48 protein-coding genes, 2 tRNA genes and 2 pseudogenes are annotated in these 57,262 nt (G+C 56.0%); 22 read left to right on the plus strand and 30 right to left on the minus strand.

Features of this window, described 5'->3' with window-relative positions; translation table 11 throughout:
* Window positions 1-350: 350 nt before the first annotated feature.
* Both glgA and ACVWVQ_RS08140 read left to right on the plus strand, forming a co-directional pair.
* On the plus strand, window positions 351-1,892 hold the full coding sequence (glgA, locus tag ACVWVQ_RS08135; protein WP_414418157.1) for a glycogen synthase GlgA: 1,542 nt from the start codon (window positions 351-353) through the stop codon (window positions 1,890-1,892).
* A gap of 45 nt (window positions 1,893-1,937) precedes the next feature.
* Window positions 1,938-2,558, plus strand: coding sequence for a hypothetical protein (locus ACVWVQ_RS08140; protein WP_414330028.1), 621 nt, complete (start codon window positions 1,938-1,940; stop codon window positions 2,556-2,558).
* On the opposite strand, the gene rsmD is transcribed toward ACVWVQ_RS08140, so the two are convergent.
* From rsmD to ACVWVQ_RS08155, 3 genes are read right to left on the minus strand one after another with little or no spacing between them, the layout of a single operon-like run.
* Window positions 2,555-3,106, minus strand: a complete 552-nt coding sequence (gene rsmD / locus ACVWVQ_RS08145) for a 16S rRNA (guanine(966)-N(2))-methyltransferase RsmD (RefSeq protein WP_414357400.1) — start codon at window positions 3,104-3,106, stop codon at window positions 2,555-2,557. The two genes, ACVWVQ_RS08140 and rsmD, sit on opposite strands and share 4 nt — an antisense overlap.
* A 9-nt stretch (window positions 3,107-3,115) precedes the next feature.
* Window positions 3,116-3,988 carry a Sll0314/Alr1548 family TPR repeat-containing protein gene (locus ACVWVQ_RS08150; protein WP_457507873.1) on the minus strand — a complete coding sequence of 291 codons (873 nt, stop codon included), beginning with the start codon at window positions 3,986-3,988 and terminating at the stop codon, window positions 3,116-3,118.
* Window positions 3,989-4,042: 54 nt separating this feature from the next.
* Window positions 4,043-4,804 carry a HEAT repeat domain-containing protein gene (locus tag ACVWVQ_RS08155; RefSeq protein ID WP_457507875.1) on the minus strand — a complete coding sequence of 254 codons (762 nt, stop codon included), beginning with the start codon at window positions 4,802-4,804 and terminating at the stop codon, window positions 4,043-4,045.
* A gap of 362 nt (window positions 4,805-5,166) precedes the next feature.
* Between ACVWVQ_RS08155 and ACVWVQ_RS08160 the strand changes: the two genes are divergently transcribed.
* Window positions 5,167-5,781, plus strand: coding sequence for a Uma2 family endonuclease (locus tag ACVWVQ_RS08160; RefSeq protein ID WP_414357404.1), 615 nt, complete (start codon window positions 5,167-5,169; stop codon window positions 5,779-5,781).
* Window positions 5,782-5,975: 194 nt separating this feature from the next.
* Window positions 5,976-6,590 (plus strand): Uma2 family endonuclease, encoded by a 615-nt coding sequence (locus ACVWVQ_RS08165; protein WP_414357405.1) that lies wholly within the window; start codon window positions 5,976-5,978, stop codon window positions 6,588-6,590.
* 94 nt (window positions 6,591-6,684) lie between these two features.
* Here ACVWVQ_RS08165 and ACVWVQ_RS08170 read toward each other — a convergent pair whose 3' ends face one another.
* On the minus strand, window positions 6,685-9,396 hold the full coding sequence (locus tag ACVWVQ_RS08170) for a phospholipase D-like domain-containing anti-phage protein (protein WP_414406739.1): 2,712 nt from the start codon (window positions 9,394-9,396) through the stop codon (window positions 6,685-6,687).
* Between the two features lie 102 nt (window positions 9,397-9,498).
* Between ACVWVQ_RS08170 and ACVWVQ_RS08175 the strand changes: the two genes are divergently transcribed.
* Window positions 9,499-10,014 (plus strand): nucleotidyltransferase domain-containing protein, encoded by a 516-nt coding sequence (locus tag ACVWVQ_RS08175; protein WP_414357407.1) that lies wholly within the window; start codon window positions 9,499-9,501, stop codon window positions 10,012-10,014.
* Window positions 9,974-10,423, plus strand: coding sequence for a HEPN domain-containing protein (locus tag ACVWVQ_RS08180; protein WP_414398902.1), 450 nt, complete (start codon window positions 9,974-9,976; stop codon window positions 10,421-10,423). Before ACVWVQ_RS08175 ends, ACVWVQ_RS08180 begins: the two co-directional genes overlap by 41 nt.
* 21 nt (window positions 10,424-10,444) lie before the next feature.
* On the opposite strand, the gene ACVWVQ_RS08185 is transcribed toward ACVWVQ_RS08180, so the two are convergent.
* Entirely contained in the window at window positions 10,445-13,270 is a 2,826-nt protein-coding gene (locus ACVWVQ_RS08185; protein WP_457507877.1) for an anti-phage-associated DUF1156 domain-containing protein, read from the minus strand.
* A 52-nt stretch (window positions 13,271-13,322) separates the two neighbouring features.
* On the opposite strand from ACVWVQ_RS08185, the gene ACVWVQ_RS08190 reads away from it, so the two are divergent.
* The gene (locus ACVWVQ_RS08190; protein ID WP_457442712.1) at window positions 13,323-13,562 is read left to right on the plus strand and encodes a DUF433 domain-containing protein; all 240 of its coding nucleotides are present in this window, start codon (window positions 13,323-13,325) and stop codon (window positions 13,560-13,562) included.
* On the plus strand, window positions 13,562-13,732 hold the full coding sequence (locus ACVWVQ_RS08195; RefSeq protein ID WP_187147225.1) for a DUF5615 family PIN-like protein: 171 nt from the start codon (window positions 13,562-13,564) through the stop codon (window positions 13,730-13,732). Before ACVWVQ_RS08190 ends, ACVWVQ_RS08195 begins: the two co-directional genes overlap by 1 nt.
* Window positions 13,733-13,821: 89 nt before the next feature.
* On the opposite strand, the gene ACVWVQ_RS08200 is transcribed toward ACVWVQ_RS08195, so the two are convergent.
* The 6 genes from ACVWVQ_RS08200 to ACVWVQ_RS08225 all read right to left on the minus strand — a co-directional run bounded on the left by ACVWVQ_RS08200 (window position 13,822) and on the right by ACVWVQ_RS08225 (window position 18,854).
* Entirely contained in the window at window positions 13,822-14,040 is a 219-nt protein-coding gene (locus ACVWVQ_RS08200; RefSeq protein ID WP_041437369.1) for a hypothetical protein, read from the minus strand.
* Window positions 14,041-14,081: 41 nt separating this feature from the next.
* Window positions 14,082-14,759 carry an anti-phage-associated DUF3780 domain-containing protein gene (locus tag ACVWVQ_RS08205; protein WP_083757646.1) on the minus strand — a complete coding sequence of 226 codons (678 nt, stop codon included), beginning with the start codon at window positions 14,757-14,759 and terminating at the stop codon, window positions 14,082-14,084.
* The gene (locus ACVWVQ_RS08210) at window positions 14,756-17,836 is read right to left on the minus strand and encodes an anti-phage-associated DUF499 domain-containing protein (protein WP_457507879.1); all 3,081 of its coding nucleotides are present in this window, start codon (window positions 17,834-17,836) and stop codon (window positions 14,756-14,758) included. The genes ACVWVQ_RS08205 and ACVWVQ_RS08210 overlap by 4 nt, the downstream gene beginning before the upstream one ends.
* A 172-nt stretch (window positions 17,837-18,008) precedes the next feature.
* The gene (locus tag ACVWVQ_RS08215) at window positions 18,009-18,176 is read right to left on the minus strand and encodes a hypothetical protein (protein ID WP_457507881.1); all 168 of its coding nucleotides are present in this window, start codon (window positions 18,174-18,176) and stop codon (window positions 18,009-18,011) included.
* Between the two features lie 70 nt (window positions 18,177-18,246).
* Window positions 18,247-18,331, minus strand: a tRNA-Ser gene (locus ACVWVQ_RS08220).
* Between the two features lie 85 nt (window positions 18,332-18,416).
* Entirely contained in the window at window positions 18,417-18,854 is a 438-nt protein-coding gene (locus tag ACVWVQ_RS08225) for a tetratricopeptide repeat protein (protein WP_457467236.1), read from the minus strand.
* Window positions 18,855-19,114: 260 nt separating this feature from the next.
* Here ACVWVQ_RS08225 and ACVWVQ_RS08230 point away from each other — a divergent pair, with 260 nt between their 5' ends.
* Both ACVWVQ_RS08230 and ACVWVQ_RS08235 read left to right on the plus strand, forming a co-directional pair.
* On the plus strand, window positions 19,115-19,747 hold the full coding sequence (locus ACVWVQ_RS08230; protein ID WP_414407604.1) for a DUF4384 domain-containing protein: 633 nt from the start codon (window positions 19,115-19,117) through the stop codon (window positions 19,745-19,747).
* 186 nt (window positions 19,748-19,933) lie between these two features.
* Window positions 19,934-20,329 carry a DUF4346 domain-containing protein gene (locus tag ACVWVQ_RS08235; RefSeq protein ID WP_414407603.1) on the plus strand — a complete coding sequence of 132 codons (396 nt, stop codon included), beginning with the start codon at window positions 19,934-19,936 and terminating at the stop codon, window positions 20,327-20,329.
* Between the two features lie 30 nt (window positions 20,330-20,359).
* Here ACVWVQ_RS08235 and groL read toward each other — a convergent pair whose 3' ends face one another.
* The 4 genes from groL to ACVWVQ_RS08255 all read right to left on the minus strand — a co-directional run bounded on the left by groL (window position 20,360) and on the right by ACVWVQ_RS08255 (window position 24,200).
* Complete coding sequence (groL, locus tag ACVWVQ_RS08240; protein ID WP_414357711.1) at window positions 20,360-21,979, minus strand: chaperonin GroEL; 1,620 nt, start codon at window positions 21,977-21,979, stop codon at window positions 20,360-20,362.
* A gap of 199 nt (window positions 21,980-22,178) precedes the next feature.
* Window positions 22,179-22,505 (minus strand): 30S ribosomal protein PSRP-3, encoded by a 327-nt coding sequence (locus ACVWVQ_RS08245; protein ID WP_414330048.1) that lies wholly within the window; start codon window positions 22,503-22,505, stop codon window positions 22,179-22,181.
* Window positions 22,506-22,593: 88 nt separating this feature from the next.
* On the minus strand, window positions 22,594-23,709 hold the full coding sequence (locus ACVWVQ_RS08250; RefSeq protein WP_457507882.1) for an NAD(P)/FAD-dependent oxidoreductase: 1,116 nt from the start codon (window positions 23,707-23,709) through the stop codon (window positions 22,594-22,596).
* A gap of 11 nt (window positions 23,710-23,720) precedes the next feature.
* On the minus strand, window positions 23,721-24,200 hold the full coding sequence (locus tag ACVWVQ_RS08255) for a GNAT family N-acetyltransferase (protein ID WP_457507883.1): 480 nt from the start codon (window positions 24,198-24,200) through the stop codon (window positions 23,721-23,723).
* A gap of 152 nt (window positions 24,201-24,352) precedes the next feature.
* Between ACVWVQ_RS08255 and ACVWVQ_RS08260 the strand changes: the two genes are divergently transcribed.
* The 6 genes and pseudogenes from ACVWVQ_RS08260 (at window position 24,353) to ACVWVQ_RS08285 (ending at window position 29,672) form a co-directional block, all read left to right on the plus strand.
* Window positions 24,353-25,063, plus strand: coding sequence for a Uma2 family endonuclease (locus ACVWVQ_RS08260; RefSeq protein WP_414330056.1), 711 nt, complete (start codon window positions 24,353-24,355; stop codon window positions 25,061-25,063).
* Window positions 25,064-25,074: 11 nt separating this feature from the next.
* A pseudogene (locus ACVWVQ_RS08265) lies at window positions 25,075-25,476 on the plus strand (ATP-binding cassette domain-containing protein); the annotation flags it as partial.
* A gap of 95 nt (window positions 25,477-25,571) precedes the next feature.
* A complete protein-coding gene (locus tag ACVWVQ_RS08270) occupies window positions 25,572-26,399 on the plus strand; it encodes a TlyA family RNA methyltransferase (protein ID WP_457507885.1) in 828 nt (275 codons plus the stop codon).
* Window positions 26,400-26,442: 43 nt separating this feature from the next.
* Complete coding sequence (locus tag ACVWVQ_RS08275; protein WP_414400555.1) at window positions 26,443-26,868, plus strand: hypothetical protein; 426 nt, start codon at window positions 26,443-26,445, stop codon at window positions 26,866-26,868.
* A 382-nt stretch (window positions 26,869-27,250) separates the two neighbouring features.
* Complete coding sequence (locus ACVWVQ_RS08280) at window positions 27,251-27,427, plus strand: hypothetical protein (protein WP_414355865.1); 177 nt, start codon at window positions 27,251-27,253, stop codon at window positions 27,425-27,427.
* A gap of 286 nt (window positions 27,428-27,713) precedes the next feature.
* On the plus strand, window positions 27,714-29,672 hold the full coding sequence (locus tag ACVWVQ_RS08285; protein ID WP_457507887.1) for a primary-amine oxidase: 1,959 nt from the start codon (window positions 27,714-27,716) through the stop codon (window positions 29,670-29,672).
* Window positions 29,673-29,749: 77 nt separating this feature from the next.
* Here ACVWVQ_RS08285 and sat read toward each other — a convergent pair whose 3' ends face one another.
* From sat to ACVWVQ_RS08300, 3 genes are all read right to left on the minus strand, one after another.
* Entirely contained in the window at window positions 29,750-30,946 is a 1,197-nt protein-coding gene (gene sat / locus ACVWVQ_RS08290) for a sulfate adenylyltransferase (RefSeq protein WP_457507889.1), read from the minus strand.
* A gap of 166 nt (window positions 30,947-31,112) precedes the next feature.
* Window positions 31,113-31,478 (minus strand): hypothetical protein, encoded by a 366-nt coding sequence (locus tag ACVWVQ_RS08295; RefSeq protein WP_414355868.1) that lies wholly within the window; start codon window positions 31,476-31,478, stop codon window positions 31,113-31,115.
* Between the two features lie 140 nt (window positions 31,479-31,618).
* On the minus strand, window positions 31,619-32,401 hold the full coding sequence (locus ACVWVQ_RS08300) for a ParA family protein (protein WP_457507891.1): 783 nt from the start codon (window positions 32,399-32,401) through the stop codon (window positions 31,619-31,621).
* A gap of 124 nt (window positions 32,402-32,525) precedes the next feature.
* Here ACVWVQ_RS08300 and ACVWVQ_RS08305 point away from each other — a divergent pair, with 124 nt between their 5' ends.
* The 5 genes from ACVWVQ_RS08305 to ACVWVQ_RS08325 all read left to right on the plus strand — a co-directional run bounded on the left by ACVWVQ_RS08305 (window position 32,526) and on the right by ACVWVQ_RS08325 (window position 38,077).
* Window positions 32,526-33,812, plus strand: coding sequence for a glucose-1-phosphate adenylyltransferase (locus ACVWVQ_RS08305; RefSeq protein WP_457507893.1), 1,287 nt, complete (start codon window positions 32,526-32,528; stop codon window positions 33,810-33,812).
* A 135-nt stretch (window positions 33,813-33,947) separates the two neighbouring features.
* Window positions 33,948-35,720 (plus strand): ABC1 kinase family protein, encoded by a 1,773-nt coding sequence (locus ACVWVQ_RS08310; protein ID WP_457507895.1) that lies wholly within the window; start codon window positions 33,948-33,950, stop codon window positions 35,718-35,720.
* A gap of 48 nt (window positions 35,721-35,768) precedes the next feature.
* Complete coding sequence (locus tag ACVWVQ_RS08315; RefSeq protein ID WP_457440653.1) at window positions 35,769-36,137, plus strand: hypothetical protein; 369 nt, start codon at window positions 35,769-35,771, stop codon at window positions 36,135-36,137.
* Window positions 36,138-36,307: 170 nt separating this feature from the next.
* Window positions 36,308-36,637, plus strand: a complete 330-nt coding sequence (locus tag ACVWVQ_RS08320) for a YggT family protein (protein WP_414343744.1) — start codon at window positions 36,308-36,310, stop codon at window positions 36,635-36,637.
* 75 nt (window positions 36,638-36,712) lie between these two features.
* The gene (locus ACVWVQ_RS08325) at window positions 36,713-38,077 is read left to right on the plus strand and encodes a cytosine deaminase (RefSeq protein WP_457507927.1); all 1,365 of its coding nucleotides are present in this window, start codon (window positions 36,713-36,715) and stop codon (window positions 38,075-38,077) included.
* A 719-nt stretch (window positions 38,078-38,796) separates the two neighbouring features.
* On the opposite strand, the gene ACVWVQ_RS08330 is transcribed toward ACVWVQ_RS08325, so the two are convergent.
* The 8 genes and pseudogenes from ACVWVQ_RS08330 to zds form a co-directional block, all read right to left on the minus strand.
* Window positions 38,797-42,159: a Swt1 family HEPN domain-containing protein gene (locus tag ACVWVQ_RS08330; RefSeq protein WP_457507897.1), complete on the minus strand. Its 3,363-nt coding sequence runs from the start codon at window positions 42,157-42,159 to the stop codon at window positions 38,797-38,799.
* A 38-nt stretch (window positions 42,160-42,197) separates the two neighbouring features.
* Complete coding sequence (locus ACVWVQ_RS08335; RefSeq protein ID WP_457507899.1) at window positions 42,198-42,770, minus strand: Uma2 family endonuclease; 573 nt, start codon at window positions 42,768-42,770, stop codon at window positions 42,198-42,200.
* A 37-nt stretch (window positions 42,771-42,807) separates the two neighbouring features.
* Complete coding sequence (locus tag ACVWVQ_RS08340) at window positions 42,808-43,380, minus strand: Uma2 family endonuclease (protein ID WP_457392691.1); 573 nt, start codon at window positions 43,378-43,380, stop codon at window positions 42,808-42,810.
* Window positions 43,381-43,427: 47 nt separating this feature from the next.
* On the minus strand, window positions 43,428-44,075 hold the full coding sequence (locus ACVWVQ_RS08345; protein ID WP_457507901.1) for a Uma2 family endonuclease: 648 nt from the start codon (window positions 44,073-44,075) through the stop codon (window positions 43,428-43,430).
* A 308-nt stretch (window positions 44,076-44,383) separates the two neighbouring features.
* Window positions 44,384-47,416: a DUF1156 domain-containing protein gene (locus ACVWVQ_RS08350; protein WP_457507903.1), complete on the minus strand. Its 3,033-nt coding sequence runs from the start codon at window positions 47,414-47,416 to the stop codon at window positions 44,384-44,386.
* Between the two features lie 461 nt (window positions 47,417-47,877).
* On the minus strand, window positions 47,878-51,477 hold the full coding sequence (locus ACVWVQ_RS08355) for a helicase-related protein (RefSeq protein WP_457507905.1): 3,600 nt from the start codon (window positions 51,475-51,477) through the stop codon (window positions 47,878-47,880).
* 212 nt (window positions 51,478-51,689) lie between these two features.
* Window positions 51,690-51,873: pseudogene (locus ACVWVQ_RS08360) on the minus strand (hypothetical protein); the annotation flags it as partial.
* Window positions 51,874-51,932: 59 nt separating this feature from the next.
* The gene (zds, locus tag ACVWVQ_RS08365; RefSeq protein ID WP_457507907.1) at window positions 51,933-53,372 is read right to left on the minus strand and encodes a 9,9'-di-cis-zeta-carotene desaturase; all 1,440 of its coding nucleotides are present in this window, start codon (window positions 53,370-53,372) and stop codon (window positions 51,933-51,935) included.
* Window positions 53,373-53,524: 152 nt separating this feature from the next.
* Here zds and ACVWVQ_RS08370 point away from each other — a divergent pair.
* A tRNA-Gly gene (locus ACVWVQ_RS08370) sits at window positions 53,525-53,596 on the plus strand.
* A gap of 106 nt (window positions 53,597-53,702) precedes the next feature.
* Here ACVWVQ_RS08370 and ACVWVQ_RS08375 read toward each other — a convergent pair.
* From ACVWVQ_RS08375 to ACVWVQ_RS08390, 4 genes are all read right to left on the minus strand, one after another.
* A complete protein-coding gene (locus ACVWVQ_RS08375; RefSeq protein WP_457507909.1) occupies window positions 53,703-54,530 on the minus strand; it encodes a M15 family metallopeptidase in 828 nt (275 codons plus the stop codon).
* A 48-nt stretch (window positions 54,531-54,578) separates the two neighbouring features.
* On the minus strand, window positions 54,579-55,016 hold the full coding sequence (locus tag ACVWVQ_RS08380; RefSeq protein ID WP_011432689.1) for a peroxiredoxin: 438 nt from the start codon (window positions 55,014-55,016) through the stop codon (window positions 54,579-54,581).
* 70 nt (window positions 55,017-55,086) lie between these two features.
* Entirely contained in the window at window positions 55,087-55,704 is a 618-nt protein-coding gene (locus ACVWVQ_RS08385) for an HD domain-containing protein (RefSeq protein WP_414329611.1), read from the minus strand.
* Window positions 55,705-55,928: 224 nt separating this feature from the next.
* Window positions 55,929-57,065, minus strand: a complete 1,137-nt coding sequence (locus ACVWVQ_RS08390; protein WP_457507911.1) for a LabA-like NYN domain-containing protein — start codon at window positions 57,063-57,065, stop codon at window positions 55,929-55,931.
* Between the last annotated feature and the right edge of the window lie 197 nt (window positions 57,066-57,262).

The raw sequence follows: 57,262 nt of genomic DNA on the forward strand, positions 1-57,262 counted from the left end.
CAGCCGATGAACACGAATCTGTCGCGCTTGAGCCAGTCATCGACGATGTCGAACCATCCTCGCTCCTGACGCACGCGCCCTACCGCTATGGTCATAGGACGTCTCTCCAGAACAATGACGACGAATAAAGTGCAATACAGCAGCGCCCACAACAGTTCTGAGCAGCACTGTCCTTCCATCTTACGAAAAATCAATAAGTTGCAACATAACCTCAAGATGAGGCGCTGCATCAGCTCATCCGGCGCAGGGATCCCTTGTGTTTTAGGATGGGAAGGGTTTTGGCTGAGGGCAACTGAGCCGGGATCCGTTCACGGCGGTGGAGTAGAGCCCACAACACCAGGGAGGGCAGCGTGGTTCAAGCCAAGATTTTGTTCGCAGCGGCAGAGGCAGCACCTTTGGCCAAGGTGGGGGGCATGGCGGATGTGGTGGGATCCCTGCCTGTCGTTTTGCGCAAGCTGGGGCAGGATGTCCGCATCATCATGCCTCTGTATGGCTTTCTCTGGGACAAGTTCGGCCAGGAACCAGGGCAATACCCCCGCTCGAAAGATCCCATCTGGTCTAAACAGGTCATGGGTCAGGTGGCCGATATTTACGAAAGCGTTTTGCCCGGCACCGATGTGCCCCTCTACTTGGTCAGCCACTACTGCTTTGCTCCCCACCGCATCTACTACGGCGAGGACGAGTTCTGGCGCTTCACCTTTTTTGCCAACGCCGTAGCCGAATTTGCCTGGACTTACTACCCCTGGAAACCCAACATCATCCACTGCCACGATTGGCACACCGGCATGATCCCGGCCTGGATGCACCAAGCTCCCGATATTGGCACGGTGTTCACCATCCACAACCTGGCCTACCAAGGGCCCTGGCGCTGGCAACTGGAGCGCATGACCTGGCTGCCCTGGTATTTTTCTGCCCACAACACCATGGCTGCCGGGATCCTCTACGCCGACCAAGTGAACACCGTCTCGCCCACCTATGCGATGGAAATTCGCACCCCTCTGCATGGGGAAGGACTGCAGGACTTGTTGGCCTGGAAAGGGGAACGGTTGCGCGGGATTTTGAATGGGATCGACATCGATAGGTTTGATCCCCGCACCGACCCAGACCTAGAGGCCAATTTCAGCATCGATGATCTCAGCGGGCGGGCGACCAACAAAGCCACGCTACAGGCCAAGTTGGGCTTGACCGTTAACCCAGATACCTTCCTGATGGGCATGGTGGCCCGTTTGGTGGAGCAAAAAGGGATCGACTTGCTCATCCAAGCCTTGGATCGCTTTTTGGCCTACAGCGACGCGCAATTTGTTTTGCTGGGAGGCAGCGGCGAAGCCTACTACGAAGGGCGGATCCGGGAGATGGCCGAGCGGCACCCGGGCAAAATGGCCTACCAAAAAGGCTACCAACCCAAGCTGGCCCAGTTGATCTACGGGGGGGCAGATGCGTTTTTGATGCCCAGCCGCTTTGAACCTTGTGGCATCAGCCAAATGATCGCCATGCGCTATGGGTGTGTGCCCATCGTCCGCCGCACGGGAGGGCTGGTGGATACCGTCAGCCACCACATCCCCAGCAAGGGGATCGGCACCGGCTACTGCTTTGACCGCTACGAAGCCCTGGACTTCTACACCTGTCTGGCGCGGGCTTGGGAAGCCTTCCAGCACAAAGAAACTTGGCAAGCGCTGCAGAAGCGGGGCATGGCCAGCGATTTCAGTTGGCACCGCTCGGCGCTGGAATACCTGCGCATGTATGAGCTGATTCTCAACCTACCGCTGCTGCCGGAAAAGCCTCCAGAGCCACCCAACTCGCCCAGCTCCTCTCCGCCCAAGCTCAAGAAGCCCATCTCCTCCCAGCCTCGCTCCAAAGGGATCCCTGAGCTGCAGCAAAGGCACGAGGAGTAGGGTAGAGTGGAACGGGTCAAAAAAGGTTTTGGGGGTTACCCGCACATGATTGGACGACGTCCTACTGTTGCTTCCCAAGGCTGTCGCCAGGACGCCATTGCACAGGGGCTCAGCCTTCTGCGCCGTTCTTGGGCGCGGTTGGTTTTCGGCGTATTACTCGGCCTCATCTTGGGCGTGGGCTCCACCTTCTGGGCCACTGCTCAGCAGCTCCCCACCGGGCAACAGCTTATTCCCAATCCGCAGCAGTTTCGCGCCCTAGAGCAGCCCAGCAGCGCCCTCAGCGCATTGCGAGCCGAACAACTGGCCGCCGAAGCCAATGCCGCCATCCAAGCGCAAAACTACGACCAGGCTGTCGAGCTGCTGCAACAGGTGTTCAACGCCTACAACCAGCGCTCCAACTACCACCAAGATCTCTCCCGCGCCTTCGCCGGGATCCAAAACCGCATCTCCGAAGAACAGCGGGAGCTGGCCCGTGTTGCCGCCCAAGCCCGGGATCAAGCCGCCTACGATTTGGCCGTGGTCTATCGCGCCGCCGGGCGACCGGAGGAGGCTGTGGGCTGGCTGATCCAGGTCATCAACAGCCAGGGCCCAACCCGCGAGCTGGGCACCCAAGCCTATCAGCAGCTCTTGGAAATCGGCTTTGTCAGCACCCCCTTTCCCAGTTAGAGCTGCTCTTCCAGATTGCGATAGAAAGCCAGCGCCGTTTGCCCATAGGTTCGTTGGTCAAAGCGCAGCAGGGATCCCACCTGGTCTGGTAGCTTCTGGCCGCTGCGATGCTCGACGATCAAGGTTCCGCCTGGCTTGAGCAAGGGCGGGATCAGGGGCAGGAGCGGGGCGTACAGACCGGCCTCGTAGGGAGGAGCAAAGTACACGTAATCAAATGGCTCCAAGTTCAGGCCGCGGCTGAGCAGCTTGCGGGCATCCCCCTGAATGACCTGGAAAGATTGCCCCGGCTGCGCCACCTTGGCCCAGTTGGCTCGGATGATGCGGCAGGCAGGGGCGGCAATCTCGATCCCGGCCACAAAAGCGGCCCCCTGACACAGGGCTTCTGCCCCCACCGTACCGGCCCCACAGCACAGATCCAGCCAGCGACAGCCTTCCACCTGCCCTTGCAAGATGTTGAACAAGGCCTGCCTCACCCGGCCAGGGGTGGGTCGGGTGCCCAAGCCAGCGGGAGTTTGCAGCGCTCGTTTGCCGCTGATGCGCAGGCTCATGGGATCCCTTCAGGGGCTAGGCGTGGTCGGCAACTGGCCGGTCAACCCACTGCGCTGGGCGGCGCGATCCCGCTCCATCTGGATTTGCTCCACCAAAGGTTGGGGCAGTTGGGCAGAAGCTTGCAGGGCTTGATCGAAAAGGGGGACGGCCTCTCGGTCTTGCCCTTTGGAAACCAGAATTTGCGCCTTGAGGTAATAGAGCTCCGGGTTGCTGCAAGAAGCAGCAATGGCTCGATCCACCGCCTCCAGCGCCTCGTCAAAGCGCTGCATATCCCGGTAGGCCAGAGCTTGGCCGCGGTAGGACAGATAGTCAGGAGCTGCCATCCGAAACTGATTTAGAGCCTTCTCCCGGTAGGTCAGCAGCAAATCCATGTAGCCGTTGAGCAGATTCAGCTCCGGATCGCTGCTGTCCACTGCTTGGGCGGCCCGAATGGAAGCAAACAATTGATTGAGGGTGGGCAGAGCTTTGGGCAAACCGATGACCACCCCATCTCGCACCACTATGTTGGCTGCCTCCAGCCCATAGCCCACGCCCTCATAAAGGTTGCCCCGCAGGGGATCCGTCTTTTTCAACTCGGCGGCCACCTGTCGGGTTTGAGTGGCCAACTGGGCAAATGCTTCCAGGTCTCCCTCCTGATAAGCCAGCGCCGCCAACAGGGCATAGACCATCGGCTCTTCGGGGGAGGCCTTCTTGGCCATTGCCAGTTTTTCCCGGCTCTGGCTGTAGCGGCCTGAACAGAAGAACTCTTCAAAAGCTGCCGCCACCTCCGGCCTGATGGGGCGGGCATTGTCCCCGCTGCGGAAGGGATCCTGCGCCCAAACGGGCAGAGCGGATCCCCACACCCAACAAATCACCCCCAGCAGTTTGCTCAGCCTGCTCATTTTGCCGATACTCATCCCCAGTGCCTCAACTCCCACCCCCATCTAACCCTCTCTTCAGCGCAGCAGTTGGGCAATCGAAGCAATAGCGGCATCTTGAACCAACTCATTGGGCTCATAGGCCAGAAGATCGTGCAAGGGACCCAAGGCGCGCGGATCCCCAATTTGGCCGAGGGCACGGGCCGCCGCCTCCCGCACCACCGGCTCATCGTCCGCAAGCTTGGTCAGCAAAGCCGGCACCGCCTCCACCACCCGCATTTGCCCCAACCGGTAAATGGTTTGCAGTTGAGCCTCAAGAGGGGTTGCTGGGAGAGCAGAGCTGTACACAGAAATACCCGCAGAACCGTCGGAGGAGTAGCCGCCATAGGCCATCGAGATGGCCGAGAGAGCCTGCAACGCCTCTAGGGCACGAGATCGCTCTGCCCCGCTCATCTGGGGCAATTGAGCCACCAGATCCTCAAAAGCTTGCTGCACAGGATCGGCAGCCGCAGTCTGCTGGGCAATGCGAGTTAATTGGCGATCCGCCTGCACCTGCTGCCAAGACTGGAACGCTGCCAGACCTGCCACTATCAAAGCCGCATCGGCCAGAATGGCCAGCAGCGCCATTCCTCCCCAAATCTTGCTGCGACGGCTGAGCCTTCGCATTTGCTTATCCACATAGACAAAGGCTTGGTGCTGCCGTTCCCAAAAGTCGGGGGCCACCTGCAGAGTTTGAGCGCTCAGATCGGGAGACAGAAGGTTTTCCTCGCGGGCTACCTCCAGGCTCTGTAGCCTTTGATTCAAGCGAGAAAATTGTTTCGTCCAGAGCCAAGTAAACATCAGGTCACGTCCTCTCTGCAAACCTGCCATCGAGAACCAAGTCTTGCTGACACAACATTGTGCAGGACATTGTGCGGGAACATTATGGGGGCTGTGCTGGCGTTCAGTGTCAGGCAAGGTTGGCCCACTTTCCCCTGGGATCCCAGAGGGGGAGCTTATGCGACAGGATAACAAAAGCGTCAGCTCCCCACCACCGGTCTTTACCCTAGAATCGCAGGATGCTTCTCAGTGTAGAGAGGCCGACGAAGGACGCAGAGAGGTTGGCTGCACTTGCGACCGAGAGAACCCGAAGGCCACCGCGTCGAGCTTCTCGACACCCGGCTGACCGCTTGATCCATTCTGCCGCTGCCTGAGGAGATGCCATGACCACTGCCCTCGCCCCCCGTAAAACCCACACTTCAGAGGAATACTTTGCCCTGGAAGCTGAATCAGAGGCCACAGGCGGGATCCGCCGTGAATTTCGCAATGGGGAAATTATTGAGATAACTGGCGGCACACCCATTCATAGCCAACTGATTACCAGTGTCAATGCCCTACTTTGGCTTAAGCTAAGAGGCAAGGGTTTTTCCGTTTTTTCTAGTGATCTCAGACTTTACATACCTGCCTTCGAACAATATGTCTATCCCGATGGTATGGTGATCCAAAACCCAGTTCAGCTTAAAGAAGGGCGCAAGGATACTGTCACTAACCCTATCTTAATTGTGGAAGTGCTCTCGCCTGCCACCGAAAGCTACGATAGAGGAGCGAAGTTTGCTGCCTATCGCTCTCTCCCAACTTTACAGGAGTATCTGCTAATTGACCAAGCTCGAATCAGTGTAGAACACTACCGCCGCCAGGGAAATGTCGAGTGGATCTTCAGGGACTACCATGCCCTGGATGATGTTGTTACGCTGCCATCTGTCAACATCACTTTTTCCCTGGCAGACATTTACGGTGATATTGAATTAGAGCAAGATTCAAATGCAACACGCTCCTGACAATAACCTACTCCCCCACTTGAAACGTAGATGAGGCAAGTTGGGAATGCCTGAAGTGATTCTGCTAGATATCTACATCTGGCTCTGGCTAGGGTTACACGGCTATGCCATAAAAGACTATTAAAGGATGAGATGGGCGACAATGTTTGCAGAAGTATCTAGGGCGTTTTAACTCATTCAAGGGAGGAAAAACTATGACTGCTACCTATGCTGTGTCTTCTAAGCCAATGACTTTTGCTGAGTTTCTGGAGTGGAAACCTAACAGACGATACGAACTACACAACGGAGTTGCGGTTGAGATGCAGCCCACAGGGAAACATGATGAAATCAGTGGTTTTCTTGCCATCGAATTGGCATTAGAAATCCGCAGGTGCAACCTCAACTATTTTCTAGGTCGGGACACCTTGATCAAGGCGCCGGAAGGCGATACTGCCTACGCTCCTGATGGGGTGGTGATTGACCGTACCGCCTTGGCCAGAGAACCCCTGTGGCAGAAATCCTCGACGCTCATCCACGGAACCTCTATTCCTCTTGTCATTGAAATCACCAGCAACAACTGGCGAGATGACTACTGGCATAAGCTGAGTGACTACGAGACGTTAGGTATTGCCGAATACTGGATCGTTGACTACCAAGCGTTGGGGGGTCGTCGGTACATTGGCGAGCCGAAGGTTCCCACAATCTCGGTTTTCCAACTGGTCAATGAGGAATATCAGGCGCAATTATTTCGGGGCAATGACCGGATTCGCTCTAAAGTTTTCCCTGAATTAAACCTCACGGCTGAGCAGATTTTTCGGGCTGGAGCCTAGCATGGTCAAGGCACTTCCGCCCGTATTAACTCGTGGTCAGAGGCAACTTTTTCCAGCCCATTGGCAGAAGCATATCGAATTGGCTGATATATGGCTACCACCCTTCTGAAAGACGTTCCACAATATCCCGACGGGACAACACCTTTTCGCAGGTCTCCCATCTTGGGCCTTTGGGTTCAACTGTGCTTGCGTAGCGCAGCTCAAAAGCGTTGGCCTGTTTCTTGCGCTCTGTAAACTCCTGCAATTTGGCCTCCAGAGTTTCGATATTCTCAATCCACTCATCTTCGATAGTATCGGGCAAAGAACCGAACAAGTCGTAGCGATCTTTCATCCGCTGAGAAAGCACCTCGTATACCTTTTCGTCGTGGGTACCGTGGTACACCAGGTTGAGCATGTCCACACGGTCGCGGGTCTGACCAAAGCGCTTGATCCGCCCGATGCGCTGCTCTAGGCGGGAAGGATTCCAAGGGAGATCAATGTTGATCAGCGTGCCCAAAGTTTGGAGATTCAGACCTTCACAAGCAGCATCGGTGGCCACCACCAGCCGAATGGTACGCTCTCGCACGGCTCTCTTGATATCTTCCCGCTCTGCGCTCCGCCATTCTCCGGCAAAAAACAAACCCGACTTGTGGGCGCCTGCATAGAGAGCCACACTTTCTTGAGGCAGACGTTGGCTCAGGTTGTTGGCCACCCAATGGGCGGTATCAAAATACTGGCTGAAAATGATGCATCCCAAGTCCAGCCAGTGTCGTTCCTGTAGGAAATAGAGGACGGCATCGAGTTTGGGATCCGTGCTCTTTTGGCTCAAGACGCTAACAATGCGCTCCAAATGGGCATATTCTGCCTCTAAAATCTCTGGAAGGTTGTCTAACAGCCAATCTTCTTCTCCGTCCTCCTCAAAAAAACGCCGCTTTTCCAGTAGTTTCTGAGCCGTAGATAGGCCGCTGGCAATACTGGAGCAGATCCGGCTTTGCATGATGCTTTTCATAAACCCAGCGGATTGGGTACGCTGTCTCAAAGCCCTAGCAAAATCTTGGGCAGCTTCATAGGCCACATCAAATTCGGGAGAAGTGAGCAAACCCAGCCCACAGAACATGGGCAATTGCTCTCCCTCGCTCGGCCAAATATCGACGGCAATCCGCTCAAGCAAGCCCAATTCTTCCAAGGTAGAGCGTTTTCGCAATACGGTATGGCGCAGAATTGGGTTGTGTCGCTGGAAAAAAGTCAGCCCCTGTTGGCGCTCTTCCAGGGCATCTCGCAGTTCTTGGCGGGTGAAGTCCTCCAATTCCGTCAGGGGCTTATCTGTGAAGTGTTGACCTTTGAAGAGCTTCAGATCGCTGCGGATGTGGTCAAACAAGGGATCCTCAACAGATGGCGGCAGAGGATTGCGGAGCAAATTCCAGGCAAAATGCTCGTCGGTCACTGCTTGTTGTCCTGTCAAGATGGGCAGGATCCTTTGCGTCTGCTGCCACAACTGCTGATGCCGTCGTCCCAACACATGCTCGGCACCGCTGTTGAGCACTCCCAGCAGATCCCACAGTTCCTCAACATGGGTTTGGATGGGGGTGGCTGTGCCCAAAAGGACGTGCTTGGACTGGGTGGCCGCCTTGCCCATAAAGTCCAAGAGATTGTTGGGTTTGGGATCCCTTACCGTGACACCACGGGTACAGCGGGCGCGGTGGGCCTCATCCAGGACAATCGTGCCAAAGCGTCGTTCCAAAAGGCATTGGGCTTCGGGGGCATTGTGAAAGATGAGACCCGTAGAAACAATACCAATTTGATAGGGGCAACGGCCAATACCTTCAGCACCCTTGGTTTTGATGATGTGCCCATTGGCATCTTGCCATACCTTGCGGTTGGAGAGCCACACAGCAGAGGGAATGCCCAGTTTATCTTTGAGTTCCACTTGCCACTGCTGGCAGAGGGTAGCCGGACAAAGAATTAAGGCTGGCCCATCTTCCAAAAGGCACGCCACCATCGCCGCAACCGCCAAAGACAAGGTTTTACCCAGCCCCACTTCATCTGCCAGAATGAGTCGCACTGCACCATACAGCTCTCGGTGTTCCAGGAACATTTCCACAAACGACTGCTGCCATGGTTTGAGAACCTCACCCCGGCGATAGAGAGGGGCTTCCACCAATGCGGCTCCAGGAACATCGACAGGTTGCAAGTCTTGAAGAAATACCTCTACCTTGCGAGATAATCGCCCCACCTCTTCCACAATCGCTTCTGGCAGAGGAACACTCCGTTCCCACAGGTACTGAAACTCCGCTTCGACCCAAGCAACCCCTTCTGGCGACTGGTCTTCCCAGACAATTTCGTAATGCTCTTGCCATCCCTGCCGCGTTTCGTTGAGGCTGCCGATAAAAGCAGATTTGGTGCCATCTCTTGCCTCAATAACACCTGCTTTGCCGTGGAGAAAGGGGGCATCTGCGGCTGACACCACTCGCACTTCCACTTTGCCGCTTTTGAGGATTTCGTAAAGTTGACGGTAGCGGGGGCGCTGTAATAGGCTGGTGATCGATTCTCCTTTCTCTTCGTTCCATTTTTCTTTGAGCGCCATTTCTCTGGCCTGGCGGGAAGCTTTGCCGATGGCAATATCCCAGGGATCCAAGTCGCTGTTACAGACGATCTGCACCTGCTCGATGTGTGTAATCTCTTCAGTCACCAATTCAAAAATAGAAGAGCGAAAGTACCCAGCAATGCGCTTGTAGGTGCGTGCCTTTGCCAGGCGATCTTTGAGAAAGACATGGCTGAGCCGCTGCTGGCGGGAACTGAAACGGCGTAGGAAAGAAGTGCTGGACATGGCGGGCTGGGGTAAAATTGTAACAATACTCTAGCCTTAAAATGAGCAGCCGAAGGCGCAAGCAGCGTCTTTGCAGAATAAGCTGATCAGCGCAAGGTAGCCATGTCAACCGTACAAGAGTCTGCAGGCTTTCAGGGCAGAGAGAAGCGCAGCATAGGAATATCCGAAGCACAAGCGCGGCTTATTCAAGAGAAAATTCAATCCGTCTTTGGCTCGGATCTGTGGGCTATTGTTGTCTATGGATCCCGCGCCAATAATTCATGGGTTCACGGCTCTGACCTCGATTTATTAGTAATTGCAGAGAATATACCCGATTGCAGAAGCAGAGATGACTTACTGCTTCCTACCTGCAGGGATCTAGAAAAACTTCTTGGCTTGGAGATAAACTTTATCTTGCTAAAGCCCACAGAGCTATGCAGGCCAGCCAGCTTGACTTATGAAGTGGCTACCAACCACCACATCATCTATGAAAAGCAGAACTGCATCACGCAGATCAGGGATATAGTCAATCAACTCATCTGTGACAGTTTAATTACGTATAAAGTATGCCGGGGGATCCCCTATTGGGTGAATAACGATGAGAAAGAAATTAGCAAGAGACTACTATCAAAGGGCTAATTATCGCATCCAAGCGTTGTCATTCTTCTATGAGGTTGGCGATTACGCTGATGTAGTTCGGATGTGCCAAGAAATCATTGAGTTATTCATCAAAGCTTGCCTAATCATTAAGGGAATAAACTACGGCAAAACCCATGACCCTGGTGGCCAAGTAGCAGAAAATAGAGAACGGTTCCCAGAGCTTTCTGACGAGGAAATAGCCTTGCTGGAAAACATATCATTTGAGATGCGCAAAGATAGGGAGTTGGCTTTTTATGGAGCTGTAGATATTGTCCCCTTGGAATACTACAAACAAAAAAATGCGGACAAGGCTATAGCTTATGTTAACCAAATAAAGTCGATTGTTGAGAAATACTTTAACTCAGATGCTGAGCTTGAAGGAAGCCCTGACAATACAACTTGTGAGTGAGTTAATCCTATAACTTCTTCTTCAACCCAAGCGTTCATTTCTGATAAGGGCGAGCAAGATCCCGGCGGCTGAGGACTCTTCTGGATAGCGGTGTTCTCGCTTGCGGGCAATGTATTGACAAAAAGCCACCAAATTATCCCGGCGCATGTGGTAGTTGGGCACCAAAGACCGCAGGTGTTCCATCACCTCATCGCTATCCGCCTCTTTCTGCAGTTCGTAGAGAGCAAACAAAACGGCTCGCAGTGCTGAGCGGCCAAATTCGCCCTCAAAGCTGCTCTTCTTGAAGTCTAGAGCATTTTTGAGTCGGGCATTGTTGGGCTGCTGAGAGGCCATCAATTCGCCATAGTCGCCAACTCGAAATGCCTTGGCAAAGTTCTGGTAGTTGTCCAGCTTCTTCAGCCCTACCGCTTCCAGTTCCATCATTTTCAGATAAAAGCGCTCTGCACCACAGCACCCCTCCCACACCCCCTGCGCGATGCCTTCAGGTACAAGATGCTCATTGGCAACCTGCACGGCATAATCAATAATTTCCCGAACGATATCTCTTTCGCCTTTGGGTCGGGGGCGCAGGGCTGCTGCCACCATATCCTGTCCATCAATGCGCCGGTAGCCCGTCAATACCCGCAACGCTGCCGCATAACCTGCCATTTGCAAATCGGCATCTTCAAACAGGTTTTCGGTGCGCCCCTTGCCTTGGGTGCTTTGATTTAGCCCCACCATGGTTTCAATCTGATGGGCAACTTCTTGCCGCACCTCTTCCACCAGCTCATCCCGATAGGCAGAAGTATCTTGCAACCGCTTACGCGCCACCAGCAACACCGTGCCTTGCACATAACCGCCCTTTTTGAGTTCAGAAGTGGTTTCGGTGGCAATGTACCAAGCGGCTGTAACTTGCAAGCCCGCCCCCCACATGATGCTGGCCATATCCGACCACACTTCGGCATCCTGATGGGTGAACATCACAATTTGCAAGCCGTTGTCGGGCATATGCTTTGCTAAGGCAGTGTAGGCAGCAATCATATCCTGACGGAACTTTTCCCCCTTGCCCTGAATGGCTAAAGCTCTGCGACTATCCCACACCCAATGGGCAAATTCTTTGGGTGGATTCTTTCGCAACCACGCAATAAAAAACTCGGTGATTTCGTGGTAATGAATTGCATCGGCATAAGGGGGATCGGTAACTCCACAGTCACAACTTATTTTATGTTCCCGGGCATCTTTACATTGAACAGTAGAAATTCCGGTTAGATGGGAATATCGACGGTCGTATCTGGATACATAAGCACTAATCTCGCAAGAACTTCTCTCGGCATAAGAGAAAAAAGTGTTAAGCGCTTGATTGTAAAATACTTGGGCAACTTTTTCAGCAGTCGGGGCAACACCAGGTCTTCCTAGACTTCCAGGAGTCCATCGACACAACTTAGATGAGTAATCTAATATCTTACAAAGATCTACTGAAAGAGTGGAAACTTTCTTTAATCGATTTGACATCCTAGAAAGTATAAACAATTGTCTTGGACTAAACAAATGATGCCAATACGTCCAGCCCCGCGTGCGAATTAGCTCATCGGTTTTTTCTCCAGGTTCAATCGGCATATCGGGTACCAGTCCAGCTTCTTGCCAGGCGGCGAGGTTTTCTCTAACGATTTGCTCTACTTTGCGCTCTCGTTCTAGGTCGGCGGGGGTGACGCTGGCGAAAAAGGTTTCTTGACGGCTCTTGCCCAATGTTTCGGCGGTGATCCACTGAATGCAATACAGCCGTTCCTGAAAAATATCGTCGGGGCGAGGCATAAAATCGTGCTTTTCCCAACGGCGCAATTTGTTGCCGGTGGTGCCGTCGGGCAAGCGGTAATCCCCACGAATGGTCTTAATAGGCGTGCGGTACTCTTCTCCATCCAGAACGTAAACCAAATCGCCATCCTGAACGGTGCCCTTGGCAGCGGCTTTCATTTCCGCTTCGCTCACTCCCGTGACAATTTCAATTTCAAAACGTTTTTGTTCGTAATTGGGGATTAACTTGGCCACCACCTTGCGGGTTTTGCTAATCACCCAACTGGGCGCCATCGGCACCATCCAGCCGGTGTGGGGGCAACGGGTTTCTAGGCAGTATAGGTAGGCTTTGGCGCGGTTGCCGTGCTCATCATGCTCAATGCCTAGAGCAGTAATTTCCCGATCCACCGCCTCAGCCACTGCTTTTTGGGCTGCTTCAATTTCCCGACGGGTGGCTTCATCGGCTCCCACGATATTCAGCGCTCCCCAAGTGAGCATACAGGCAATGGGATTGAGGTCGCTGGCATAGACATCGCATCCTAACCTTGCCGCCTCAAAGGGAATTTGACCGCTACCGCAGAAGGTATCCCCTACTCGTGGGCGATGGCCAAACCGCAAGATCCCCAGTTGTTCCACCAATTCCGGGAAACTGTGGGCATTTGTCCCCAAATGTTGGTTCACCCGATCCCAAATGGGGCCGTAGAGGGTGGCATCGTCGCATTCTTCCGGGCGTTTGCAGAGTTCCAGTTTTTCCAGGTAAGAGCGTTGCGCCAATTTGGGTTTGTCCCGTGGCGATTTCAAACGCCGTTCCAAACTGCTGTCGGCGATGCCCATCAGCAATTCAAAAATTTCCAGATCGGCTTCCGGATCGTCGGTGGCGGGGAGCAAGGCCCCCAACACGCAGGCTTTGGCCAGGATCAGAGGTTTGCGCCCTTTCCAATAGCTCCCCAACGCCGTGAGGGTTTGGCCAGCCCCAGCTTTGCGTTCCTTTTGCGCTTCGGCGCTGATTTTTTGGGCAGGCAAGAGCCGCTCGATCAAACTCGGCTTATCTTTCCAAGCAAGGGGGATGATGGACAAGGGAGATCTCCGGCGATACCATCGATCATGGTAGCTCTTAGGGCCCTAAGCCGTGAACTGGGAAGACTATATTCATTCGGATCCCGATATTCTCCTGGGTAAGCCAGTTTTCAGAGGAAGTCGCCTATCGGTGGAATTTATTTTGGGGCTATTTTCGGCAGGCTGGACGGAAAAGCAGATTTTGGAAAACTACCCTACGCTGACTCCAGAAGCACTTAGGGCTATGTTTAGCTATATCCAAGAATGTATGCGTGAAATGAACTTCCACAGTTTTTCAGATAAAGTCAGTTGATGCAATTTCTCGTCAATGAAAATTTTCCACGCTTAAGTATCTGTCTATTGCGAGATGCTGGCTTAGATGTGGCATCGCTCTCAGAGGAAGCTCCAGGTACTAAAGATTTCGAGGTCTTGGCTAGAGCTGCACAAGAGAAGCGGATTATATTGACTTTTGATCGGGATTAGCGTCCTTTGTAAGTCTAGCTTGTCCAAATCTGGAATGGACTCTGGAAGAGCGTTAAACAACTTGCGAAACTGGGCAGTGGTGCGAGATTTCACAGTGTTTCGGGGTTTAATTCTTCCGTCTTGCCTGCTTGATACTCGGCTATTGCCTCGGCACCGAGTTTTGCTAACATATCCGCTGAAGAAGCAAAGGATTCTTCCCATCGCTGATCGTCTTCTAGCTCATCAAGAATCAGGCTGGCAATTGCATTTTGCTCCTCTGTGGGTAGAGCTTTTAACTTGCTAATCGCTTTCTCCAGCAGTTCTGTCATCATTTGCATTCTCCCAAATAGGCGGTTTTATCTAGTATAACTTAATCTCTTAGCTTTGTCGTGCCAATGGTTGCTTCACTATCCCAAAAGGGCGAGGGATCTTCTTGCAAGCAGGATAACAGGCTGAGTTGATCGGCTTCTACGGCTTCGCTACGCAAGCTATCGGAACAAGCTGGCTGGTATGGGCGCTTGACCGGAGTGGGCACACTCAGTTCCGTCAAGGGATTTTCTGTGAGGGCATAGCGCAGGGCTTTGCGCCAACCGATATTCCCGTGATCGACACCCCCTGTCGCCGCTGCTGTCATGGTGTAAAGCCACCAGCGCTCTTCTGGACGCAGCCCTCTCCAGTTGCGAATGGCATTGGGGATCGCCTCCGGTTTGGCCCGTTCTACTGCCCAAGCCAGCACCAGCAATTCCTTCCCCAGCAGACGTTCTACGAGGTTGCGGCCAGTTGTCCAACGGCTCGGATTCATTTTTTTCGCCCGCAGGCGGTCATTAAACTCTTGTTTGAGATCCTCAGCAATCTGGCTCCAGATAGACCGGCTGAGAACACAGCGCTCCGCAATGTCCGGCTGTCCGTTGATGCCCGCCTTGATGCCATAGACTTCGTAAATCAGCACAGGAGCGGTTCTGCCGGCAGGTATTTCGACCACAAAGTGGTGGGGATCAACGGTTTTGGGACAGCCGAACCCCACCGTCTCCCATTTTTTATCGCTCACTGCTCTACCTCTCCCGGCTCAGGATTGATTTCCAACCGATGCAAAAAGACTTCCAAATCGTGGCCGCTGCTGAAGTGTAGTTCGTTCAAGCGCAGACTCACCTCTGCCGTCTCATTGCCCAAAGCCTGACGTGCTATCGCAATAAACTGCTCAATGTCTTCCGCTTTTACCACCACATCGCTTCCAAACCGGGTGGTGATGGCTCGGTTCCCTTCCCCCACGGTTAGGGAGATCCCACCCGCCAGTCGCACACCCAAAGCCTTGCTCTGATTGATGGCCGTATAACTCGCCTTATTTCCTTGCGGGTTGAGGCGCTTGTGCAGCTTAGCCGGTTTGTTTTTGTCAATCACCGGCCCTTTTTGGTCGAGCGCCGGGATCGTGAATTTGCGAGTGGTGCTCACCCCTTGATCTTCGGCGTAGGCATAGATGGTAACGGCTTCTGATCCCTCTAGTTCGATGGGGCCAGTGTAGAGGGTGCCTTCCCGTGGGTTAATGCCCGTGGTGTTCCAGCGAATTTGACCACGGGGTTTCACGGTTAGCTCTACGGTGCGCTTGCCGCCGCCAATACGAGGCTGGTGGGTGAGGGTCAGCGTATTCTTCCAAGCATAGACATCCCCTGTCTCGTGCCGGCCATCCGGGTCAATGGCGACAAACCACAGGGCAGTGGCATTGGTTGTCCAGATCGTATCGGGCACTACAGGGCTGTTGGCATCCACATTGGGCGTGTAGCTGTAGTGAACACGGCCATTTTTGCCCGCATCTCGAGGCAGAATTTCCAAGGTAGCCGTACCGGTGCGGTCATCGTATTCTCGCTGGGTGATGGCTACGGATGTGCGGGGGGGCGGAAAGGGCCCCTTTTCGATGTATCCATCTTCGGTGTACCGCCAGCGACCTTGGCTGACGGCTATCTGCCGCAGGGTATCCATTCCTTTGGGGGGCAACCAGGGCCAGCGCTCGTTGGTGATGGTGCGGGAAACCACGTCTCGCCAAGGGATACGCCGCTCTCCCCCTGCCGGCCACAACAGGTCTTCTGCTCGCGACAGCAACGCCTCGGCATTGGCTTCCACATCGACATACAGCTTGGATGCACCGACATCGGATAGGGCTTTTTCGATCTGCTCTTCAGCATGGAAGGTATTGCCCGTAAAGGTCATGGAGAGCTTGGTAGGAGTCAGTTTGCCCTTGATGGGGTAATAGACCCGATTGAACAGGCTGACCACAGTGGCGTTAAAGTCGTAGGCGGCTTGTTCGGCCTCTTCCTCCAGTTCTGCTTTGTGGGGGGATTTGTCTCCACCGGTTTCTTCCAGTACTCGGGCAACGGCCCACAAACGACGGGTTTTGTCTTCTAGGCTGGCCAGATTGGAGCCATCTCCGGTAACCACACAAAAGTTGTTCTTCTCGGGAACACTTTCCCAAAACTGCTGGGCCTCTTCTGGGGGTGTTTTGCTGTCTGGGCTGAGTACCAGGCACACCCGCGGGCCATTGAGGCGAATCTCATCAATTTTGGGCAGGGCTTGCACCTCTTGATAGGCAATCCGCCGTTGGGGTCGGAAAATTTCTTCCAGCCGCCGCTTCATTTCCGCATCAATTTTCGGCTGGGGAGCGTTGCGGGCACGGCTATCAATGCGCTTACGCAGGTTCTCGATGTTGGAAAAGTACCAAGCATCGTTTTCTTTGCGGTGCAGGTACCAGGCGTTGGCACGGAACGCTTGAAAAGCATCCTGAAATTCGCTGACATTCCGCTGAGGAGCTACTAGGTATTCCAAAAATTGCCCCTCGGTAAAGCCTTTCACGGCATCAACTGATTCAGACAGAGAGGCAGTCAACAGCAGGGCAGCAATCTGACTGGCAGCATCATGGCCCAGTTTTTGATCCACCAGTTCAGCGACAGCAGTGCCATTGGCCGCAATATCGTGGGCAATCGCTCCCTGTAGATTGCTGATTTTGTTGATCTCTTCCCGCACATCTGGGATGTTGAGGTTCAGATGCTGGCAACCGATCAGGTAGACATCGTTGCTGGGACGCTCCCATACCGACTGGATTATTTTTGAAACAAACTGCATCAAGCCGCGAGTTTGACGGTAGCTTTCGTTTTCCTTAAATAGGGCAATGATGTGCTTAACCGAAGGATGGAAAGGGTAAGAAGCATGAATTTCGGCGGCAATTTGTTCGGCAGTTTTGGCAATTGATTTGGCTCTGGCTGCATCTCCCAGCACTTTTGCGTAGGCAGAAGCAACTGCATCAATGGTTTGTACATTGGGCAGGGAGCTAAATAGCCGCTTGCGGAGAATGTCGTAAATTTCCGATGTGCCCAGGTCTACCGGTGTGATGGATCGCGCTTGGCGGTTGGTTTCTTGAGCGAAGTTACCGATTGCTTTTTGCAGTTCCCGTGAGGCTCCTTCGTAGCTGCCGGATAGGTTGGAAATGACAATGCAGCAGCGCTTTAACTTCAAGGCGGCACTCAGCAGGTTCGATAGGGCGTAGGTTGTCACTTGCGCCAATGTACCTCCGCCCACCATGCGGGTAATGGCGTAGTCGAAGTAGGGCGGCAGCTCGTCCAATAGAATGAGGGTGGGTTCATCTCCAATTAAATCAATCCAATCCTGCTCACTGGGGGCATCTGCTCCGTGCTGCCAAAATTTGACAAAAGCCTCTTCTTTCCCCAGTTGCCGGGCAATCTCTCCCCAAATAAACCGTTGCTCGAACTTGAGGCGTCCATTGATGGCAACCAGTTTAGCGTCGGCAAAAGGAGCATCTTGAGTGATGTCTGGCACAACCTCGGCACGCAAAGCGGCATCCCGCGCCAGCAACCCTAGGGCAATCATGGAGTGGGTTTTACCACCCCCCATCGCCTGTTTGAGTTCAAACACCGCTTGGTCGGAGCGACCTGCCAGCCGTTTGAGCCCCTGACGCAGCAACAGATCCATCCCGCGGGTAATGTGGTTTTTGGCGAAGAATGCCCGGGCATCCTCTGCTGTACGCTCGATAACATTCGACAGATTTTCAATTTGCTCAACTATGGCGTAGTTCAAGGCCATAGGATGAATTTGACAAACGTCTTTGACGGTGGGAATCATTGCGGCTAGCTCCTGCTACCCAAGATGGTGACCCTCTCTTCAACTAAAGGAACTGTGGGGGGTGTTTAGTATTTAGCAGAGCTGACACAGGCAGGCAAGGGCGGCTGTTCGATATTCATGTCCCGCCTTGTTTGGGATGCGACGGTCAGGATGGGGATCCCTCTGTGAGGATTTAGTTAACCTTTTCTGTCCACTGGGGATCTTCAGGTGCAATCACTATGCTCTTGGGTCGGGATCCCAGTTCCCGATAGATGGGCTCCACTGCGGGAGTGCCCCGCAACTGCCAAGCTATGTCTTTGAGCTGTTGAGTGGTCAAGGTCGATAAATCAAGGATGGTCATGTGGATAGCTCCCCCTCTGGGCCAGTGAATCTCTTTAGCTTCGACCCGTTGGGCTTTACCTCAAGATAAACGGAGAGGGTGGGATTCGAACCCACGGTGGCGTGAACCACGGCAGTTTTCAAGACTGCTTCCTTAAACCGCTCGGACACCTCTCCAAATTGCCGGGATCCCCAGGCTTTACTTATGTTACGCAATGGGTTTCTGGCTGTGCAATCGCTGCCGACCACAACCCCCACAGATTTACCCGCCACTGCCGCCGGAGACCTGAGTGGACGCCTGATGGTTGCGAATGGCCCGCTTGACCAAGTTGAGGAAGGCAAAGGCCCGTTGGTCGGTGGGATCCAAGCGCATCACCGCTTGAAAGGCTGCTTCCGCCTGTTGCAGAACGGCCAGATCGATTTGTCCATCCTCATCGGCTTCCAGTTGGGCCTTTTGCAAGAGGAGGGCCCCTCGATTGTAATGGGCTGCCACATGGTTGGGATCTGCCGCCAAAACGGCTTCCAGCTCTGCCAGGGCCGGATCCAGATAGCCGCTCATGCCCAGTACCCAGGCCAGCTTGTAACGAGCTTCGGTATGGGTTGGATCGGCAGCAACCGCCTGCCGAAATGCCCGGATGGCAGCCTGGAAATCGCCCGCTTGTACCGCTGCAATGCCCTCTTGGTAGCTATCGTGAGCCATGAGCAAGTTTGGGGTTGAATGGGAACCTGGCGTGAGGTTATTTGCAGCTTAACCCTTGCCAAACGTGTTGCCCCCAATTCCCATCCTAGATGCCGAGAACAGAGCTGTGCCCCTGCCGGTTCAGCGTCTTTTCCCCCTGGGTGATGCCATCTGCAGCAGGAGAAACTGCCGCGGCAGGAGATTGGAGATTGCGCAAAGCCTGACCCCCTCAACCTGTGCCCCTTCCTAGGATGAACATAGCCATTGATTGGGTGTGAACCATGAATGCCAAACTGCTTTTCCTACCGCTGGCTTTGGGGCTGTCTGTGGCTCCGACCACCGCTGTTTTTCCGCAAACCCTAGGCATCTACCCTCCTTTACAAAGGCTGCAACTGGCCGATACTCGTCAGTTGGATGTTGGCACCCGCTCCATCATTGTCAACCCCGTTCCTTCCGACCTGCGGGTGAATCTGGAGCTGGATCGGCGCGGGTCTAACCCCATCTACCGGCCTGGCGAGCCGATTTCTATTACCCTGAGCACCAACCGCGATGCCTACGTCTACCTGTTCAGCATCCAAGCCGATGGCCGTACTCACCTGATTTTGCCCAACCGCTTTTCCGGTGGCAACGAGTTTCTGCGGGCCGGAGAAGTGCGCACCTTCCCACCGCCGGGGGCCAGCTACCGGTTGACCATCGCTCCGCCTTTCGGTCAAGCCCAGGTGTTGGCGGTGGCCTCTCCCCGTCCTCTCAACTTCCAGGAGATCGCCTCTTTCGAGCAGAGTGGATCCTTTGCCGATGTGCGGGTGCGGGGATCCCAACTGGGCAATGCCATTGCCCGCGCCATCATCGTCGAGGGGATCCCTTCTGACCAGTGGGTGACGGCCACTCGGTTCTATCGGGTTGCCCCGCGCTAATCCAAGCTCTGAGACCTCAGGTGAATGGCCCGCACAGGATCCCATTGGATTGGGTGCATGACCAGGCCGGGAAGGGAGTCAACTCTCCCAAAGGTTGCCTAAAGATTGGGTTCATCTGCCACAATGAGAGCAGCCAAAGGTAGTCCCCGCTACGTTTCTCCTGTGTGGTTCTGGGTCAGCCGTTCTATGTCCCCTTCCTCCAATCCCCTGAGCGAGCAGATTCGCAGTATTGACGACCATCTCTCCCGCCGACCCCTGGATCTGGATCCGGCGGGCTATTTCGTCATCTACTTGGATCGGGAGCAGAACCTCATTTGCGCCAAGTACTACAGCACCGTCATCAACGAGCGGGGGCTGGCCACCGATCCGGAGACAGGAGCTGTGATCCCGGCAAAGGGCTCCGTCAATCGATCCCCTGAACGGGTGTATGTTGGGCGCACGGCCAAAGAACTGTGTGTACAGATCTTTGAAAAGGAGCAGGAGAGAGTGGTCTCCCAGCTCAGCCATGCGGCCTACTTGGGAAGGGAGTTTCAAAAAGCCGAAGCTGCCCTGATCTCTGGCGAGGAGTACATCCAAGACTGATCCCTTCCCAGAAAGCTCACTTTCGCAAGACTACATCATCCCCTTAGGTGCAGAGCCAGCCGCCGGCTTGGGCTCAGGCTTTTCCACCACAATCGCTTCGGTTGTGAGGTACATTCCGGCTATGGAAGCCGCGTTTTGCAGCGCTGAGCGCACCACTTTGGCCGGATCGACGATCCCCTGGGCAAACATATCCACATAGGTTCCGCTCAGGGCATCGAAGCCAAAGGGCATCTCCTTCTCCAAAACCTTTTCCACCACCACTGACCCTTCCAGACCGGCATTGTGGGCAATCTGAAAGAGAGGGGCCTGCAAGGCTCGGTAAACAATTTCTGCCCCCACCTGTTCTTCGGCATTCAACTTGGCCTTGAAAGCCGGGATCCCTTTGGAGAGGTGCAGTAGCGTCGCCCCGCCGCCAGGGACGATCCCTTCTTCCACCGCAGCTCGGGTGGCATTTAGGGCATCCTCAATGCGCAGCTTGCGATCTTTGAGTTCGGTTTCAGTGGCAGCCCCCACTTTGATGACTGCTACCCCCCCAGCTAACTTGGCGATGCGTTCTTGCAATTTTTCGCGGTCGTACTCGGAATCGGTGGTTTCCAGTTGCTTGCGAATTTGAGCCACTCGCTTTTCCACCGCCGCTTTGGTGCTGCCATCGGTCACAATGGTGGTCTTGTCTTTGGTGACGGTGATCTTGCGGGCTACCCCCATCATGTCCAGAGTGACCTTATCCAACTTGATGCCCACATCCTCAGAGATGAGCTGCCCGCCGGTGAGAATGGCAATATCTTCCAGCATGGCTTTGCGCCGATCCCCAAAAGCCGGAGCCTTGACCGCCACCGCATTGAGTACCCCCCGCAGGCGGTTCACCACCAATGTGGCCAGAGCCTCTCCCTCCACATCCTCCGCAATGACCAGAAGAGGCCGACCCTCGCGGGCCACCCGCTCTAGGATGGGCACCAGATCTTGCAGGCTGGAGATCTTGTTGCTGGTAATCAGCAGATAAGCATTCTCATACTCGGCCACCATCCGCTCCGAGTCTGTGACGAAATAGGGGGAAATGTAGCCGCGGTCAAACTGCATCCCCTCCACCACGTCCAACTCGGTTTCCAGCGACTTGGATTCTTCGACCGTGATCACCCCATCTCGCCCTACAGCATCCATGGCCTTGGCGATCATCTCTCCCACTTCGCTGTCATTGCCAGCAGAGATAGTGGCTACTTCGGCGATGGTTTTACGGCCTTCCACAGGCTTGGCATGAGCTGCAATTTGCTCCACCAAGTAGGCGGTGGTCTTTTCAATGCCGCGCCGCAGAGCCACAGGGTTGGCGCCCGCCGAGATGTTTTTGAGCCCTTCCCGCACCATGCTTTGGGCCAGGATGGTGGCTGTGGTGGTACCATCTCCGGCCACATCGTTGGTCTTAGAGGCCACTTCCCGCATCAACTGGGCGCCTGTGTTCTCCAAAGGATCGGCCAACTCAATTTCCTTGGCAATCGTGACCCCGTCGTTGACGATTTGGGGGGCACCAAACTTCTTCTCCAAGACCACGTTGCGTCCTTTGGGGCCAATCGTAACCTTGATTGCATCCGCCAGTTGGTTGATGCCCTGCTCCAATGCCTTGCGGGCCTCTTCTCTAAACAGAATCCGCTTTGCCATAGAATCCGCGATCCTCGTAAGTCTGACTGGGCTCCTACTTTGGGTACTGCCAGGCGGAGTGGGGTTCCCAGGAATCCTCCGGCTCGGCTAGCAGGGAGTTAGCACTCTAAACTCCCGAGTGCCAATCTAGCCCAAAGACGGGAGCCTGAGCAAGATGGGCAGATCCGGAGTCACGTTTTGGCTGACAGGGGGGAGAGGGCTAGGAGTTGCCGCCGATCAGGATGTCGGGAAACTGGGCCTGGGCTTCGCTGATGGGGCGGTTGCGCCCGCCGTTTTGCCAGTAGTTGATGAGTTCGGTGGCTCGGTTAAGCAGCTCGATGCGATCCACTTCGCTGATCCAAGTTTTGCTTTCCAGCTCAGCCTTAAGCTGCTCCCAAGCGTCATCCCGCGGCCAGAAAAAGTAGTGGGTGAGGGGGCTGCGGTTTTTGGCCACCACCTGATCGACGGCAATAGCCAAATCGTTTTCCAACCAGAGGGCTTTTAGGGCGAACTTCGGCAAGGCTCTCTTCTCCTTTGGGCTACTCAACGGACGATCCGATCCTAACCAGGCAGCCTTTCATTCTGACATATGTCCTGTCCATCGGCGGGCCGAGAGCCGGAAGATGGATACGGGCTCAGCCCTGTCTGGGGGCAAAGGGCCCTAGATCACAGAGGGCTGTTTCCCCTTTCAGTACCAAGTCCCGCAGGATGGCGGCGCTGATCGGGGCCAGCAACACTCCATTGCGATAATGGCCGGTGGCAATGAGCAGATTGGCGTAGCCAGGAGCCCAACCCAGGATGGGGGCGCGCTGTCCCACCGGTCGAGGCCGATGGCCGGCCCAATGATCCAACAAAGTTGCTGCGGCCAAAGCCGGGCAGAGTCGGATGGTGCGGGCCAGCAGATCTTGTAGCGCCAGCAGCGTCGGCTCGAGATGAGGGGCCTGAAATTCCACTGTTGCCCCCACCCACAGGGATCCATCGCCCAAAGGAACCAGATGCAGATCCGCGTCGGTGACCACGGGCCCCAGGGGGATCCCGGGGGCTTTGACCCGCAGGGCCTGACCTTTGACCGCTTGCAGCGGCACCTGCAGCCCCAGCTCTTTGGCCAGAGGAGAGCTGCCCAGACCTGCCGCCAGGATGACGTGCCCTGCCGAGAGGGTGAGAGCGGGCGTGTAAACCGTTTGCAGGCGAAAGGGGGGATCCGAGCTGCGCTGAATCTTCTGGACAGGCTGGTGGAAGAAAAAGCGGGATCCCTTGCGTTGGGCTGCTTCCCAGAGGGCCTGGGTTAGGAGCTTGGGTTGGACTTGTCGATCCTGGGGAGAGTAGATGGCCCCTGCCAGGTCGCTGCGCAGGCCGGGTTGCAGGGATCCCACTTCGGCAGGGCTGAGCAGATCTAGGCGGTAACCTGCTTGTCGGCGGGCCGCCAGGGTCTCTTGCCAAGCTTCCACTTCCTCCTCCCTGAGGAGTTTGAGAATGCCGCGCCGATTGACGGGCAAACTCCGGCCCAGGTCTTCCTCCAGCCGCGCGATTAGGGGATCGAACAGCTCCAGGCTTTTTAGACGCAACTGCACCACCTCCCCGCTAGGCTGGCGGCTGCAGATCCCCATCAACACCCCCAGCGACGCGCCCGCGGCGCCTGAGGCCGGCTCCCCGGCATCCACTCCAATGACCGACAGCCCAGCTGTGGCCAATTCGTAGGCAATGGCACAGCCCACCACTCCACAGCCAATCACCAACGCATCACAGTTCAACAGCCCGACCCTCAACGGAGACGCTTTTCGTAGTGATACTCCACAGAGTTGCTGCGATCGTGCAATTCACGAATTTCCGGCAGACGCACATAGCCGAGCCGCTCATAAACCCGATGAGCCGTCGTGAGGCGAGTATCTGTCCACAGATGCAGAGAGTCCGCCTGCTGCTGCCGAGCCGCAAATTCGGCCTGTTCAATCAAACGCCGACCCAAACCCCGACCGCGCACTGCGGGCAGAGTGTAGAGTTTTTTCAGCTCCATGCGCCCAGGGATCCCATCGGGCACAAGGCCGACACAGCCGACCACTTGATCCTGATGCTGCGCCACCCAAAGGGATCCCCCCATCTCCGCGAAAGCTGTGGCAGGCTGAAGCAACTCCGGCACCTCTTCGATGTCCAATACACAGCCTGGATACTCCGCAAAGACCACTTGCAAAATGTGGAGCAGAGCCGCACTGTCCGAGTTTTCCGCAGGACGGATGTCGATCTGCATCGAGCAGCGAAGAAAAAGAAATCATCGTTAAGTAAAGCTTTCTCGATTGTACCTGGGCTTGCTCGAGGACTCTGTTTTCTCTGTTTCTCAGGGAGCAGAGGATCCCTGAGGTGAGCGGCTAAGATCACTGGCATCCCCACCCCCATCTGCCCATGGATACTGAACTGCTGGTTCCCGACGTTGCCGACCTTGTGACGGAGGACGATACCCCGGTGGATAATTTCGCCTCCGAAAAGCAGCAGCGCCTCTTGACAGGGGCTCTCTACAGCGCTTTGCGCGGCAAAACCTTTTTAGCAGCGGCAAATGTAGGCATCTACACCGCCATCGGTCGGCCCCCGATTGTGCCGGATGTTTTTCTCAGCCTGGACGTCACGGTGCCGGAGCAATGGTGGGAGAAGCAAAACCGTTGCTACCTGCTCTGGCAATTTGACAAGCCGCCGGATGTGGTGATCGAGATCGTCTCCAACCGCGAAGGCGACGAGCTGGAAGGCAAGCTGAGCCGTTATGAGCAGATGCGAGTTAGCTACTACGCGGTCTTCGATCCCAATCATGAGCTGGGGCCAGAGGAGTTGCGCATTTTCGAACTGCGGGGCCGCCACTACGCGGAAATGACCGAGACCTGGCTAGAACAGGTGGGGCTGGGCCTGACGGTGTGGGAAGGCGTTTTTGAGGGGAAACAAGCTCGCTGGCTGCGCTGGTGTGATGCCCAAGGGCAGTTGCTGCTGACCGGCGATGAACGGGCTGAGTTGGAGCGGGAACGGGCCGAGCAAGAACGCCAAAGGGCGGAGCGAGAACATCAACGGGCGGAGCGTCTGGCGGCAAGATTGCGGGCTTTGGGTGAGGATCCCGATTTGGAGAGCTGAAGCCCAGGGATCCCTTTCAGGCCGTCCTCTGGGATGAGGTGAAAGACAAGCTGAAGATGAGTGGGCTCTCCCTTTCGGGGGGACAGCAGCAGCGTCTTTGCATTGCCCGCACCTTGGCCATCCAGCCGGAGGTTATCCTGATGGATGAGCCTTGTGCCTCGTTGGATCCAATCTCCACGTTGCGCATTGAGGAGTTGCTCAAGGAACTGGGCCGTCGCTACACGATCATTATCGTTACCCACAACATGCAGCAGGCAGCGCGGGTCTCCGACTTTACCGCCTTCTTCAACACTGAAGTCGACGAAGAGGGGATCCGCTACGGACGGATGGTGGAGTTTAACCGTACCGAGAAAATCTTCAACGCTCCCGCCCATCGGGAAACGGAAGAGTACGTGAGCGGACGGTTCGGCTAATCTGCTGTTGGCGATCCCTCAATTCTGGTCAGTTGGGATCCCGCTCGCCTATTCTAATGGGCGGGAAGATCTATGCAAGGTGAGGCACCGGCGAGATGGCCAAGCGGGTGCGTCTGGATAGCTGGTTGGTGGAGCGCGGATATTTTTCCTCACGCCAGCAAGCGCAACGCTCCATTTTGGCAGGAGAAGTCTTTCTAAATGGGGTGCGGGCGGAAAAGCCTGGAACCTGGGTGAGCGGGGATCCAGCGGTGCAAGTCCAGTCTGGGCCTGCTTTTGTCTCACGGGGGGGAGAAAAGCTACAGGGGGCGCTGCAAACTTTTCCTGTTCAGGTGCAGGGTCGTATTTGTTTGGATGGGGGCATTTCCACAGGAGGTTTTACAGACTGCTTGTTGAAACGGGGAGCCCAGCGGGTCTACGGAGTGGATGTGGGCTATGGGCAACTGGCTTGGTCTTTGCGAACGGATGCGCGGGTGATCCTAAAGGAGCGGGCCAACTTGCGCCATCTGCAGCCGGAGGATCTATACGGAAGCGAGGCACCTCCCCAGAGCTGGCCGGATTTGGCGGTGGTAGACCTGTCTTTTATTTCCCTGACTAAGGTGCTAGCTCCGCTGTGGAACCTGTTGCGTTTCCCACGGGAGGCGCTGTTGCTGGTGAAGCCCCAGTTTGAGGCGGGCCGAGACCAGGTGGGCAAAAAGGGGGTGGTACGGGATCCGGCTATCCATGCCCGCGTGCTGGAGACGGTGATGCGCTCGGCCGTGGCCCAGGGCTGGCAGGTGCAAGGCTACACGTGGTCGCCCATCACTGGCCCTGCCGGCAATATCGAGTATTGGCTCTGGCTGGCTGAAGGAGAAGGGATCCCTCTCCCCAGCGGCAGTGCGCTACAACAGATGAGCGAGCAGGCAAGAGCGACTTTACATGCATAGATCGTCGATTTTGTCAATAGGTTGATGTGCTGGGTTGGGGGAGATGAGCCAAAAAATTGAAGAATTGTTTCAGGAAGGGATTCGGCGCTATGAATCCGGGGAAGCAGCCAAGACGTTAATTCCCTCTTTTGAGTCAATCTGTAAGGGATCCCCAAAGGCGGCGGCGGCTTGGACGTGCTTGTCCTGGCTTTATCTTCTGGAGGGGCAGGCGGAAAAAGCTCTGAAGGCCGCTCAAACTGCTGTAAAGTTGGATCCGGTGGATGCTCAGCCCCGTGTGAATCTGACCCTGGCCATGCTGGAGCTGAAAAAAACGGGGGTACGTCAGCAGGTGGAGACCATCAAGCAAATCTTGGCACGGGATCCCGAGCAGATTGAGGGCGTCAAATCCAACCTGAAGGAGGGAGGGAACCGCCGTCCCGCTTGGCCCCACTTGAGCAAGATTTACAACTGGCTTTTTGAAGAAGATTAAGTGACCCTATTCCTGGTTTTGCAACAAGATTTTAGGAAAATCTAGGGCTCGTTATTTTAATCTACAACTCTTAGCGATGTCCTCATGGGGTCGGTGCTAGACTTCAGGTGCTAGACTTCATTGTACCCAATCGCAAGATGAAATCCATTTATCCATAGGGGCTAGCTCTCATCGCCTTCCCTTCGCCGGACTCAATTGATGAGATTGGGCTCTGGGTTGGTGCGAGATGCTTGGCCCGGTGGTGGCTGTACTTTTTACGCTGCACTTCATTGTATTGCGGTGCGGGCTGTATTGCCGCTGCTTCCATAGCCGCTGAGATCGAGTCCTATTTTCGAACCTTACTCTTTTGACCCCTTTGACCGCAAATGGGAGGAACTTTAAGATGAACCGTCAGATTGTTTGGGTTAAGAGCGATACCCGAAACCACCAAGGCCACTTCATCCCCCAGTCTGAGTATACTTTGGTCGAGGCTGACCAAAATGGCTGGGCGTTGATCTGTGCTGACAATGCCCGCTGCTATTATGTGGATCCCGAACAACTCCGGTTTGAAGCGGGATGAGGGCTGTTGCCACCTATTCAGGGCTTTTTGACCTCAGGGTGTAGGAGAGCCGGATTCCCGTCATGCATTCTCCCCATGCCTTTGGCGTGGGGTTTTTTATGGGATAAGGCAGAGGCCGGCAGCGGACTTGGTAGCGTTGGATGCACTTGTAACCCCGTCCATATGCTTGAATGAGGCCACTTTAGAGGGGTGGGCTTGGCCGGCAATCCTCACCCCATCCGCATACCCAAAAGGGGGTTTATCCATGTTGAACATTGGGCGGCAGTGGCCACGTTGGCTAAAGATATTGGTTATCACAGTTGTATTTGGCGTCGGTATTGTAGCTCTGACCATCGCCAGTTCGCCGGGATCCCCCAAGGCCTCTCACCCGCTGGATCCCCTGACTGCCGAGGAAATTAAAATGACGGCCAGCGTTATCCGCAAGGCCGAGAACTTGGCCGAGGATGCCACCTTTGTGCTGATCGATCTGCGGGAGCCCGACAAAGCCGAGGTGCTCAGCTTTCAGCCGGGGGATCCCTTTCGCCGAGAAGCTTTTGCCATCGTTTACGAACCGAAGGCCAACCGCACCCACGAAGCCATTGTCGACCTGATGGAAAACAAGCTGGTTAGCTGGACGGAAGTGACCGGTGTGCAACCGGCGATGGTGAGCAGCGAGTTTGGGTTGGCCGCAGAAGTGGTGAAGGCGGATCCCGGCTGGCAAGAGGCAATGCGCAAGCGGGGGATCACCGATTTCGACCGCGTGGCTGTGGATTGTTGGGCGCCGGGCAACTTGAGCGAAGAGGAAAAAGCCTCCGGAAATCGCTTCTGTCGCGGCATTTCCTACTACAAAGGCGACAACTGGAACTACTACGGTGCCCCCATTGAAGGGGTTTTGGCCACTGTGAACCTGAACACGGGAAAAGTCTCAAAGCTGATCGACGATGACACCCTTGTGGCCTTCTCCAAAGAGAGCTTTGACTACGACCTCGCTTCTCTGGGCAGCGTTCGCCCCGCCCCCAAACCTCTAAAAATTACCCACCCCGAGGGCGCCAGCTACGACATCAAGGGTAACGAGATCACCTGGCAAGGCTGGAAGTTCCGCTACCTGATGCACCCGCGCGAGGGATTGGTGCTCTACACTGCTCGCTACCAAGAGGGAGAAGAAGAACGGCCTGTGTTCTACCGGGTGAGCCTCTCGGAGATGGTGGTGCCCTACGGGGATCCCGATGAAACCTGGTATTTCCGCAACGCCTTTGATGTGGGGGAATACAACTTTGGCTTGCTCGCCAACACCATGGAGCTGGGCAAGGAGGTACCGGAGAACGGCCTGTTGCTGGATGCCGTCTTTGCCGACAACGATGGGGAGCCCTACGTGATGCCGGGGGTGATTGGCCTCTACGAGCGGGATAACGGCATGCTCTGGAAGCACTACGAGTACAACACAAAGCGCAACGATGTGCGCCGCAGCCGTGAGTTGGTCATGACCATGACCGCCGCCATCGGCAATTACGACTACGGCATTAGCTGGGTGTTTCACCAGGATGGCACCTTTGAAGTGCAGGCAGATCTGACCGGAATCGTCTTGGCCAAGGGTACAGATGCTGTGACGACTGCTGACGCGGATCCCTTTGCCCCCCTGATGGCACCCAATGTGGGCGGTACCAACCACCAGCACTACTTCAGCTTCCGGCTGGATATGGATGTGGATGGCACCGACAATGCCGTTATGGAGATGAACCTCAAGCCCCTGCCCCAAAGCCCCGACAACCCGGCAGGCAACGCCTTCATCATGGAGGAGAAGCATTTGCTCAGCGAAAAAGAGGCCGTACGGGACTTGAACATGGCCAGCAGCCGTAAGTGGGTCATCGTCTCCAGCAGCAAGACCAACGCCCTCGGCGCTCCTACCGGCTACGCCCTCATGCCCGGCCCCAATGCCATGTTCCTGCCGGTCGAGGGATCCAACGTGCGGGAGCGGGCCGGATTTGCCACCCACCACTTCTGGGCTACCCACTACCAGCCCGGCGAACTGTATGCTGCTGGCCCTTATCCCAACCAAAGCGGGCCTGGAGAAGGATTGCCGAAGTGGGTGAGCGACGACCAACCTCTAGAAGGGGAGGATCTGGTGGTTTGGTATTCCTTGGGCGTTTCCCATGTGCCGCGCCCAGAGGATTGGCCGGTGATGCCTGTACACAGAACGGGCTTTAAGCTGATACCTTGGGGCTTCTTCGACCGCAACCCGACGATCAATCTGGCGGAGCCGGCCTGATATTCGGCTTGAATCTTGTTAACTTCAACTTTCAATACAGAGGGTCTGGTCTGTCTCAGGCCCTTTTTGATTGCCACTCAGGGGGATCCCTGTTCTCGCATGGCTTCGGCCAGCAGGCGGGCCACTTCCGGTCGAGAGAACTCCGGCGGGGGCACTTCACCGCGTTGCAGCATTTCCCGCACCTTAGTACCCGATAGGTGAATGCGCTGGTGGGGTTGGCTGGGGCTGGTCTTGGCCGTGGCCATGGTGCCGGTGACGGTGCAATAGAAAGCATGTTCAAACTTCAAGGGAATGATGCCCAGCTCCCCCGGCTGGAACTCATCAAAAATGTGTTGGGCATCGTAGGTGCCGTAGTAGTTCCCCACCCCGGCGTGATCCCGTCCCACAATGAAATGGGTACAGCCGTAGTTTTTGCGAATGAGGGCATGGAAAATGGCCTCGCGGGGGCCGGCGTAGCGCATCGACGCAGGATTGATGGCCAAGATCACCCGCTCCTTGGGGTAGTACTTTTCGATCAACACCTCGTAGCAGCGCATGCGCACATCGGCGGGAATGTCGTCGCTTTTGGTAGCCCCCACCAGCGGGTGCAGAAACAGCCCGTCCACAATTTCCAAGGCACATTTTTGGATGTACTCGTGGGCGCGGTGGATGGGGTTGCGGGTTTGAAAGCCCACAATGGTTTTCCAGCCTCTTTCCCGAAACAGGTGCCGCGATTGGGCCGGGTCAATCTGGTAGGCCGGAAAAAGAGGGTGGGGATCCCGCTGCAGGAGGGTGACGGGGCCGGCCAAATAGACGGATCCCTGCTCGTAGAGCACCTTTACCCCTGGATGCTGCTCATCGGTGGTGCGATAAACTTGCCGGGCTTCGTATGTTTTATCGTAGGTGAACTTCTCGGTCAGCTCCAGTAAGCCCAGGATCTTGCCCTCGGCACTGGCCAAGGCAATCATTTGCCCCTCTTTCAGACCCGCTGCCACTTCTGAGGAGACCGGCAGGGTGACCGGCAGCGACCAAGCCAAGCCATTGGCCAGGTGCATCGTTTCCAGGACGGCCTGGTAGTCTTCCCGCCCCATAAACCCCGTTAGCGGGCTGAAGCCCCCAATGGCGATCATCTCCAGATCCGATTGGGCCCGCTCGTCGAGATAGAGGATGGGGCAATGTTCGGCTTTGGAACGCAGCTCCTGCGCCTGCTCAGGCGGGGCAATGCAGTTGATCAGGGTGCCCCCGTGGGGCGGAATGGCATCACCAGCAGGGAGAGTCGATGGAGATTGGCTCATGAGAAGGGCAGCGAGAACGACGGTTGTCCAAATCCAATATCCAGCTATCGAATCCCGGATCTCCAGGAAGCAGGGAAAAAAGCACAGGTCGGGCTGAAAACAGGAGGGAGCAGAACAGGTGGAGACCCCATCCAAATCACGCCCTTAGGGATCCCTTCCATCCCAGTCAATCCAGCAGATAGGGAGGCATGCTTTCATCGGTGGCTGATACATTGTCGAAGATGGGCCGATTCATAATCTTCTTTTGCGCGTGCAGAGGTGAGGATTGGGGTTTGGGCTGAATGGGGGCTTGTCCTCTGGGGTTCTGTAACTCCTGGATGGTTTTAGCCCGCTCGTCTGCGACCGCTTGCAACTGCGCCAGCGCCTTTTGCAATTCGTCCCGATGGGCAGTGACTTGCTGCAATTGAGCTTGCAGGGCAGAGACTTTGTTTTGGTAGTCCTGCAAGAGTTGTTGAGCTTCGGCCAGTTGGCTTTTGAGGGCTGCAATTTCCGGCAATTCTGGGGTTGGTTCTGGGGGAGACTGAGAAGACATCGTTGTCGGCTCCTCGCCTGTGGGAGTAGACTCTGCGGAGGTGGGCTCTGAACTGGTTTTAGCACTGGCCTTGCGCCGAATTCCGCCAGAGCGGCGGGAAGTTTCCCCCGACGAAGGAAAGAGGCTACGGTCAGATCCGGTCACAAGAGCACCTCGTGTTCAACCAACTGTAGCAGCCGCTGACACACCGCCGACCCAGGCCGATAGTCCATCACCGTCAAGCCGTAGTCAAAAGCAATGCGCAAATCGCTGCTATCTGGAATAGTAACGGGTGAAAGCACATCCGCAAAAATCTGTTGCGCTTGCACATACAATTGCCCGGTATGGGATCCCGACCAAATGCCCCCCGGCAGATAGCGGTCGTCCAGCATCGTCAAAACGGCGCGGGCGTGGCTGAGCTGGCCTTTCAGGGCCTCAATGTAGCGCAAGGTCACTTCCGTGCAGGAGAAATCGGCGCGGTTGAGCCGCGTCGGGATCAGTACCCGCTGGGCCACCCGCAGGGCATTGGCGGTGAGAGCATTCAGTTCTCCCGGCGTATCGAGAAAGATGAAGTCGTAGTCCGGCAGCAGGGGATCCAGTTGGCGCTGCAACAGATCCTGACCCGTCTCTCCGGCAGCAGCCAGTTGGGCCGCCACTTCCGCCATGGTGCTGTGGGAGGGCGCCACATCTACCCCCTTGTCGGTGCAGTAGATCACCTCTTCCAGAGGACGTTGGTGTTGCGGGTGTAAGCTGGCCCAAACCGTTTCCGGTGCCGGCAAGGATCCGGCCTCTTCCAAGTAGAGACTGCTGGCGGTGGCCTGGGACGTGAGATCGATGAGCAAAACTCGGTATCCCCGCTGGGCCGTCAACTGAGCCGCGTGGACGCAGAGGGTGGACTTGCCGGTGCCCCCTTTGTTGTTGGTAAAGGCCAGGATGCGCGCCATCAGCTCCCCCCGTTTTGCCAACTTGTTCCCCTTTCCGAGCAGCCCGGCCAGATCCGACAGGACAGTCGTTGAGGTGGCCCCGCAGCAGTCTATGCTATTGGGTGTAGCCTGGTGGAGGACAACCATGCGCGATGTACTGGCGATCATCTTGGGAGGTGGGCGTGGCACCCGACTTTATCCCCTGACCAAGCGCCGCGCTAAACCTGCTGTGCCCCTGGCCGGAAAATACCGCCTCATCGACATCCCGGTCAGCAACTGCATCAACTCCGACATCGAAAAAATCTACGTCCTCACCCAGTTCAACTCTGCCTCTCTGAACCGCCACATCGTCAACACCTACCGCTTGTCCCCCTTCACAGGCGGCTTTGTGGACGTTTTGGCGGCCCAACAAACCCCTGACAATCCCGATTGGTTCCAAGGCACCGCCGATGCCGTTCGCCAATACCTCTGGCTGATGGACTCCTGGAAGCCGCGGGACTTCCTCATCCTGTCTGGGGATCACCTCTACCGCATGGACTACCGCCCCTTCATCCACCATCACCGGCAGGTGGGAGCCGATGTGACGCTGGCGGTGCTCCCCTGTGAAGAAAAAGTGGCCTCAGGTTTTGGCTTGCTCAAGCTCGGCGAAAACGGTCGCATTGTGGACTTCAAGGAAAAGCCAACAGGAGATCTGCTGAAAGCCTGTCAGGTGGACACCCAAGCCCTCGGCCTCAGCCCGGAAGAGGCCAAAGCCAAACCCTACATTGCCTCTATGGGGATTTACGTGTTCAGGCGGGAAGCCCTCATCGAGATGCTCAAAGTCAAGGAGCACACCGACTTTGGCAAAGAGGTGCTGCCGGCAGCCATCGGCAAGTACCATCTGCAAGCCTACCTCTTCAAGGGTTACTGGGAAGACATCGGCACCATCGAGGCTTTTTACCGGGCCAACCTGGCACTGGTGCAGCAGCCCAACCCGCCCTTCAGCTTCTTCGACAGCGAAATGCCCATCTACACCCGCCCGCGCTTTTTGCCCCCCAACAAAATCCTCGACTCCCAGATTGTCAACTCCATGATCGCCGATGGTTGCATCATCAAAAACGCCCAAATTCGCAACTCCATCATCGGCATTCGCAGCCGCTTGGAGGCCAACACCATCATCGAAAACACCCTGGTAATGGGAGCCGATTACTACGAGTCGGCAGAAGAGCGACAGGCCAGGCTGGAGGAAGGGATCCCACCGGTGGGCATCGGGGCCAACTCTCACATTGTCAACGCCATCGTGGATAAGAATGCCCGCATTGGGCGCAATGTCCGCATCCTCAACAAGGATCACGTCACCGAAGCGCAGCGGGAAGAGGAAGGGATCTGGATCAGCAATGGCATCGTCACCATCATCAAAGACTCGGTGATCCCGGACAACACCATCATTTGAGGGGGAAACAGGCCGGCCCTGGCCGAGAAGGGGGCAGGATGGGGCTGACAGGCCCTTGCGCAGAAACGGCGAGGCTTTTTCTGTTAAGATGGATACCGAGAGCTTTAAAACAAAAGACTGTGAGATCGCTGGAGTGTGTTTAGTAGAACTTCATCCGTTGCCGCTTTGGAAGTTTACGATCCGCAATTGATCTGCCGTTATTACCGCTGGCGCCTGCCCCAAGTGATTGGTCGGGCGCTGGCCATTCTCTGGCCTTTCTTGTGGTTTGTCCTCTGTTTGCGCTGGGATCAACTGTGGGGCCACACTGATCGCAATGTGGGACGGCGCTCAGTGCAGTTGCGAAAGCTGCTCACCGACCTGGGGCCAACGTTCATCAAGGTGGGTCAGGCCCTCTCCACCCGCCCCGATCTGGTGCGCAAAGACTACCTAGAAGAACTCACCCAACTGCAAGATCAACTGCCGCCATTTCCTTCCGAGCAAGCATTTGCCCGCATCGAATCCGAGTTGGGCCGTCCGATTGCCGAGATCTTTGCCCAGATCTCTCCAGAGCCGGTGGCCGCCGCCAGCCTGGGCCAGGTTTACAAAGCGCAGTTGCACAGCGGCGAATGGGTGGCGGTGAAGGTGCAGCGACCCCATCTGCGAGAGCAGTTGAGCCTGGATCTGTACCTGATTCGCTGGGCCTCGACATGGCTGGGCCCCTGGCTGCCCTTAAACCTGGGCAGTACTTTGACGGCGGTGGTGGATGAGTTTGGCCGCAAGCTTTTTGAAGAGATCGACTACCTGCACGAAGGGCGAAACTGCGAGCGCTTCGCCGAATACTTCCGCGACGATCCGGATGTGTACGTGCCGCGCATCTTCTGGGCTTACAGCACCCGCCGGGTTCTGACCCTGGAGTGGATCGACGGCATCAAGCTGACGGATGTGGAGCGCATTCGAGCAGCCAACCTGGAGGTGAAACAATTGGTGCGTATCGGGGTGGTTGCTGCCCTCAAGCAATTGCTGGAATACGGCTTTTTCCACGCGGATCCCCACCCAGGTAACTTGTTTGCCCTCACCGATGGCCGTATGGCCTACATCGATTTCGGCATGATGGATCAGCTCACCGAGGAAATGAAGGAGTACTTGGTGGATGCTCTGGTTCACCTGGTGGATCGCGACTACAACGCCCTGATCGATGACTTTATTCATCTGGGCTTTTTGCAGTCGGATGTCGGCCGCCAAGAGCTGATCCCCGCCTTGGAAAAGGTGCTGGCAGACGTGCTGACCCAAGAGGTGGTCAACTTTAACTTCAAAACGGCCACAGATCAGTTCTCCGACTTGATGTACCGCTACCCCTTTCAGGTGCCCTCCCACTTTGCTCTGGTGATCCGCTCTTTGGTCACCCAAGAGGGAGTAGCCCTCAGCCTCTATCCCCAGTTCCGCATCGTCGGTGTGGCCTATCCCTATGTGGCCAAGCGCCTGCTGACGGACGAATCGCCGCGTATTCGCCAACGGCTGCTGCAAGTGTTGATCAAGGATGGTAAGTTCCGCTGGAACCGCCTGGAGAACCTGATTCAAATTGCCCGCAGCGATGGGGGATTGGATTGGTTACCCACCGCCCAAACGGGTTTGCGCTACCTGATGTCGGAAGAGGCCCGCGATCTGCGTCGCCAGTTGGTGCTTTCCCTCACAGAAGATGATCGCCTTCACTTTGAGGAGCTGCAGCGTTTGTGGCAGTTGCTCAGCCCTGAACTTTCCCCAGCTTACCTCTGGCAGGCAACGCTGAGATCCCTACCCTCGACCGGCGATCTGCAACACACGCTTGCCGAGTTGAGGGAGCAGGTGCAAGCCCATCTGGAACATCTCAGCCGCTGGCGGCTACCTCAACCTTGGTCGGATTTGCTGGCAGGAGTGGGACAGGAAAGGTAGAACGGAAGAAGATGACTCAAGTTTATTGTTATTGAGCTGGACAAAAGCGTGGCAGATCAGAAAGGTGACTTCATTGCGGGTGTAGTGACCGGCGCCCTGTTGGGAGGGATCATCGGCGGGGTCATTGGGTTTGTGCTTGCCCCTCGACTCAGAAAGGGATCCGCCGAAGACCAACGCCGGGATCCGGATCGTCTCAACGGCACCTCGGTAGCCCCTGAACGACCGCGCCTCAGTGCTTCGGGTGAGTCGGCCATGTCCAGCGACTGGAGGAAGTGGGAAAATGAGGCAGAACGCATTGCTCAAGCCCGCCGCACTCTAGAGGCCAAGATTGCCGAGTTAAACGAGGCGATTCAGGCCATGCGCACGCAATTGCTCGTCAAGGAAACCTCTTCCAGGGCTGTTGAGGAAAAGCCTTGAGCAGGGGATCCCTGTCCATGCCAAACTAGAGGCGGCAGCGGCTTTCCTCTCTAGGTTCTGCCATCCTCTCTCGGCTGAGTTGCGATCCTGGGCCAGGTCTGCCTCTGGCGAAGGTGCTTCAGCTTAATGGATGTTGAGTTAATCGAGTTGTTTCCCTACTTTTCCCAACCATGATGCTCAGTCACTTGTTGTCTCCTCTCGCTTGGGTGGACGGCCTCTCTCTGGGGTTGGTCTACGGCACTGCCGGGTCGTTGCTGTTCCGCTCCCTTTACCAGTTCATCGTCATTTACAATGCTCTGCTGATCGTGCGGATTTTGCTGAGCTGGTTCCCGCAACTGAACTGGTCTAACCCCATCCTGTCGGTGCTCAGCCAACTCACCGATCCCTATCTCAACCTGTTCCGCGGCATCATCCCCCCCATTGGCGGCTTGGACTTTTCCCCCTGGTTGGCCTTCATTTTGCTCAGCTTTGCCATGCAGGTGGTGGGCCAGTTTGCCTAGCCGCTGTAGCACTGGATTCATCTGGATAGGCCGGGATCCCTTTACGATGGAGAGCTGCTTTTTTCGTTGCCCGCCATGCAGATCCCCGGCGTTGCCCACTACTGGCTGCTGAATGCTCAGGTTCCCCTGTCGGTACTGAAGGAGGCGGTGCCAGGAGCTGTTCCCAACCGCGATAACCTGGTGTTGCTGGATCTGGAAATCGAAGGGGGGCAGATCCGCCAAATCCAGGCGGCAACAGGGATCCCGCCCCAGGGGATCCCCAGCGTGGATCTAAGGCGGGGCCAAGTGTGGCCGTGTTTTGTGGACATCCATACCCACCTGGACAAGGGACATGTGTGGCCGCGCACCCCCAATCCCGATGGTACCTTTGCCGGGGCGAGGCAGGCCGGCCAGGAAGATTGGGTGAAGATGAAGCAAGCCTATGACGGGGATCCGGAGCAGTTTCGGGAGGATCTCTACCGTCGCTTCAGCTTTGGTTTGCGCTGCAGCTATGCCCATGGATCCCAGGCGGTGCGCACCCATCTGGCCTGTGAGAACCCTCAAGTTATGGGGGCCAACTGGGAGGTGTTTGTCCAGCTGCGCCGAGAGTGGGCGGGCAAGCTGGAACTCCAGGCGGTCACGCTTCTGAGCTTGGATACCTTTCTCACCCCTGCAGCAGAAAAGCTGGCGGACAAGGTGGCGGAAGTGGGCGGGATCCTGGGTGGAGTGGCGGCGATGGGGCCGGAACTGGATCGGCAATTGGATCGGGTGTTTGCCCTGGCCAAGGAGCGGGGCTTGGCTCTGGACTTTCATACGGATGAGACGGATGATCCGGGATCCCTCACATTGAGACACGTAGCAGCGGCGGCCTTGCGCAACGATTTTCCCCATCAGGTGGTGTGTGGCCATTGCTGTAGCCTGGCCGTGCAACCGCCGGAGGTGGCCCACAAGACTATGGCCTTGGTCAGAGAGGCGGGAATTGCCGTGGTCAGCCTGCCCATGTGTAACCTGTACTTGCAAGCCCGTAACCCCGGCCATACCCCCCGCTGGCGGGGAGTGACGCTGTTGCATGAGCTGAAGGCTTTGGGCGTGCCGGTGATGATAGCCAGCGATAATTGCCGGGATCCCTTCTACGGCTTTGGGGATCACGATGGCTTGGAGGTGTTCCGGGAGGCCACCCGCATTTTGCACCTGGATACCCCCTATGGGGATTGGCCCCAAGCCACCACCACCACCCCTGCCCGCATCATGGGCTTGACCGAGCGAGGGCAAATTGGGGTGGGCTTGCCGGCAGATCTGGTGCTGTTCAAGGGACGTGGCTTTGATGAGCTGCTCTCGCGACCCCAACATGACCGGGTGGTGTTGCGTCAGGGGCAGGCCATCGACACGACTCTGCCGGACTACAGCGAACTGGACGACTTGATGGAGAAGGTGGGGACAGCGCTCAGCTCCGAGAAGTAGAGCGGGGTCACAGTCGTTTCAAGTTAGATTAAGACACTTCCCAATTGCTGATACATTCACGCTGAACTCTCCTGAACATGGTTCAGGAAAGAAGCGATCGCATCCTGCCTATCTCTGAGCAGGAAGGCGGTATCCCGCAAAGCCCTGAGGAATACCCCCCGAGCGCTTTCCCCCTTCACTTCCCGGCAACCGTTGCGGTGGACTCAAGGATCAGGGGGAAACTTGGTCTACTATATCCCTCTCAATGACTTTTGCCAAACCGCCTAAAGCTCAGTAAATTCAGCAAAGTTCAGGGTTTTGGGGGTTAGAGGCATGCTCCACGGTGCCGCCCCAGCGTTCCGCGCCGCTGCCACAACCACCACCTCCAGGCAAAGGGAGAGAGCATGACTCTAGTCAATAATAAGCTCAACTATACTGAAAATAATGTATAATATGTTCAGTACGGATTACTACCAGTTGATCTTTCTGTTTACTTTCGAGTCTGCCAACATGGTAGCCAAAGCAAAGCAGAAAATTGGTAGTAAGACGACACGGAAACTGCGCTTTGGGTATTCTACTCAAAGCTTTGCGGGATACCGCCATTCTGGTTGGAAACAAACAGAATGCTATCGCTGCATAGTTGAACAGTGATGTGTGGCTACGCCACGCAAGCGAACAGCAGTGTTCAGCGTAAATGTATCAGCTAGTGCACAATGCTAAGGAAAAAGTTTCATTCCCGCTTAAAAATGACTATGCGGATTGTCCTCGAACTCCAGGGTGCAGAACTTTAAGGTTCGGCAGTTTTCCGCTACCGTGCGCCTCACGCTCTCCGGTAAGCCTTCCGGTATTTCCGCGTCGATTTCCAGGGTAATTTTGACAGTGGCTCCTGGCAGATTGGTCAGGTGCCGGATGACCTCGTCGGCAAGGGTTGCAACATCTCTGTTGACCCGCAGGGGATCCATTTCCACCCTGCCGTAAAATCGCCTCGGCAACGCCGGCTGGGAAACTTGATTTCCTTGATTCGTAACTGGGGAATCCTCCTCGCCGGGGCCAGGAAGAGGCGGAGTGCTGTCTGGGAAGATGCAGGGCGCCTTTGGGGAAGGAACTTGAAGGGCTTCCAATTGACGGCGGGCAACCTCTGGCTTGACCAGCAGGCTGTTGGAACCGATGCTGGGCTTGACTATGGCTGCCACTTGCAAGCCGAGGTATTTGCCTTTGGACTCATCGAAGGCCTCTGCGTAGGCAAAGCTATCCTCCCAAGCAGTTGAGGCTACCCCGTCTTCTACAGCTCTTAGAAGAACGGATGGGTCTTTCAAGCGGGGTAGGTAGAGGTACTGGGCCAGGCATTCCCACAGTCGTTTGAGATCGATGTGATCAGCCTCGCGCCAGAGGAATCTATCCAGCGTATCCAGGCGGAGGGTGATGGCAGAGTAAGCGGTAACCAGATCCCCCTCGTGGACAGCTTTGCGGCTGGCTTGCAAAATGGGGGAATCTTGCCCCTGCAGTCGGCATTCTTTCCACTCTAGACTGCCTTGGGGATCAGGCTGGGCTGGGATCAGCAGCCATTGATAGGTTTCCCGCAGAGCAGCCTCAACAGCAGCCTCGGATTGGTGCAGCTTGGTATCGGCTTGGTCGGTTTGGAAGGCATCTAGGTTGAGGAGATCTTTGTCTTCCAGGATCCCTTTCCAAGCTAGGTATTGGGCGGTATTGCGTTCTAGGCTTTCCAGGCGGGTTTTGTCGGGCGCCAAAAACAGCAGCATGTTCCTGTAGTAGCGGGGGCCGCTGCCGCGACGCTGGAGGGCCTGCTCAGCCCAGACTCGCCCAGGGCTATCCTGGCTACCCCGGCTATGGGAATACTGAGGATGCAGGATCACCAGCCGCACGCCTAAAGTGGGATCGTCGGGAATATCGGCAGTGGAGTCGGGGGCAACGTGAACGGCGCTGAACTCACCGCGATTTCTGTCGGCTTTGAGGCGCCGGATGATCTCTTGGCAGAGGGTGTGGGGCTCGTCCCTCAACAGTTGCTCGGCTCGCTCCTGAGCAGTGCGGTTGACGTTGGGCTGGGTGGAAATCCAGTAGCGACTGCCATCTCCGTATAGGTAAGTTGCCTGGTCGGATAGCCGCCGCAGGGCATCGCCGAAGGTGATGGGGTGTTCTCCCGGTTGCACGCAGCCCAGCTTGATGCGGCGCTCCTCAATGCCGCGGTTGGCGGCCCGCAGGGTGGGGGCGGATCCCATGTAGATGGTGCGGGCAACCCGGCGACAGGCGGAATACCGGCCCAGGTTGGGGTGATCTCGGTCGAGAGTCAGGGGCAGGGAAGTGGGGCCATCCACGTCTTTGTCGATTACCGGCAGCCAGTTGTCGTCTAGGTAGCGGGTCAGCTCTGCTTGTACCTGTTGATCGTCCATGGGGATGTGGGCGGGCAGGATCATCAGGCTGCGGTCATTTCGCTCCCAGAGGGTGTGGATGACCCTGGCCATCAGCCGTAGCACACCGCGGGTGCGTTGAAACTTGTCGAGAGTAGACCAGTCGGAGTAAAGGCGGTCAAACAGCTCTGGGTGAATGGGATAAGCAGCCTTGAGGCGGCGTTCGTAGTCACTTTCTTTGCACTCGCTGGGAAATTCCTGGCTTTGGCTGCGATAGAGATCCATGAACGCTTTCACCACGGCATCCCGCTGCACAAATAGCTCGGGATTGGTGAGGGGCTGAAACAGGCGGCGGCGGACAATTTCAAAGCTTTCTTCAGCGCTCGCGGGCCGCCAAGGGGATTCCACCCGGCCAATGGCATTTCTCAGGCGAACCAGAGCTTCTTTGCCCCGCTCCCCGCCAATTTCGATATCCGAAGAAGGAAGGCTCACCACCAGCAGTGTATCTTTTGCGTTCTTGGCCGATTCGCTCAGGGTTTGGGCAAAGGTAAACTGGGTGTCGAAACTGCCGCCGGCTAGGTCAGGGCTGTCGTGGAGTTGGCGAGCATAGGCCACCCACTCATCGATTAGGATCAGGCAAGGGGCATAGCGGTTGAACAAGACTTTAAGCGCATCGCCGGGGTTGGTGGAAGTTGCGTCGGCCTGCTGCACCCGCGCATAGCCTTCGGCACCTCCCAGTTGCCAGGCCAACTCCCCCCAAAGGGTGCGGATCAGGGGGCGGTTTTGCTGGGCGTGCTCAGGCTTGTAGGAGGGAATGCCGCTGGGCTGGAGCTTGTTCCCCACCAGGACGGCTATCCTGACGTTTTGAGGTGGTCTCTGCAGGCCGACGGCTTGGAGAAGAGACTCTGTGCCGGGTAGGGGGCCCTCACCCCTAGCCCCTCTTCCAAAGAGGTGGTAGAGGGCAAGCATGGCGTGGGTTTTGCCGCCGCCAAAGTTGGTCTGCAACTCTATCACGGGATCCCCCCCTTGGCCGCTGAGGCGCTTCAGGGCATTGGTGAGCAGTTGTTGCAATCCCTCGGTAAGGTAGGTGCGGCGGTAGAACTCGACGGGATCCCGGTACTCATCCGAACCTTCGCCCAGGTAGACTTCCCAAAGATCGGCGGCAAATTCGGCTTGTTGGAAGCGACCTGAAGCCACATCGGGGTGGGGAGTGGCAACCTCGCGCCAGGGCTTGAGGCCAGCCTGGGGCTGACCTTCTGTAGGGGATCCCATAGCGCGACGGCTTTCCCGCTTGGCCTGTTCTTCGAAGCGCAGTCGCAGTAGCTCTTGTTTTTGTTTTTCAACTTCGGCAGCTTGGGGGGCAGCAATGGCGCTCAGCAGTCGGGCAACGCTATCGAGGGCGCGATAGGCATCGTCAAAACCAAAAGTGCAGGTGTGGGCCCAGGTGTTGCGGGTATTGCGCAGCTCGCTGACTAGGGTGCGCTCCGCTTGTCCCAGAGTTTGCCTGAAGACGGTGTTCCACTGCTCCCACATGAGAGTCAGCAGCGCCAAAACATCTTCCTCCAGGATCTGCTCAGGACTTTTGAATTTGGGAGAGCTCTCGGGCAGGTTGTCGGCGACAACTGTCAGCCACTTCTCTCCATGGAAGGCTTGCATCTCCCGCACGACAAAAGGATAAAGCCCCTGCCGCAGAAGGTTGAGGGCGCGTCCAACTCGTTCGTGGTTGCTGATAGCCATAAGTGATTGAATGAAATTGAAGTTAGGGGGTGGGTCGATTATTTCCAGATTAAAGTGAGATCCACAACAAAGCCAGGGAGAACCGGATCCCCAGACAAGCTAGTAGGCCGCTCCAAAACTTGCACCAGCTGACCTGGGCGGTAGACGTAAACCCGCTGGCTTTCTGGATCGATCAGCCAGCCCAGTTGGGATCCGTTGTCTAGGTACTCCTGCAGCTTGGCCTGAAGGATAGCCAGCTCGTCAGTGGGGGACTTCAGTTCCAGCACAAAGTCGGGGCAAAGAGGAGCAAAGCGACGACGCTGCTCCGGGGTAAGCTGCTGCCAGCGCTCTTTGGCAATCCAAGCGGCATTGGGAGAGCGGATGGCCCCATTGGGCAGGGCAAAGCCCGCGGAAGAGTCAAAGACAAAACCTAAGTTCTTGCCTCGATTCCACTGCCACAGTTGGCCCAGCAGGTCGGCATTGCGGAATCCAGTTTCGCTGCCTGCAGGGGCCATGGCAATCAGTTCTCCTTGGGCAGTGCGTTCCAGGCGCAGCTCAGGATTTTGCCGGCAAAGCTGTTCGAAAACTTCATCGGTTAAATTCAAAGCCGGTTGCAGGTTGAGGGCAATCATAAGCTTTGCCTGCAGAGCAACTCAGGGCCCGGGGGCGCTACTCCCAGATTAAAGTGAGATCCACAACAAAGCCAGGGAGAACCGGATCCCCAGACAAACTAGCAGGTCGCTCCAAAACCTGTACCGGCTGACCTGGGCGATAGACGTAAACTTGGCCCTTTTCTGGGTCAATTAACCAGCCCAGTTGGGATCCGTTGTCCAGGTACTCCTGCAGCTTGGCCTGAAGGATAGCCAGCTCGTCAGTAGGAGACTTTAGTTCCAGCACAAAGTCAGGGCAAAGAGGAGCAAAGCGACGGCGCTGCTCTGGGGTAAGCTGCTGCCAGCGCTCTTTGGCAATCCAAGCGGCATCGGGAGAGCGGATGGCCCCATTCGGCAGGGCAAAACCTGCAGAGGAGTCAAAGGCTACACCAAGCTGGGTTTGCCGGTTCCACTGCCAGAGCTGGGCGCTGAGGCTCAAGTTTTGACGGCTGCTTTCGCTGCCTGCAGGAGCCATGGCGATCAGTTCTCCTTGGGCGGTGCGTTCCAGGCGCAGCTCAGGATTTTGCCGGCAAAGCTGTTCGAAAACTTCATCGGTTAAATTCAAAGCCGGTTGCAGGTTGAGGGCAAGCATCATCTTCTTTGGGCAAAACTCTCAGAGTACGTGGCCTATGGCTCGTATTAATTCCCTAAGATGGAGCGTATTTTTTGGCGAAGGGCACGAAGGGCTGGACTTCTACCCAGATCTCGACTTTGGGCCAAGACTTCTGGCACCCACTCTAAAATCGGTAGCTGAGGAAAGGTTGGGCTGGTGGCAGAAGCCTGATATTGGCCGGGTTGCAGGATGTAGATGGTTAGCTGGTTGCCTTGATAAACCCAAAGTTCGGGCACTCCTAGGCGGGTGTAAGCCTCAATCTGGGTTTTGGAAGTAACATCCACTTCGATGGCCAGATCCGGAGGCGGGTCAACAGATAGATCCAGCCGATCTTTGCCAATCACGGCCTGGTGATTTTGGATATAGAAGCATTCATCAGGTTCGATCCCGTAGTTCATTGCTTGCTGTTTGAAGGTAGCTGACCCAAAACATTCGCAGTCAACTTCCAGTTCCTCTAGCAAGATTTTGACAATGTCTCCAATGATGGATTTTTCTCGCTCATGCTTGGGTGAGGGCATTCTGATTTCCAATATCCCATCGCTGTAGGCAATGCGGCTGGCTCGCTTTTCGCCCAGCTCATCTAGGATGGCTTCAAAGTCTAACCAATTCAGATTGTGAATCAGCAGGCGCTGGCCGGGTGGGATGGTGAGTTGTCGAAGCTGGAGGGTGACCATCGTCTGGTTGGGTGTAAGGATAGAAATCTCTGAGGTCTTTTAGCTTATGGGGGTGTGGGGGTAGCTAAGCCCCGCACTGTACTCGTAGAGTCAGTGTCGGGATACAGATACCCCCACATGGTGTATGATGGGAGTACTTGCACAAAACGGCTTTTGCCGGAATCTGGTGCAACTACGCGGTAGGGCATTCCGTGTCTGCTCGTGGAGGGTTCTTGCGTAGGCTCCCCGATGAAGCGAGAAGCCCGCACTGTACCCGTAGGGTCAGCGATGGGAGTATGTCACGCTTTGCTTCCCCCAGAGGTAGGGAACTAAAGCAAGCTGGGCTGGAAAGGATCATGCTGCTTTTTCTTTATTTCGGATGCTAGCCGGTTAATTTCCGGCCAGGCAATGACGAGAGTGTTATAGGCTAGGGCTTCTTGAGTCCAGCCTTTCTTTTCGCAGAGGGTATAGAGCCGATAGGCAAGGTCGCGGGCCACTGCACCTCCATCTGCCAAGCTAGCCAGGAGAGCGGCGGCTTCCATTTCCCCTTTCTGATCGAGGGTGTGGATGAGGGTCTGGGTGATGAGCCAGGCGGAGGAAGCAAGGAGCAAGGAGAGGGAATCTGCTCCCTTTTCTTTTCTCTGGGCTATTTCCTCTCTTCTCAACAACCGCACCTTGCCGGCCTTGGCTTCTAGGATCCCAAGTTCCTCAAGGGACTCAATGCTGACGTTTCTGGCCTTGCTGAGGACTTCTGCTTCCCCGTAGGGGCCTGGCTCAAATTGATATTGGGCAAACCAAGTGGTGGCCCAGCGGCTGCCCTCATCCAATTCCCCTTCTTGTTCGCTGAGATATTCATCTAGGTACTGGTTGATCAGTTGCAGGGCAGTGCGGACGGTCAGGGGCGAGCCATCGCTTTCCAAAACTGCAGCGTAGCGGGAATAGATGGCCATGCCGGGGCCGATGCTGGCTTGGGCCAAGTCCACAGGAGCAATGCTGCCCTGCTGCAGAAGTTTAAGCGCCTTGGGCAGCTCGCGCTTCAGCTCGGCAAGGAATTGGCGACGGGTAGCCTTGGGCGCATCGGCAGGACGAGGACGGCAGACTAGAACGATGGAAGAAGCGAGGGCGTTAGTGCCAGATGCAATCATGCGGTTAGCGAGTTCGGTTCGCAGAGGCCAAGTGCCGTCAATGGTGAACCCAGCCCTGATCAAGCCTTCGAGCATGGTTTCCCAACCCGTAGAGACTCGGCCACTCATGCGCTCTGGGCTCTCACCCCTGGCTCCCCTACCAGTACGGGAGAGGGGGATAGGCTTGTCCGTGTCATCATCCTCTTCATCTTCCCCTTGTCCTTGGGGAGAGGTGTCTTCTTCCGTTTGCTTAAAGGCGTAGTAAACCGTGAGCGGGTAATCGGCATGAGAAATGCCGCGAATTCGGTTAAAAGCCTTACTTAATCCTGCCTCGAAGAACTCTTTAGCCTTTTGCTTGTCTCCACTAAAACGGTAGGGAGTAGCTACCAACTCTTGATCCTTGGGAGCCAAAAGAGTGCTAAAAAGATCGGGGTATACAGAGTTGAGACAACGGCGCAGCCAAACATAGAAGAAGTCCGATAAATCGGCATAGCTAATGTTTTCATAGTAGGGAGGATCAGTGGAGATAATTTTTGGGACGGCGTCATGAGCGTGAGGGACTGTTGCGTCGTGTTGGGTGATTTGTCCGTTAGTAAAATCATCTAACTTCTCAACAACTCTAAGTAGACTTCCTAAACTAATTTCAAAATTTCCAGCAGAATTTGAAAATATATTTGGTTCTGCATAGTCCCAAAGCATGGGAATAGCTTGTCGAGTAAATAAGTGTCGGACTTGGGTTTTCGTATTTTCCCACATGCATAGTGAGTTACAAATATCACTTAAACGACTCAAAGCCATTCCCAAATAAACACTAATCGCCTCTCCATAGGCTCTAGCTCCTGCTCCACCCTCAGCCAAGGGCACGTTGTCATCGGGGAGTCCGGCGGCGGTCGCGTCAGCGGTGCGTAGCGCCTTGGCATCGGCGATGGCCTTTTCCCGTGCTTCCGCCACCAAGTCGCTGAAAGTGGTGAGGGCCACCAGTTGCCGAGGGGTGAAGAGATCTGAGATTTTCCTCATCCCATAGTTGGGAGTCTTAAAATCCCTTGGATTATGGGGTAAATTGGCATCTGGTTTCCAAGTGGGTTGTGCTGATTCAGCAATTTCAACGTGTTCTTGTTGAGGTGATAGATACACCCTGCCATTTTGTCCCTCCGCCACAATGGCCATCAGTTGCGCTCCCATGCGTCCGGCCTGACCCTCTTTGCGGATGTACTCCAGTGGTACAGGTGTTCCGCAGGCAATGCAGCGTGCTCCTTTGCGGCCTACGGTTCCCTCCGGCGCTTTGCCCTTACCTGACCTGACCACAAACCGGATCGAGGGAGCAGAAGCGCTCTCTCCCCCATTCACCACCACCGGCTCTACCCAAGCCTCTTTCCCCTTCTTCGTCGAAAGCTGAAACGATCGCACCAACGGCATCTGACAGCGGCAGGCTGGATTTGGACAGGTCACCGTCCGCGCCCACAACCAGGCAATCACCGTCAACTCCTCTGTGCCTAAGGGGTTTGAACAGGGAGGATAGAGATGTCCAATGCGCTCAAAGGCTTGTTCCCGCATCCAAGCCCCGTAATACCGGACATCTGCTGCCAATCCTTGGGCACCCCGCCAGGCTGAGATGTGCTTCTTAGCCCGATCTTCAGGGTTGATGGGGGCTTTGTCCTTAAACTTCGGTGGAATCTCGATCAATGCCTTGTTGATCAGCACCGCCACCGGGTTGAGATCGCTGGCATGGGCCTCTAACCCCAAGCGCTGCGCTTCCAACGGGATGGATCCGCCACCGGCAAAGGGATCGTAAACGGGCGGCGCGTACTTGGCGATGTATTCTCTAACGGCTGCCGGATCCGTAGGGGGCTCTTCTCCTCGATCCCAGGCTAGACATCGGGCAATTTCTCGCTGCGCTGCCTCCAGCACGCCGGAGTTTGGACTGTTCACGTCATCCCAGGACACCAGACCCCGCACGACCCGCTTCCCCTGTTCGATCTCTATGCGGCCCAGGATGTTGAACAGCCGCTGCCGCTCTCGCTCTTGGTCGGCCTCGGTGGGGAACTTGTCCGGCCAACTGGAAGGGTCATCGACCAGGGAAGCCCAGAGCACTGCCCGACAGGCTGCTAGGGGTCGCCGCGCCCACCAGAGATGTAGGGTGCTGGGGTGACCATGGCGGATGGATTTCTCGCGAGCCGATTCCAGATTGATGGCTTCGAGGGGCAGGGCAACTTCAATCAGCTTCTTGCGGCGGCTCATTAGACAAAGGTCAGCTAGAAATTGCAGGAGCCCCGCACTGTACCCGTAGGGTCGGTGTCGGGAGGAATGCTATAATAATACTGCGGACACCAGAAACGGTTGTTTAAGGCACTGGTAACGGTCGATTGGGGGTGCTGTAAACCACCCCAGAGGTCAAGCCTACGGCTCGCTTCGCGAACGTGGTTGGCTTGCTAACTGCAGGGCTACTAAAAGCCCGCTCCGTACCGCCTAGCGGTTGGTGTCGGGTAGTTTACTCGGGTTAAACAGGCTGCAGTTTAGAGTTTAGTCTGAGGGGAAGGCGGGCTCAACGAAAAGATGGCTCCAGCCTGTTCAAGAGCAACTAAGGCATCTTGATTTGGGACAAGCCATGTTGGGCTGCAAGACAACTCGCTGACCTGCTGGAACATGGATTTGCCGCAATTCCAGTAGCATGAATTCATCCTACCAATGAAAGTTAGTATCTATTTGGGATCCCTTCCTCGATTCCACAATTCTTTCCAATCATAGTTGACGCTACTGGCCCCAAAATCCGGCTCCCGTTGAAAAGGCCGCCGCACATACCGCACCTGGCAGCCTTCGCCCGGCACGGTGTAGGTGCCTGCAGGGGTCTTTACCCTGAAGGCATCCCCTTCTGGAAAGGCGGGATCGGCTGGCACTTCTACCAAAGCCAGGATGAAATGGTCGGGTTTGTTGAGAGCTGTCAAGATTTCATTTTTGGTAACGGTTACCGTCTTTGCTCCCTCAACTCTGCCTTTGACTTCAATGAAGCGAAGGCCTTCCCTTCCAGCGGATTCGATATCATAGCCCAGGTTTTCAGCGCTGACATCACGAGGTTCGTAGCCCAACGCCCGCTCTATGGCCATAACGGCAGCCATTGCTGCTTGTTCTACTCGCCGGGTTTCGCGGGCAAAGGTGGTAGGGGTTGACCCTCGCTTGCCCTGTAGCCGCTGCAGCAGTCCGATGGGGATCACCAAGGCTTTCCCGGTTACCACCGGCGGCAAGGAGGATAGCTGGCGCTCCTGCTCCAACTCCGATAGGCGCTTCTGAAGGCGATCCGCCAACTCATCCGCCCGCTGCTGAGCCTTGGCAGAGTTGAGCTTGGCGTTGGGCCTGCCGGCTTGCTCTTGCAGCCGCAACTGTGCAGCTTGATGATCCCAGTAGTTAATTTCTCGGGTGAGGCGATCTTTAACAGCCAGCTCCGTCTTGTTGATCAATTCTTCCCGCTGAGCTTTGATTTCCTGGAAACGCTGGGGAACTAAACGCTCAATGGCGTAAGCGATGGCTTGGCTTTCTACCTCTGAAGCCGAGAGCTGGGGGATGTGGGATCCAGCTTTCGCTTTCACAAGGTCGCGCTCTGCGGGAGTTAGGGGCCGGTAGTCCAAGTAGGGAGCATAGCCGGCGCTTCTTACCCTGACGCTCTCTCCTCCTCCTAGCCCTTGGGGAGCGGGGAGAAAGATCTCCACATATTGCATCCGTCGGGAGATAACCCGTCGCTGGCCATTTCGGTCTAGGCGCCCATCCTGAAGGGCATGCTCTAGGTACACCAGTATCCGTGGTGTTTCGCCGGGATCGTTTTCATCGACGAGGATGGATCCCTGTCTGAGCAAATCTCGGTGTTGCTCCAAAACCAAGTCCAGAGTGGCATCCAGCAGGGGATGGCCTGGGCAGATGAACTCTGCCGGGGGCTTGTTGGGGACGCTGATGAGGTTTTTGTTAAAGGTAATCCGCTCGTATTTTTTTAAGATGGGTGCGCCCAACCCAGTCTGGCGGTCGCGATTGCGAATTGCTGCCGGCACATGGGTAATTTCATAGCGTTTGGGTTCCCGCTCTCGAATGGTGCCACCCAAGCGTTGAAAAGCTTCTAGGAAGAAGGAGGCAATGAAATGAGGCTGGAGCTTGCGGGCCTCGGCTCGCTCCATTTCCGCCCGGATTTGCTGCACTTTGGTCGTATCCATCGAGTCGTGGGCCAGGGCGCGTTCTGCCAGGAGTTCCCTGAGCCGCTCGTGGTCTAGGCGATCTGCAATCACTTGATTGAGTCGGGCCTTGACCTCTGGACGATCCCCGTAGCGAATGGCCTCGATTAGCAGCTCTCGCAGTTCTTGACCGGCAATCGCTTTGCCCAGGACATCGAAGACCTTGCCCCCCAAGGCCCTTTGCTCGATTTCTATTTTTTTCAGCAAAGCCAAGTAGACATCTCCTTCCCGCGTTTCCTCGGCCACTAGGTTCCACAGGTGGCAGACCTCAGTTTGACCAATGCGGTGAATTCTCCCAAAGCGCTGCTCCAGGCGGTTGGGGTTCCAAGGCAGGTCGTAGTTCACCATCAGGTGGGCCCGTTGAAGGTTGATCCCTTCTCCCGCAGCATCGGTAGCAATGAGTACTTGAACGGCGGGATCCTGTTTAAAGGCTTCCTCGGCTTTTTTGCGCTCTTCTCGACCCATGCTGCCGTGAATGGTGATCACCGCTTCCGGTTGGCCCAGCAAGTTCCCCACTCGGTCAGCCAGATAGTTGAGGGTATCTCGATGTTCGGTGAAGATAACCAACTTGCGCCGATGTCCGCCGGCATCAAACATCTCCCCCTGATTTTGCAAGAGTTTCGATAGCTCCTCCCACTTGCGGTCTTTGCCGCTACGTCTCACTTGCAAGGCTAATTTTTCCAGCTCCTGCAGCCGCTGAATTTCTGCCTGCAGCTCGACAATTGTGCGGGCGGCAGTTGCCTGATCTACCAGCTCTTCTTCTCGCGGTTCCCGCTCTTCAGCAGGGCAGTCTTCAAAATCCTCATCCCAGCCTTCTTCGTCTAGCAGGGAAGTGGTAAAAGCAAGGTTGTCTCCCCGGCTGCGCAATTGTTCTTCCTTTAGCTTCCGCTGCAGTCTCTCTCGTCTTCGCAGCAAGGATTGGTAGATCGCTTCTGGAGAAGAGGCTAGCCGACGTTGCAGGATGGTTAAAGCAAAACCGACCGTCCTTTTGCGGCTACCTTGCTCTAAAGCTTCCGCGCGGTTAAACTCTTCGCGCACGTAATCGGTCACTTCCTTATAGAGCCTGGCTTCCAGGTCAGACAAGACGTACTGGACGGTGTAAGCTCGCCGTTCGGGAAAGAGAGGCTTGCCATCGAACTTGAGCAGGTCTTCTTTCACCAGCCGCCGCATCAAATCCGAGGCATCACAGGTATGAACTCCATCTCGGAATCTCCCCTCAAAGCGATCCCCATCCAGCAAAGCCAAAAAAAGCTGAAAGTCTTCTTCTCTACCGTTGTGGGGAGTGGCTGTCATCAGTAAAAAGTGGCGTGTTAGCTGCGAGAGCAACTTGCCCAGCTTGTAACGCTTGGTTTCTTTGATTTCTCCCCCAAAGAAGGATGCGGAGAGTTTGTGGGCCTCATCAACAATAACCAGATCCCAATCAGTTTGCCTCAGTTTCTCCTGCAGGGCCTCATCTCGGCTGAGCTTATCGAGGCGGGCAATGAGAAGAGGTATCTCCAGGAAAGGGTTGCCAGTTCGGGCGGCTTGAATGCGATCGTTGGTCAAGATCTCAAAGGGCAAATGAAACTTTTGCACCATCTCATCTTGCCACTGCAGCGTTAGACTCCCCGGGCAAACGATGAGACAGCGGTGCAAGTCACCTCGAATCAATAGCTCTCTAACCAAAAGCCCTGCCATGATGGTTTTGCCGGCACCTGGGTCATCGGCCAGCAAAAACCGCAGCGGCTGCCGCGTGAGCATTTCCCCATAGACGGCGCTGATCTGGTGGGGCAGGGGTTCTACCAGAGAGGTGTGAACGGCCAGCAAGGGATCAAACAGGTGCGCCAGCCGAATCCGATAGGCCTCTGAAGCTAGGCGAAATAAGGCGCCGTCTCCCTCGAAGTTGCCAAGGGATCCCTCGGCTACCACCTCTAGGGTTGGCTCTTTATCCCGAAACAGAAGCTCTGAATGGAGACGCCCCTGAGTGTCTTTGTAGATGGCCTCGATGGTGCTGCTGCCGTACCACCTCACACTCACGATGGCAACGGTTTGATTGGGCAGGATCCCTTTGACCTTGGCGCCAGGGGTGAGATCTTCCAGTCGAGCCATAAACTGCGGGTTTCCAGAGCTGCGAGCGGAGCCTGTTCCAGCTCCCCATTGCTATGTTGCGCTCACTTCCAGCTCTTTTCCCACAGCAAAAGTCCCCTTCTTCCATAAAAGGAGACAGCAGTTTGGAGTTGGCAAGCGGCTTCACGACGGTTTTAAGCCGGTTTTAAGTCCTGATACATTTACGCTGAACACTGCTGAACATCACTGTTCAACTATGCAGCGATAGCATTCTGTTTGTTTCCAACCAGAATGGCGGTATCCCGCAAAGCTTTGAGTAGAATACCCAAAGCGCAGTTTCCGTGTCGTCTTACTACCAATTTTCTGCTTTGCTTTGGCTACCATGTTGGCAGACTCGAAAGTAAACAGAAAGATCAACTGGTAGTAATCCGTACTGAACATATTATACATTATTTTCAGTATAGTTGAGCTTATTATTGACTAGAGTCATGCTCCTATCAGGGATCCCTGTGGGCAGCCAGAATGGCCTGAGCAGCCAGGTGGCCGGAGAGGGTGGCCCCTTCCATGCTGTCGATGTAGTCTTGGGCGGTGTAGCTGCCGGCAAAAAAGAAGTTGGGTATTGGGGTCTTTTGCTGTGGGCGATAGGGATCCATGCCCGGTGCCTCTCGGTAGAGGGAGTGGGCCAGTTTCACCACGCTGTACCAGGTCATGTTCAGTTGCCGGGATGAAGGAAACAGCTCGTGGACTTGGTGCAGCACGTGCTGGGCAATTTGCTCGTTGGGCATGGCTATGAAGGGATCCCCCGGCGTGAGCACACATTGTAGCAGGGATCCCTGGCCGGGTTTGTAGTAGTCGGCGGGGCTGGTGAGGGCCAGATCGGCAAAGCAGGAAAAATCGGCATCGGCAGTGTAGAGGAGATTGTCGATACCCAGAGCCTCTGGGTGTTGGCTGGCTCGTTTGGCCTGGCCTTGGGGGTTCAGCTCCGTCACCCAGCCATCGAAGCGCAACTGCACCGTGGCCACAGGTACGGATTCCAGCTTGTAGAGGTTGTCGAATTGTGGCCACTGCCGCCACACTTCCGGGATCAGCCGCTTGGCCCCTTCCACCGCCGCTGCGCACACGTACACATCTGCCTCCACCCGCTCTCCATTGGCCAAGAGCAAGCCGGTCACCGCGTAGGGAGGAGAGTCGTTCACTTCAATGCGGCTGACCCCTCTGCGGGTGTGGATCTGGCCCCCGCGGGCTTGGATGTAGCGGACGATGGGCTGAGTGAGGTAGGTGTCCGGGGATCCCTTGAGGAAATTGAGCTTGGAGGCCTCTGTTTTGCTGGCAAACATCTGAAAGATCGTCAGCATGCAGCGGGCAGAAATCTGCTCTGTATCGATAAAGCCCAAGGCATAGGCAATCGGGTTCCACATCCGCTTCAGGCTACCTTCGGATCCCCCATGCCGCCGAAACCAATCGGCAAAGCTCATCCGATCCAAGGCGCGAATTTGCCGCATTGCCCCTTCATAGTCCAGCAAGCCGCGAATCAAAGGGCTGGTGCCCAGCGCCAAGGCGTTGCGCAGCTTGTCCGCCCAAGAGAGCTGCTCGGTGGTGAAAAAAGCTTTGAGGCCGTTGAAAGGCGCCCCCAGGGGAAAGCGAAAATCCAGACTGGCCGTTTGCCCACCTCGGTTGACAAAGGTGTGGGTGTGTTGCTTGGGCAGCAGGTTCTCGTAGGCCCCCACCTTTTTCATCAGGGCAAACAAATTGCTGTAGTTGCAGAAAAAAACGTGCAGCCCCATCTCGATGTGGTTGCCATCGGCATCCTGCCAGGATCCCACCTTGCCGCCGACAAAAGGCCGCGCCTCGTAGAGCTGCACCTCGTGTCCTGCTTCAACCAAATCGACTGCCGTCACCAACCCGGCCAATCCGGCCCCAATAATGGCTACCCGCATAGCAATACCCTCAAACAGGCGCTGCCCGGGATCCCGCCCAGACTTTGCGCAACTGCAAAGAAAGATGAACTTCTCTCATTCTGGAACAAAATGCGCCAGGGATCCCTGACTTGACAAACCACCGCAAAACTTGCCATCATAAATTTCCCGACGCGGATGTAGCTCAGTGGTAGAGCTTCTCGTTGCCAACGAGACGGTCGCGCGTTCGAATCGCGTCATCCGCTTGCTTAGGCTTGTGAACCCATTCAAGAGGGGAATGAGATTCCTGCAAGGGAGAGGGCCGTGACGGTAGTCCCAAGGAGCTCCCCCTTTCCTCTCTCCCCAAAGGAGTCAGCCCTCACTCCCAGCTCTTCTCCCTCTGGAAGACGGGAGAGTAGGGGTCTCGGTTTGATTGGGCTGATTTGGGAATGGTTTGATTTGGGGAGCGTAGAAGGTCTCCAGGCTGTCACGGTCGCCCACAAAGCGCCAGTGCCAGGGTTCGTAATTCACCCCCTGAGGGTTGTTTCTGGGGAAAGACAGCTCAAAGCCAAAGCGGGCCGCGTTGCTCTGCAGCCACTGGAAGGCCGGGGTGGTCTCAAAGGCTTCTTGAGTATCCCACTGCGGAAACCCGGCATCCCCAAGGTCGATGGCATAGCCAGTGTGGTGCTCGCTGTAGCCAGGGGGAGCACTGACAGCAGCTCGTTCCTCGGGTCGCAAGGCTCGGGATTGAGCCAATTGAAAAAACAAGAATTCCTGATCCGCAATGGAGCGAAACCCGGAAATGGGGACAAGGCGGATCCCGGCAGCTTGAGCTGCTTCGCTCATGCGAAGGTAACTTTCAGCAGCCGCCTGGCGTAGGCGCACCTCACGACCGTGGTAGTGGCCCACCACCCGCAAGCTGTCTGCAGGGGCTTCGGAATAGGCATAGTGCCCCAACAGAGAAGGTCGCCCATTCTGCACAGTTGGCTGCGGCAGAGGGGGCTGACCGGTTTCTTCCAGAACTTGGGGATCCGCCGCCTGCTGGGATCCCGGTAACTTCTCTATCCCCCAACCCGCCAGGAGCACTAGCCCAACCAGCACCAGGCCCAAGACTAGACGGGACCTCAGGGCAGGCACCGAACTTTGCGCTTTTTTCGCCGGAGTGGACTGGCGACGGGCGACCGGAATGTCGTCGTTCATGCGCAAAGGCCGGGATCTAGCGAGGAGTACTGAAAAGAGGCAGCGTTTCTACAAACCCAAATCCGCCAAAATATCGCGGGCATGGGTTTCGGTATTGATGTTCTGGTAGACCTTGGCAATTTTGCCCTCGCCATCAATGACGTAGGTCACCCGCTTGGCATAGCCGCCCCCATCCACATCGTAGGCGCGGGTAATCACCCCACTGCTATCCACCAGTAGGGGGAAAGGCAAGTTGTACTTTTCGGTGAACTTTTGGTGAGAAGCTTGGTCGTCCATGCTCACCCCCAGCACCACCACGTCCTTGCTTTGGTAGTCGGCGTAGGCGTCGCGGAATCCACAGGCTTCTTTGGTACAGCCGGGGGTGTCGTCTTTGGGATAAAAGTAGAGGACAACGGTTTTGCCGGCAAAATCAGCCAGCGAAACCTGGTTGCCTTGGGTGTCAGTGGTGTTGAACCCAGGAGCAGGGGTGCCAACAGCGAGAACCATAGGTGCGTGACCCAAAAAGTGTGATGAATAGGGCTGCCCTCAGCATTTTCTTCAGCCCTGCTTGTCTCTGTCAAGGCATTACCGCTCCAGCTTGGCATTGCAACTCAGCCACCAGCTCTTGAAGCTCCGCCGATAGATTGCCGGGCAGCCGTCGCCTCAGAATCTCTGCCAACGATCGATAATACCACAGGGATCCCTCTTTTCCGGCGGAAAACCGCTGCCAGAGTTTATCCCCCAGTTGGCGAAAATCCCGCAAGATGCAGCGGGCGTTGTGCAGCTTGTCAGAGGCGGCCACCAACAAAACCGAGGCATTTGCCGTTTCCAGGTGCTTCAGGTAGGCGGTTTTGCGCTCTTTCCAGTTTTCTTTGGGCTCGCCTCGGGAGCCATCGCTTTCGGTATCCGTACATCCCAGGATGATCTGCAGCACCCGTTCTCCAAAGTGCTCCCGGATCTGTTGCTCAATCTGGGCCCGGGGCTCGCCTGTGTTGTGGGGGCCGTCCTCTAGGCTGTCGTGGAGCAGAGCGGCAATCGCTTCATCTTCATCCGCCCCATGCTCCAGGGCGATGGCTGCTACGGCCAACAGATGGCTGAGGTAAGGGATCCCGGTTCCCTTGCGGGTCTGAGAAGCATGCCAGCGATGGGCATAGTGCATTGCCTGCACAAACCGCTGTGTGAGTTGCGTTGACATCTGGACTCTCCAATTGGGGTTAAGTTGACTGCTGGGGCAAGGTTGATCCAAGCGAGTCTCAGGCGTTGAGACTGCAAATCAGAAAATGGTTAGAGAAGATGAGCACTTCTGATCACTTTAAACAAGGTTAAGACGCTGTGCCGCCTACCCTCACCCCCAGCCCCTCTCCCTGCCTTGGGAGAGGGGAGTCAGGGATCGATGTAACTGTGCTGAGATGGCAAGGTTTAGCCGGTGGCCGGAGTCTGTTTTGCAGGCAGCGGCACCAGCGTTCCTGTCCCCTGCCAAGCGCACAAATCCACGAACTGGTCGGCTATCCGAATTAACGCCGGGTTCGTGTTCGGCCTGTAGGCGGCTACCTCCAGCCGGCAGCCTTGGCGGCGGATATGCTTGAGGGCCGGCACAAAATCTCCATCCCCACTCAGCAGCAGCACCGTCTCGTAGTGGGAGTGCATCGCCATCAAGTCCACGATCAGCTCCCCATCCAGATTGGCTTTGCGGCTGCCGTCGGCGTGGATCACCACCGGCTTGGTGACCACCCGATAGCCCTGTTTTCTCAACTCCCGCAGGAAACGACGCTGAGCTAGGTTGCGGGGATCCACCCCAGTGTAAATATGCACTTCCATCTCGGATCTGCCCTGGGCCAGCCAGCTGAGCAGACTGGGATAGTCGAGATGGGATCCCCACTGCTGGGCGCTGGCGTGGAGATTGGCCGCGTCGATGAACACCCCCAGGGCTTTGCGGGGAAAAGCAGGGTTCGGCTGGGATGCCACCAGCTGCTGCAGGTGTTGGAGTTGCGCCTGCACCAACTCCAGTTGCTCCAAAGTCACTTGGGGCTGGGATACCGGCAGAGCATTCAACCGCAGCTCCACGGCTTTTAACCGCTGCTGGATTTGCTGGATGGCCTGGGTGATGGGGGCCAGCTGTTGCCGCACGGACAGATGAGACGTGGGCCGAGCTTCGAGGGCGTCGATCCGCCCTTGTAATGTTTCCAGTTGGGCCGCCGTCTGCTGCTGCTGTACCCAGATGGGCTCCAAAACCTTTACTTTCTGCTCGAGCTCTTGAATGGCTTCAGCCGGGGAAGCCAAGGTCTGCTGCAGAAGGGACGGTTCAGCAGTGAGCCGAGCGTCCAGCACCTCGAAACGCGCTTGCAGGGTCTCCAGTTGGGTTGCCGTCTGTTGCTGCTGTGTCCAGGTCTGTTCCAGAACTTGGCCAAGCTGTTCTTCGCGGCGGCGGATGGCAGGGTAGGCTGCTGCCAAAGGTAAGAGCCCCCAGATCACTTGGCGGGTCACTAGGGCCGTCACCCCCAGGGCCAGGGATCCCGTCCACAGCCAGGTTAAGGGGAAGGCAGAAGCCCTATTCATACTCATACTCATAGTCAGCTCTCCTCAGTTTGGGTTATCGATCTGCTCGGTTGCCAGGATTTCACCTCACTCACATGGGCCACCTCAGGGATCCCTCTTGAAGAGCAAGATGCACAGAACTCACAGAGGCATCGAAGAGGAGCAATTCAGCAACTGCAGTATGCCGGCTGTTGGAAGGGGAATCTTCCAATCGCTGG

This window comes from Thermostichus sp. MS-CIW-36 (assembly GCF_054059035.1).

Bases quoted from the DNA above. Each gene is read 5' to 3' on its own strand.
- ACVWVQ_RS08140 (WP_414330028.1), top strand. From the start codon at position 1,938: ATGATTGGACGACGTCCTACTGTTGCTTCCCAAGGCTGTCGCCAGGAC.
- rsmD (WP_414357400.1), bottom strand. From the start codon at position 3,106: ATGAGCCTGCGCATCAGCGGCAAACGAGCGCTGCAAACTCCCGCTGGC.
- ACVWVQ_RS08150 (WP_457507873.1), bottom strand. From the start codon at position 3,988: ATGAGCAGGCTGAGCAAACTGCTGGGGGTGATTTGTTGGGTGTGGGGA.
- ACVWVQ_RS08155 (WP_457507875.1), bottom strand. From the start codon at position 4,804: ATGTTTACTTGGCTCTGGACGAAACAATTTTCTCGCTTGAATCAAAGG.
- ACVWVQ_RS08160 (WP_414357404.1), top strand. From the start codon at position 5,167: ATGACCACTGCCCTCGCCCCCCGTAAAACCCACACTTCAGAGGAATAC.
- ACVWVQ_RS08165 (WP_414357405.1), top strand. From the start codon at position 5,976: ATGACTGCTACCTATGCTGTGTCTTCTAAGCCAATGACTTTTGCTGAG.
- ACVWVQ_RS08170 (WP_414406739.1), bottom strand. From the start codon at position 9,396: ATGTCCAGCACTTCTTTCCTACGCCGTTTCAGTTCCCGCCAGCAGCGG.
- ACVWVQ_RS08175 (WP_414357407.1), top strand. From the start codon at position 9,499: ATGTCAACCGTACAAGAGTCTGCAGGCTTTCAGGGCAGAGAGAAGCGC.
- ACVWVQ_RS08180 (WP_414398902.1), top strand. From the start codon at position 9,974: ATGAGAAAGAAATTAGCAAGAGACTACTATCAAAGGGCTAATTATCGC.
- ACVWVQ_RS08195 (WP_187147225.1), top strand. From the start codon at position 13,562: ATGCAATTTCTCGTCAATGAAAATTTTCCACGCTTAAGTATCTGTCTA.
- ACVWVQ_RS08200 (WP_041437369.1), bottom strand. From the start codon at position 14,040: ATGACAGAACTGCTGGAGAAAGCGATTAGCAAGTTAAAAGCTCTACCC.
- ACVWVQ_RS08210 (WP_457507879.1), bottom strand. From the start codon at position 17,836: ATGATTCCCACCGTCAAAGACGTTTGTCAAATTCATCCTATGGCCTTG.
- ACVWVQ_RS08215 (WP_457507881.1), bottom strand. From the start codon at position 18,176: ATGACCATCCTTGATTTATCGACCTTGACCACTCAACAGCTCAAAGAC.
- ACVWVQ_RS08225 (WP_457467236.1), bottom strand. From the start codon at position 18,854: ATGGCTCACGATAGCTACCAAGAGGGCATTGCAGCGGTACAAGCGGGC.
- ACVWVQ_RS08230 (WP_414407604.1), top strand. From the start codon at position 19,115: ATGAATGCCAAACTGCTTTTCCTACCGCTGGCTTTGGGGCTGTCTGTG.
- ACVWVQ_RS08235 (WP_414407603.1), top strand. From the start codon at position 19,934: ATGTCCCCTTCCTCCAATCCCCTGAGCGAGCAGATTCGCAGTATTGAC.
- groL (WP_414357711.1), bottom strand. From the start codon at position 21,979: ATGGCAAAGCGGATTCTGTTTAGAGAAGAGGCCCGCAAGGCATTGGAG.
- ACVWVQ_RS08255 (WP_457507883.1), bottom strand. From the start codon at position 24,200: ATGCAGATCGACATCCGTCCTGCGGAAAACTCGGACAGTGCGGCTCTG.
- ACVWVQ_RS08260 (WP_414330056.1), top strand. From the start codon at position 24,353: ATGGATACTGAACTGCTGGTTCCCGACGTTGCCGACCTTGTGACGGAG.
- ACVWVQ_RS08270 (WP_457507885.1), top strand. From the start codon at position 25,572: ATGGCCAAGCGGGTGCGTCTGGATAGCTGGTTGGTGGAGCGCGGATAT.
- ACVWVQ_RS08275 (WP_414400555.1), top strand. From the start codon at position 26,443: ATGAGCCAAAAAATTGAAGAATTGTTTCAGGAAGGGATTCGGCGCTAT.
- ACVWVQ_RS08280 (WP_414355865.1), top strand. From the start codon at position 27,251: ATGAACCGTCAGATTGTTTGGGTTAAGAGCGATACCCGAAACCACCAA.
- sat (WP_457507889.1), bottom strand. From the start codon at position 30,946: ATGAGCCAATCTCCATCGACTCTCCCTGCTGGTGATGCCATTCCGCCC.
- ACVWVQ_RS08295 (WP_414355868.1), bottom strand. From the start codon at position 31,478: ATGTCTTCTCAGTCTCCCCCAGAACCAACCCCAGAATTGCCGGAAATT.
- ACVWVQ_RS08300 (WP_457507891.1), bottom strand. From the start codon at position 32,401: ATGGCGCGCATCCTGGCCTTTACCAACAACAAAGGGGGCACCGGCAAG.
- ACVWVQ_RS08305 (WP_457507893.1), top strand. From the start codon at position 32,526: ATGCGCGATGTACTGGCGATCATCTTGGGAGGTGGGCGTGGCACCCGA.
- ACVWVQ_RS08320 (WP_414343744.1), top strand. From the start codon at position 36,308: ATGATGCTCAGTCACTTGTTGTCTCCTCTCGCTTGGGTGGACGGCCTC.
- ACVWVQ_RS08325 (WP_457507927.1), top strand. From the start codon at position 36,713: ATGCAGATCCCCGGCGTTGCCCACTACTGGCTGCTGAATGCTCAGGTT.
- ACVWVQ_RS08330 (WP_457507897.1), bottom strand. From the start codon at position 42,159: ATGGCTATCAGCAACCACGAACGAGTTGGACGCGCCCTCAACCTTCTG.
- ACVWVQ_RS08335 (WP_457507899.1), bottom strand. From the start codon at position 42,770: ATGATTGCCCTCAACCTGCAACCGGCTTTGAATTTAACCGATGAAGTT.
- ACVWVQ_RS08340 (WP_457392691.1), bottom strand. From the start codon at position 43,380: ATGCTTGCCCTCAACCTGCAACCGGCTTTGAATTTAACCGATGAAGTT.
- ACVWVQ_RS08345 (WP_457507901.1), bottom strand. From the start codon at position 44,075: ATGGTCACCCTCCAGCTTCGACAACTCACCATCCCACCCGGCCAGCGC.
- ACVWVQ_RS08350 (WP_457507903.1), bottom strand. From the start codon at position 47,416: ATGAGCCGCCGCAAGAAGCTGATTGAAGTTGCCCTGCCCCTCGAAGCC.
- ACVWVQ_RS08355 (WP_457507905.1), bottom strand. From the start codon at position 51,477: ATGGCTCGACTGGAAGATCTCACCCCTGGCGCCAAGGTCAAAGGGATC.
- zds (WP_457507907.1), bottom strand. From the start codon at position 53,372: ATGCGGGTAGCCATTATTGGGGCCGGATTGGCCGGGTTGGTGACGGCA.
- ACVWVQ_RS08375 (WP_457507909.1), bottom strand. From the start codon at position 54,530: ATGAACGACGACATTCCGGTCGCCCGTCGCCAGTCCACTCCGGCGAAA.
- ACVWVQ_RS08380 (WP_011432689.1), bottom strand. From the start codon at position 55,016: ATGGTTCTCGCTGTTGGCACCCCTGCTCCTGGGTTCAACACCACTGAC.
- ACVWVQ_RS08385 (WP_414329611.1), bottom strand. From the start codon at position 55,704: ATGTCAACGCAACTCACACAGCGGTTTGTGCAGGCAATGCACTATGCC.
- ACVWVQ_RS08390 (WP_457507911.1), bottom strand. From the start codon at position 57,065: ATGAATAGGGCTTCTGCCTTCCCCTTAACCTGGCTGTGGACGGGATCC.